The sequence below is a fragment of the Paraburkholderia sp. GAS33 genome (assembly GCF_050436645.1).
Lineage (GTDB): Bacteria > Pseudomonadota > Gammaproteobacteria > Burkholderiales > Burkholderiaceae > Paraburkholderia > Paraburkholderia phenazinium_B.
This window is the reverse complement of the sequence record NZ_JBNDMP010000002.1, coordinates 807403-864394: the sequence shown is the minus strand read 5'-3', so window position 1 is coordinate 864394 and position 56992 is coordinate 807403. Positions and strand designations below refer to the sequence as shown.

The window sequence follows — 56992 nt, the reverse complement described above, 5'->3', positions numbered from 1 at the left end:
CGCCGCCGCGCTGTCCGTGCCGGGTACGTCGAGGTGGTACGCCTGTCGTCCCGGTAGGACCTGAAGTGCGCCCTGCAGGTCTGTCATTGGCCTGGCCTCCTTGCGATTGTTTGAGAGGCGCGGCCTGATTCAGCAGGACTACAAAGATTGGGAGGCCGCGATGCGGAGCTTATTTGGCTCCCAAGGGTTTTTACCCTGCGTGCCATCCCAATTCGTGCGGAAAATTCTGCAAATTGATCGTTGAAAGTCGAGGCGCAATCCGGCGGGCGAGCAATCCTGGCCGCCCGTGCAGACGGTATCTGCAAAAATATCCGTAATGTCCGTATTTCTGTTCGGATGCCGCGACCCTGGAACCCATCTGACGGACTTCGCCGGTCCGAGGTGCGAATTGCGGACAACGTTGCGGCCCTGGCTACGGCCACTTCGCGCTTGTTCGCGTCCGCATGGGAAACGGTCACGGGAAGAGGCCCCGGACCACTTGCAAAGGAGGTAACCGGTTGATTGCAGCGCCCCGGGCAGCAGGACGGATAAAACGCCTCATCCTGATGAACGAAGACTCATCAATATCGCTAGCATACCTAAATAGCCAGCGGGATGGGTTATGCCCGACGGCGGGGCGCGTAGCGCGACGCTGGAGCTGATGATTACCTTGTCACTACCGGGTGTGGTGCGTAGGCAGCTCTCGTGCGCGGACCACTCCGACTTCATGTCAGTGGTGGACACCTACAGGCTAGCGGTTGCAAGCCCGCTTTCTTTGCTTACTTTCTTTGCGGCGGCAAAGAAAGTAAGTGCCGCCCCGCACAGGGGCATCGCTAATAGACCACTAAGAATGCAAGGAAAGGCCAACACCGCAAGAACAACCACCAAACCAAGGCGCCGCAGGCAAAAACCTCACCCAGCCTTAACAACAACAGTACAAGTAGTCCCCGCCGACAAAACAACCCCATCAGGGACATGATCAATCTGAATCCGGACGGGCACCCGCTGCGCCAACCTCACCCAGTTAAAAGTCGGATTCACATCAGCCAGCAGCTCGCGGCTCTGCGGATTATCGCGGTCGTAAATCCCCCGCGAAATGCTCTCCACGTGCCCCTGCAACACACCACCACTCATCAACCGCATCTCAGCCTTATCGCCGACATTCACGTGCGGCAGCTTCGTTTCTTCAAAGTAACCATACACCCAGAATGAATGACTATCCACAATAGCGAGCTTCGCCGCGCCCGCGATGGCATAGTCCCCCTGGAACACGCTCAGATTCGTCACATATCCATCCACCGGTGACACCACGCGCGTGCGCTCCAGATTCAACTTCGCCGCATCCAGTGCCGCCAGCGCCTGCTCATAAGCTGCTTCCGCAGCAGACGCCGTATGCGTCGCGTTTTCCTGACTTTCCTTCGACACCACTTGGCTGTCCATGTCCGCGCGCCGTTGCGCGTCGTCGCGGCGCATCTGCAACTCGGCCTTGCGTGCCGCCACGGCAGCCTGTGCCTGCTCGACCGCGATCTGGTAATGCGAGGGGTCGATCTGCATCAGCAAATCGCCTTTCTTTACCAGCTCGTTGTCGTGTACCGGCAGCGCCACCACCGCGCCCGAGACGTCCGGCGCAATGTTCACGACGTCCGCGCGCACCCGCCCGTCGCGTGTCCACGGCTCGTCCATGTAGTGGACCCATAAGGCGCGGCCTATCAGCAGCGCAACAATGAATACGACGGCTGTTGCCACAAAACCCAGAATATTTCGGATGGTCATGATTCGACTCTGATCAACGATAAACGGCGAGGCCCAGCGCGCCGCATACACATACGAGCAAGCTGGCCCGGAACAGGTTCGGATGCCACACCACGCGATACAGTCCCGTATAGGCAATCGCGCGATCCAACACCCAGGTAAGCACAGCGCCGGCAATAAACATCAACACAATGGCCGGCACGTAAGCGTCAAGCACAGCAACTTCACGTGGCATGGCGAACTCCTTCTTGTTTCCCGGTCCGCGAGCCCACCAGCGTCTCTAGTGGCGATTGTGGATCGAGCAGCGCGGTACGAATGAAATGCAGATGACTCAGGATGCGTTGCAGTCGATGATGCTCCTCACGCGGTGGTGTGAACGTCGACAGCACTTGCTGGACGGCCGCAGTAGCGTCGATCGTCGCTGCGAGCGCGGCGTCCATCCGTTGAGCGCCCGGCCGGTCGAAGAGCGCTGCGATTGCGTCGCGCATCTTGCGTTCGGCAATGCGCCACGGCATCGTTTTAGCGTAGCGAGCTTCAGGCGGCAGCGCGCCGATCTCGCGCCGCATATCGATGATCGCGTTGCCCACTTCGAGCACGGCGAACAGCCAGCGCAGGCTGTCGCGCTTGACCTCGGGTTCTGTCTCGGCGAGCGCGTTGATCTGGAACATCAGGTCGCGTGCGCCGCTTTCGAAGCGGGAGCGCAGGCGTGTCAGACGTGAGTTGCAGGCCGTGACGACATGGCGGCGCAGGTCGATCAACAGACGGTTGCGCATCCACGGCAGCGACGGCGGCAGGAGCAGCGCGAATGCGATCGAACACACGAGCATCGACAGAAACAGCGCCAGCCCATCGTTGATCACGCCGGTCGGATCGTAGTGGATCACGTTGTCCGGACCTGCGAGGAAGCAAAAGAAAATGCAGTAACCCACGCCGTAGCCGGCCAGCTTCGGGCGCGTCGTCATGAATACGCCGAGCAGCAGGAACGGCGCGAGCGCAACGCAAAGCAGCGGAAAACCGTCGACGCGTGGATACAGCCCGAATACGACAATCATCCCCATCAGCGACGACAGGAGCGTGCCGCCCGCCATCTGGAATGCCATGCGGGTAGGGTTCGGCGATGTGGACGCCAGAGCACAGGTCGCCGAGCCGACCGGCAGCAGCGTGACGCCGCTCGGCCACGCGCTCGCGATCCAGAACACGCCCAGCAGCGCGATCACGATCGTCGCGCGCATGCCGGCGACCCCTGCAAACAATGCGTTGGTCCGCGGCTCATAGCGGTCGATCCAGCGCTCGCGCTCGTGCGTATCGCTAGCCAGCGAGGCATACGTGGCCGCATACGCGTGCAGATCGTCGATGAAGCGGTAGAGCAGTTCGGCGGCGGTGTCGAAATCGAGCAGCGGCACGTCGGGGCGGGCTTCCAGCGCTTCGCGCGTTGCCCGCAGCCGGTTGGGCAACTCGGTCTTGTAGGTTTCCAGTTGTTCGGTCACGCGCACGGCATCGGCGGCGGTCAGAACCGGTTCGCCGGATTTGTCGAGGAGCGGCGCGATCTCCTTGAAGTACGGTTCGATGGCTTCGATAGCGGCAGACGCGCCGGCCTCATGCAGCCGGTTCATCAACTGATGCAAGGCGTGAAAGCGCGTCGATGCAGTCATGAACTCGCTGTTCAGGCGCGACAGGCGGCCGCCTCTCATCCGCGAGGCCGGGGTTTCAAACACGGCGACGCTGCGGATCGCTTCGAAGCCCACGATGTCGGCGACAAAGCGTGCATTGGTGGTTTCGATCTGCGCGCGATCGACCTGGCCCGACAGCGATGCCGAAACGTATTCGACGAACGCACTAAAACGGCCGCGTATGGTGGTGCGCATCTGTTCGCCGGTGAACTGCGGGAACACCAACCCGCTGACTGCGCCGGAACAGACAATGCCGACCACGATTTCCGCGACGCGCGTCGTTGCGGAAATGAACGCGCCGTCTGGATGTTGTGCCGCAGGAAAGCCGATCAACGCGGCGGTGTAGCCGGCCAGCACGAAGCCATACGTGCGGAAATTTCGGTTGCGCGCGGCACCTGCGGTACAGATGCCGACCCAGATCGCCGTCGACGCGATGAAGAGTTCCGGCTGCTGCGCAAACAGGCCGATCAGCGCCAGCATGACGACGAGCCCGACCACCGTGCCGCAGATCCGGTAGAAGCTCTTCGCGAACACCATGCCGCTTTGCGGCTGCATCACGATGAAGACGGTCGTCATCGCGGTACGCGGTTGCGGCAGGTCGAGTTTCATCGCTACGTACAGCGAAAGAAACGCCGCAGCCAGCGCCTTGAAGATATAGATCCAGGTCAGGCCGTCGGTGCGGGCCCAATCGGCGGCGGCCGCGTAGAAGGCCGTCAAAGCGAGCGGCTGGCGTGGGACTGAGGAGGGGGAGGTGGACATGATTCGCGGCCCTTACTGCACAGTGGGCGCGTAGGCCGAGGCCTGACCGCCAGTCATTGCGTTGGCGGTCGGTGGCGCCGTCGTCGCCGTTTTGCCTTTTCCATGCGCCGGCAGCGTTTCATCCGTCTTCGGGCCGTCAGCCGGATCGGCGAGGCCGCCACCGAGCGCCGTCATCAGAGAAGCATGCGCACCCAGCCGCTCGGCCTGCACGCGTGCGACGCCTTCCTGCGCCCGCAGCAACTGGTTCTGCGCCACCAGCACATTCAGATAGTCCGTCAGACCACGCCGGTAGCCTTCCTTCGCGAGGTCATAGTTCTTGTGTGCGGCGGCGACCGAGCGATCGGCATCGTTGGCTTGCGTCTCGAGAGAACGGATCCGCACCACCTGGTCCGCCACGTCCTTCAGCGCGCTGACGATGGTCTGGTTGTACTGCTCGACTGCCGTGTCATAACCGGCATCCGCGGCGCCCAGTTGCGAGCGCAGCCGGCCGCCGTCGAAGATCGGCAACGACATCGCCGGTCCCGCGGTCCAGCCGCCGTTGGTCGCCTTCAGGAACTGGAACAGCGGACCGGCCGCAGCATAGCCGCCCATCGATGCCAGCAGGTTGATGTCCGGATAGAAGTTGGCCTTGGCGACGTCGATACCGCGCGCCTGTGCCGCCACCGTCCAGCGCGCCGCGACGATGTCGGGACGATGGCCGAGCAGCTCGGCAGGCAGCGTCGAAGGCAAGCCTGCGGGCGCGTCGAGAGAAAGCGTTGGGCGCGTGATCGAATCGCCCGCGCCGGGACCTTTGCCTGCCAGCGCCGCAAGCTGATTGCGGCCCAGCGCGATCTGCTCTTCGAGTGCGTCGATCTGGCGTTCGTATTCGGGCACAGGCGTTTCGGCCTGGCTCACTTCGAGCTGCGTGCCGAGACCACCTTTGAGACGGCGCGTGGCGAGATCGACGATCTGCTGTTGCTGTTGCAGCGTCGCCTGGGCGATGTCGAGCAGCGCGTAATTCATCGACATACCGATATACGCACGCACCACGTTCGCTTCGAGTTCGAGTTGCGCGGCGCGTTCGTCGGCTGCGCTGGCGTGAGCGGCGTCAAGCGCCTGCTCGGCGGCGTTCTTGTCCTTGCCCCACAGGTCGAGATGATAGGACAGGCCGAGCGTGCCGGTGTTGTCGTAGGAGTTGGTGTTCGAGAGCGAACCCGGACCGTAATAGATATTGTCTGGCCAGTGCTGACGCTCGAGCGACAGATTGCCGTTGACCTGCGGCGAGAGCGCCGCGTGCGCCACACCAGCCAGCGATTGCGCTTCGCGCACCCGTGCCTGCGCAACGGCGAGCGTCGGATTGCCGGCCTGAGCCGCGTCGATCCACGCATTGAGCTGCGGATCGTTATAGACGCGCCACCAGTCCGCAGCGGGCCACTGCGCCTCGGCATCGGCGGCACGAATCGCTGCGCCGGCATCGAGCGAGGACGGATTCATTCCGCGTGCCTGAGGCGCGATGCCTCCGGTACTGGCGCAGCCGGCGATTATCATGGAGATCGTAAGAACCGCGATCGCGGTGATCCCTTTTTGTACCGGAGGCTGCACGATTTACTCCTTTATTGACTAAAGTACCTTGTGCGCCATTATATTTTTCGCTGTATTTACGAATAACCCGCAAAGATGTAAGGCATTTTTACGGAAATTGAGATAATCGCTCTTGCGAAGCGTGTAACAATCGCTTCGTCTCAGTGAGGATAGGTATGGATACGCTTCAAAACATGCGTGTTTTCACCCGCGTCGTCGAGGCGGGCAGCTTCACCGGTGCCGCGCAGCACCTCAATACGACCACGGCGTATGCGTCGCGCGCGGTCTCCGATCTCGAGGCGCATCTGCGCACCCGGTTGCTCAATCGCACCACGCGCCGCATTGCGCTGACCGAAGCCGGCGAGCGTTATCTGCAGCGCTGCGAACAGATTCTGGCCTACGTCGATCAGGCCGAAGCCGAAGCGGGCGACGCTCACGCAAAGCCGTCCGGCAAGCTGAAAGTCCACGCCATGACGAGTTTCGGCCAGCACTATGTGGTGCCGGCCGTTGGGCGTTATCAGCAACGCTATCCGGAAGTACAGGTTGAATTGACGCTGGCGCAACGCATGCCCGACCTGCTCGACGAGGGCTATGACGTTGCGCTCGTGCTGGCGCACGATCTGCCGGACTCGGGCCTCGTTTCGCAGCGCCTGGGCAGCGCATTTAGCGTTGCCTGTGCGTCGCCTGCTTACCTTGAACGCAATGGCGTGCCGCAGACGCCTTCGGATCTCAGCCGCCACACCTGTCTGCAGATGGTCACGCCGGTATTTCCGACAAACGAATGGACCTTCGACGGCCCGAATGGTCAGGAGACCCTGGCGCTTGGCGCGGCGACGTTTCAGGTGAATGTCGCCGAGGCGCTGGCGGTGGCGGTGCGCGAGGGCATGGGCATTGGCCTCATCCCGATCTATTCGGCGATCAGTGGCCTGCGTAGCGGCCAGTTGATGTGGGTGTTGCCGGAGTACACGTCCCAGGAGATGAACGTGTATGCGCTGTACCCGTCGCGCCAGTATCTCGACGCGAAGATCCGCACCTGGGTCGAATTTCTGCGTGACGAACTACCCTCGACGCTCGCCACCGATCAGGCCGAACTGCGTAAATTCATCCGCACGTGACGGCGGGTCCTGGCGCACGCCGTCCGCCGGTTCGCGTTGACTGACCGTTCTCGCCGTGCATCACAGGCTGTTACAGATCTTCGGCATCGCAACATTTCCTTACTTCTCCCGCCGATTTGATTTGATAACGTTGGGTCAACGCGCTGGCCGGACCGAGTGGGTTGCAGTCAGGAATCTGAATTTACTGGAACGAAGAGGGACTCATGGATACGCATCTGCTGATCGGCGTGGCCGTCATGCTGGGACTGATTGGAATTGCCGCCTCGCGCGATCTGTTGCGCAACTTGCGTGCGCAACCGCAACTGGTGCCGATCCGCGCCGAACGTCGCGACGCAGCGGGATATCAGCGCCGCCGCTGAGCGTGTGGGGTAGCGTCGATGACGCTGCCCGTGTCGGCTCAAGCATCTTATATTTCGACCACCCTGTCCCACGCAAACTGCGGATTTTCCGGCTGCCCGGTGCGGCGGTCGAGGTAGCCACGCGGATTGCACATGACCCGCGTGCCCTCAACGGTGTAGTCGAACGCCGTGTGAGTGTGACCGTGAATCCACAGCGCAACCGGTGAGCGCACCAGCGTCGGCAGATGGCTGACGAAGCCGGCCGACACGCGGTCATCCGCGTAACGCTCGGCGAGACTCAACCGATGCGGCGCGTGATGCGTGACCACGATGGTTTTCCCCCCGAATGGCTTGCTCAATTCCCGCTCTAGCCACGCCCGCGCCTGTGCATGCAGCGCGAGAGAGTCGGCAGGGGTGAAATCGCGTGTGGCAGTGGTGTTCGCCGCGGCCGAGCCGTCGTGCGGCCACGTGAGCTGGATCAAACCTTTGAAGTCGAGCATGACGCGCTGGGCCGCTGCCGTCGAAATCGTTAGCGCCTCCTCGTCAGCGCCATAGAGCGTGAAGTCGGTCCACAAGGTGGTCCCAAGCACGCGCCATTCGCCAGCGGGATCCACCAGCGCAGCGTTATTCAGAAAGTGCACGTTCTCGACCGATGCTGCGGCATCGCACATGGCCGCTTCCAGCGCGCCGAATTCTCCGTCGTAGTACTCGTGATTGCCTGGCACGTAGACGACGGGCGCAGCCCCGTCGAACGTCTCGGCGGCCCAGCGCGCACCCGCTGCGTGATTGTGAATATCGCCGGCAAGCACGATCAGATCCGCCTGCGCATGCGGGATCACTTCCGGCTCGTCGCACTCCAGATGCAGGTCGGACAGCACACGGATCTTCACGAACGGCACTCCTTTGTGGATGGAAAGCCTGTACTCCTAGCGTAGCACCTTGCCGGGATTCATCAGGTTGAGTGGATCTAGCGCGCGTTTGACGGCTCGCATCAACTGCACTTCCACGTCCTGCTTGTAGTGCATCGCCTCGTCGATCTTCAACTGGCCGAGCCCGTGTTCCGCGCTGATGCTGCCGCGATGGCGATGCACGCTGTCGTAGACGATCTGGTTGATCGGGCTCTGGTACTCCGCGAGAAACGCTTTCGCATCGACGCCTTCGGGTGCCTGCACGTTGTAGTGCAGATTGCCGTCGCCGAGGTGGCCGAACGTGACCATGCGTACGCCCGGTACGGCTTGCGCTATCGCGGCGTCGGTTTCGGTGATGAAGTGCCCGATGCGTGAGATCGGCACGGCGATATCGTGCTTGATGTTGAGACCTTCTTCGGCCTGCGCGAGCGGAATGTGTTCGCGCAGATTCCAGAAAGCCCGCGATTGCGCGAGGTTTTCCGCTACCACTGCGTCCTGCACCAGTCCTTCCTCGAGCGCCGTTTCCATCAGCCGTTCGAAGAGGGCGCGTGCGTGTTCTTCGCTTTCGCTGTCCGATAGTTCGAGCAGCACGACTTGCGCGTGCGGCTCGGCGAACGGATAGCGCATCTGAGCGAAATGCCGGTTAACGAGTCGCAGGCAGAAATCGGACATCAACTCGAAGCCGGTCAGAAGCGGACCGGCAAAGCGTTGCGTGAGCGCGAGAAAATCGAGCGCCGCGTGCGGCGAGGCGAGCGCGGCAAGCGCTGTGACGCGCGCCGCCGGCTGCGGATGCAGCTTCAGCACGGCCGCGGTGATGATGCCGAGCGTGCCTTCCGCGCCGATGAACAGGTCGCGCAGATCGTAGCCGGTGTTGTCCTTGCGCAGGCCACGCAGGCCGTCCCACAACTCGCCTTGTGGCGTGACCACTTCGAGGCCGAGGCAGAGTTCGCGCGTGTTGCCATAGCGCAGCACGCCGGTGCCGCCCGCGTTGGTGGCGAGATTGCCGCCTATCGTGCAACTGCCTTCGGCCGCCAGACTCAGCGGGAACAGGCGGCCGGCTTCTTCCGCGCGGGCCTGCACGTCGGCGAGGATCACGCCAGCTTCGACTGTGATTGTGTTGTTGTGCGGGTCGATATCGCGGACGCGGTTCAGACGGCGCAGGCTGAGCACCGCTTGTGCGCCGCCGGCATCTGGCGTGGCTCCGCCGACCAGGCCCGTGTTGCCGCCTTGCGGCACCAGTGCGACGCCATATTCCACTGCCAGCTTCACCAGAGCGGCAACTTCGGCGGGTGTCGCCGGACACAGTACCGCGCAGGCCGCACCGGTGTAGCGGCGACGCCAGTCGGTGAGGTAAGAGGCGGTGTCGTGGGATTCTGTCAGGACGTGTGCTACACCGATAGCGTCGCGGCAGGCCGCGATGAAGGCGGCGCCTGAGGCCATGTTCGGTGCCGTTTGAGAAGCGGAATGGGTCATGATGGTCGGTCAGAAGAGAGAGGCGAACACGCGACGTCGCCTCGTCTACGGTTGATCTTTGGGAGCTGCGCGTTGCGGGCCGCAATCGGACAGGCGGCATACGCGCATAGCTTTATGCGGCCCGCTTCGCACGCCTTGCCGCCCGTTTAAACGGGCCAACATACGCCAGCGCGCAAACGAAGAAAACAACAGCGAGCAGCGTTTCGAGCCAGCCGAGCTGGGCGGACAGGCCGCGCTCGCTCCAGCCGCGCACAATGCCTTCGGCGAAATACAGCAGGATCAGCATCGACGTCCATTGCAGGGTGTAAAGCCGTTGGCGCAGCACGCCGGGCAAGGCGAGCAGCAGCGGTGCGGCTTTGAGAACGAGCGCGGTGCCGCCCGGACGCAGCGGCGCAAGCCACCACTCCCAGGCGACCGAAAGCACGATCAGCGCAATCAGGGCCGCTGCTGCGCCGAGCGCCGCACCGCGCCGCCGCGCGGGCGTCGAAACTGAATCGGGTGTGCTCACGGGCGTTCGCTCATGGCGGCGGCGGTGCGTGCGACGCGTGCCCCAAGCGCGACGGCAAGCGTTTTCTCATCTGCGGAAATACCGTGTTCCGCAGAATCGGCCCGCGCGAAATGCGATGCGCCGTAGGGCGTGCCGCCCGTCAGCGTGGTGGTCAGCGTGCTCTCGGTATACGGGATGCCGACGATCAGCATGCCGTGATGCAAAAGCGGCAACATCATCGAAAGCAGCGTGGATTCCTGGCCGCCGTGCAAACTGCCCGTGGACGTGAACACGCAGGCCGGCTTGCCGGCCAAGGCGCCGGACAGCCACTGCGGCGTGGTGCCGTCGAGAAAGTATTTGAGCGCAGCGGCCATATTGCCGAAGCGGGTCGGCGATCCGAGCGCGAGGCCCGCGCATTCTTCCAGATCGCGCAGCTCGACGTAGGGCGGGCCTTCTGCCGGAATATCGGGCTGGGTCGCCTCGCAGACGGTCGAGACGGGCGGCACGGTGCGCACGCGCGCCTGCATGCCGGGGACGCTGTCGACGCCGTGCGCGATCGCCAGCGCGAGCTCGCGCGTGGCGCCGTAACGGCTGTAATAGAGCACGAGAATGTCTTTCATAGGCCTGATCGAGTGAGCAGGTATTATAGGGGGTGGGTCCGCAGCACAGGCGGCTCGCGGGCAACTGGCGCGAGCCCTACACGGTTCACGAAGCAAGGAGGCAGGGTTTGTTGTCCAGGGTGCGTTTCGACCTCGATACGCTTAAACGTCTCGCGCAATTCGCCGCGAAGCGCAGCAGCGAAGATCGCATTCCCCAGGTGGCCGGCAGTCTGACGTTCACCACCATGCTCTCGCTCGTGCCGCTTGCGACGGTAGCGTTCGCCTTGTTCACCGCGTTCCCGATCTTCGGTTCGTTCCAGATGTCGCTGCAGGGTTTTCTGGCCGATCATCTGATGCCGTCGCAGATCAACGATCAGATTTTCAGGTACCTCAACGAATTCGCGGCCAAGGCGAAGGGCCTGACGACGATGGGCATGATCGTCCTGTTCGTCACTTCGGTGATGACGATGATGACCGTCGAATCCGCGTTCAATGTGATCTGGCGGGTGCGCAAGCCGCGGCCCTTTGCGCAGCGCGTGCTGGTCTATTGGGCGGTCATCACGCTGGGGCCGATCCTGATCGGTGTCAGCCTGTCGATTTCTTCGTATCTGTTCACACGCTCGATGGCGTTCAGCGCCGCGCAGCACATCACGCCGCTGATCGATTGGGCGCTGACCGGAGCAGCGCTGCCGCTTACGGTGCTCGCTTTCACCATGCTCTACGTGTATCTGCCGAATTGCCGGGTGGAGTGGCGCGATGCAGTGGTGGGCGGCCTCGGCGCAGCCATCGCATTCGAACTGGCGAAACGTGGCTTCGGCTATTACATCCGGCGCATTCCGACCTATACGGCGGTGTATGGCGCGTTTGCGGCGGTGCCGATGTTCCTGCTGTGGATGTACCTGAGCTGGTTCATCACGCTGGCGGGGGCGATGGTGGCGTCGGCGCTACCGGCGATCCGCATAGGGCAGTTTCACCGGCCGCGTTTCGCGGGCAGCAATCTGTTCGATGCGCTCGAGATGCTCGCGCGGCTTTCCGAGGCGCGCGAAGCGGGCAAGCCTGGGTACACGTTGCAGGATCTCGCGCGCATGCTGCGCCGGGATATGGATACGACCACCCATTTGATTGATACGCTCGAGGAGATCGAGTGGATCGCGCGTCTGCAGGAAGACGGCTCGCGCCCGCGTTTCCTGCTGCTGGCCAATCCCGCCCAGGTGACAGTGGAACGGCTCTTCGACCTGTTCGTGATCGATCGCGCGGAACTCGAATATCAGCTCAATCTGGAGTCCACGCGGGTGGACGGCGCGACGTTGCTGGCGGCGCTGGAGAACGACAAGCTGAGTGTTTCGCTCGCGTCGCTGCTCGCCCTGCGGGCCTCGGCGCGTGCCGTGCGGGCAGCGGCCGAAGCCGAGGGACGGAATTCGTCAATGCCCCATCAGACGGCGTGAACGGCATGCCTTTGCGCTAAAGGGAAATCTTCCCGACGCAGATATCCTTGAACATCACCCAGTCGCCCATCAGGCTGTAGACGGGGTGCCGGAATGTGGCCGGGCGGTTCTTCTCGAAGAAGAAATGCCCGATCCATGCACACCCATAGCCACTGACGAGCGCAGCCGGCAACCACAGCCAATCGCCGGTGGCTAGCGCCATGGCCAGACAGCCGATCACGCCCAGCGAGCCGACAAAGTGCAGCCGCCGCGAAACAACGTTGCGATGCTCCTCGAGGTAAAACGGATAAAACTCCGCGAAATTCGCGAAGCGTTCGGTATGAGCGGTTTGAGACATCTTGGCCTCCGTTTCGCTGCTCTCTTGTGGTCCATCCCCCGCCATGCCCGTTTATGCGGCATGGCGAACCCGGCCAGCGACAAGTGCATCGTTTGTGCGCCTGAAACCGGATGGGCCTGAATCATTGTGCGGCTATCGGCGGATGCGCGCAACCTGGCCATTCGGCCGATGGTGCGCGCCGCCGGGCGGCGCTATTGTCGAGCTTACAGAAGCGATTGAGCGGAACTGCATAGCTTTATGCGGATTGGGTGTCGAGGCCCGACGCAAAACTGAACAGCGCGTCCAGCGTTGCGTCCGGTTGCTCGGTCATCAGCGCGTGGCCGGCATCGAGCACCACCGTGGCGACCGTTGCACCGGCTTCTGCAAAAGCCTGAGCGAGCGCTTTCGTGGCGCGCGGCGGCGTCATGGCGTCGCGCCGTCCCACGATCAGCTGTACCGGGCAGCGCACCTGGGCTGCGCGTGCAAGGCCATCGGCGTAGGCATTGCAGGCCGTGAAGTCGGTGTGGAACAAGCCGGGTTCGCCTTTGGCCGAGAGCCGCTCCATCAGCCGCTGGTTCGTGCCGTGCAGCCAGAAGCCCGGACCGGGGCAGGATGGTTTCGCGGCCAGCGTCGAATGCGACCATTGATTGACCATGCCGATCGCCTCCGGCTCGCGGTTGAGGGCGGCGTCGAGCAGGGCGTCGGAGACGGCCATCGGTACGGCAGTGGCGACCAGCGCGAGACCGCTCGCACGTTCCGGATATCGCGCGGCAAACTCGAGCGCGACGAGCGAGCCCATGCTGTGGCCAATCGCGCAAGCGCGTGCCACGCCGGCTGCGTCCAGCAGCGCGGCGAGCCAGTCGGCCATGGAGGCGATATCGGTGAGCGCGGGGCCAGCGCTGCGATGATGGCCCGGCAGGTCGACGGCCAGCACACTGAAGCCGTGATGCGCGAAGTAACGGGTTTGCAGCGCCCACACGCTGTGGTCGTGCTCGGCGCCATGGATGAACACCGCGCAAGGCAGGTCGGAGTCGAACGGTTTGCCTCCGGTGTAGACGTAGGCTGTCTTGTTCTGGACCTCGAGGATCATGCGGACTCCTTGGCTGCGCCGCCGCTGGGGTTGCCGGCGCCTTGGGGACTGTTCTTCGGTTTGGCGGCGCTGCCGCTGGCGGGCTTCTGCGCGGCCTTGAGCGCGCGCTTGAGGTCGTCGATCAGATCGTCCGGATCCTCGAGGCCGATCGACAGGCGGATGGTGCCCTCGGCGATGCCCGCCGCGGCGAGTGCAGCGGCGTCCATGCGGAAATGGGTGGTAGAGGCGGGATGGATCACCAGCGAACGGGCGTCGCCGACGTTCGCCAGATGCGAGAACAGCGAGAGCGCTTCGATGAAGCGCCGTCCGGCGGCACGGTCGCCACGCAGGTTGAAGCTGAACACGGCGCCGGCGCCGCGTGGCAGCAGGCGCATGGCGAGTGCGTGATCCGGGTGCGAGTCCAGTTCGGGATACGCGACGGATTCGACCGCGGCGTGGGTAACGAGAAATTCGACCACTTTGCGGGTGTTCGAAACGTGCCGGTCCATACGCAGCGGCAGCGTTTCGATCCCCTGCAGCAGTTGCCAGGCGGCTTGCGGATGAAGACACGCGCCGAAGTCACGTAGCCCTTCGCGACGGGCGCGCAGCAGGAAGGGGGCAACGGTGCTTTCCTCGGCGAACACCATGCCGTGGAAACCCTCATACGGTTCGGTGAACTCGGGAAAGCGTCCTGACGCGTCGAAGTCGAAGGTCCCGCCGTCGACCAGCACACCGCCGATGGTGGTGCCGTGACCGCCGAGGAACTTGGTCGCCGAGTGGTAGACGAAATCCGCGCCATGCTCGAAGGGCTTGAGCAGGTACGGCGTCGTAAAGGTCGAATCGACCAGCAGCGGTACGCGGTGTTCATGCGCGATCCCGGCTACCGCGGCAATATCCAGCACGTCGAGCCCGGGATTGCCGAGGGTTTCGCCGAACAGCAGGCGGGTGTTCGGGCGTAGCGCGGCGCGCCAGCCGTCCAGATCGCCGGGTTTGACGAAAGTCGTTTCGATGCCGAAGCGGCGCAGCGTGTAGTTCAGCAGATTGTGCGAGCCGCCATACAGGGCGCCAGACGCGACGATATGGGAGCCCGCGCCCATTAGCGTGGCGATCGCCAGATGCAGCGCGGCCTGGCCGCTGGCCGTGCCGATTGCGCCGGCGCCGTTTTCCAGCGCGGCGACGCGCTCTTCGAAGACGGCCACGGTCGGGTTCGAAATCCGCGAATACACGTGGCCGGCGCGTTCCATGTTGAACAGCGCGGCGGCGTGGTCGGTGTCGCGGAACGAGAACGAGGTGGTCTGGTAGATCGGCGTGGCGCGCGCACCGGTCGTGGGATCGGGGGCTGCGCCGGCATGCAGCGCAAGCGTATCGAAACGGTTGGCGGACATCCTGGGCGGCGGAGCCACGGGCAGCTCCGCGAAGGGTCAAAGTGGAGGCATCGTATCATCGGGGTTGACGGCTTCAAGTCCGATTTTCCCTGTATGGGGCGCTGCCACGCCCGTCCCGCCTTGGTGGGCGGCCCGCTTTCCTTTTACAGGCCTTTCCGCTAGGATCGAAATCAGTCATGCATTAACGGCTTCACCAGATTCTGCAATCACCCGTGCATGGGACCGCGAGTAGGCGCCAAAGCGCTAACCCCGGTCGACAAAGGAGACAATCATGCGAGTCAGCGACATTCTCAAGGTCAAGGGCAATACCCTGTTTACCGTCACGCCGGATACGCCGCTGCTCGACGCAGTCAATGCGATGGCCGAGCACGACATCGGCTCGCTGGTAGTCATGGAATATGGCGATCTGGTCGGCATGCTGACGTTCCGGGAAATCATCCTGACGCTCAGCAAACATCACGGCAGCGTCGGCACCGCGACTATCCGTAAGGTCATGGACGACCATCCGCTCACGTGCACGCCGGAAACGGATGTGAACGAAGTGCGCCGCATGATGCTCGAGCACCATGTGCGCTATTTGCCGGTCATGGAGAGCCGCACGCTGATGGGCGTGATCTCGTTCTACGACGTGGCAAAGGCCGTGGTCGAGGAGCAGGGCTTCGAAAACCGCATGCTCAAGGCCTATATCCGCGACTGGCCGGAAGAGCGGGAGCAACAGACGGGCTAAATGCCCGGCGATGACCGTGTTGGCCGGGTGCGGTCGCAGCGGCCATCAAGTTGCCACAAGCCTGAGGTATAGGTCCAGGGGCGTGCGCGAAAGCGCGCGCCTTTTTTGCATCCGCGCGGTCCTTTCTCCTATTTCCCAACTACATGAGCGATCGTCCGATACCCGCCGCCCGCCGCGCAACCCGAACTAGCGACGCACACGAATCCCAGTTCCGCCTGCTCAGCGAGCGACGCTTTGCGCCGTTTTTCTGGACCCAGTTCCTGGGCGCCATGAACGACAACGTGTTCAAGATCGGCTTTACGTCGCTCGTAACGTATCAGACGGCGCGCTTTTCCGGGGTCGATGCGAAGACCGCGGCGTTCCTGATCTCGGCGATCTTCATCCTTCCGTTCGTGCTGTTGTCGGCCACCTCCGGCCAGATCGCGGACAAGTACGACAAGGCGATGCTGACGCGCTTTGTGAAGACGTTCGAGATCGCTGTGATGCTGATCGGCGGCACGGGTTTCTGGCTGCATAGCGCGCCGCTGCTATATCTGTGCACGTTTCTGATGGGTGTCCATTCCACGGTGTTCGGCCCGGTCAAGTATTCGTACCTGCCCCAGCATCTGGCGAAAACGGAACTGGTCGGCGGCAACGGCATGGTCGAAATGGGTACCTTCGTCGCGATCCTGATCGGCACGATTATCGGCGGGGAAGCGGCGGGATTCGTCGAACATGGCGCCCTGGTGCTGGCCTGCGCCTGCGTCGGGATTGCGCTGGTGGGGCGCGTCGTGTCCATGTTTGTGCCCGCTACGCCGGCGCCGCAGCCCGATCTGCAGATCAACTGGAATCCGGTCAGCGAAACGTGGCGCAATCTGAAGATCGCCCACGAAAACCGCACGGTGTTTCTGAGCCTGCTGGGTATTTCGTGGCTGTGGTTTGTCGGCGCGACGTTTCTGTCGTCGTTTTTCAATTTTGCCAAGGACGTGCTGTCGGCCAATCCCGATGTCGTCACCGTGCTGCTCGGCACGTTTTCCATCGGCATCGGGCTCGGTTCGCTAATGTGTGAACGGCTCTCGAAGCGACGTATTGAAATCGGGCTGGTGCCGCTCGGCTCGATCGGTATGAGCGTGTTCGCCATTGATCTGTTCTTTGCGAGTCACGCGTTACCGCCGGCCGCGCATTTGCTGAGCGTCGGCGAATTCCTCACGATGCCCGCCAACTGGCGCGTGCTCGCCGATCTGTTCCTGCTCGCCGTGTTCGGCGGCCTTTATAGCGTGCCGCTGTATGCGCTGATCCAGAGCCGCAGCCAGCCGAGCCATCGTGCACGCATCATCGCAGCCAACAATATTCTCAACTCGCTGTTCATGATCGTCTCGGCGCTGATGGCGATGGCGCTAACCACCGCGGGCGTCAGTATTCCGGGTCTTTTCCTGGTGACTGCTTTGCTGAACATCGTGGTGGCCACCTACATCTACTCGCTGGTGCCGGAATTCCTGCTGCGCTTTATCACATGGGTGCTGGTGCATACGTTCTACCGGATCCGGCTCGTGCATGCCGAGCGCATTCCGGAGGAGGGCGCGGCGGTGCTGGTGTGCAATCACGTGAGCTATGTGGACGCGATCGTCATCATGGCCGAAAGCCCGCGGCCGATCCGCTTCGTGATGGATCACCACATTTTCAGGTCGCCGTTTGCCGGCTGGGTGTTTCGTCACGCGAAGGCTATTCCGATCGCGCCGTCGCACGAGGACCCGGAAATGCTGACGCGGGCCTATGAAGCCTGCGCGCGGGCGCTCGCTGAGGGTGACCTGGTGTGCATTTTCCCGGAAGGCAAGCTGACCAGGACCGGTGATCTGAACCCGTTCCGCCATGGCGTGACCGAGATCATCCGTCGCACGCCGGCGCCGGTGGTGCCGATGGCCCTGCGCGGGCTGTGGGGCAGCGTGTTTTCACGTGGCGCCGAGACGCGCTGGCCGCGACCGGTGCAAAAAGGTGTGATGAGCCGGCTGACGCTGGCGGTCGGCGAGCCGCTCGATCCGGCGCAGGTGACGCCGGAAGGGCTGCAGCAGATCGTGACGGAGTTGCGCGGGGCGCGGAAGTAGGGACTGCCGCTCTGCTACCCTGAGTTGCTGTGCTGTGCTGTGCTGTGCTGTGCCTCGCTAGCGCGGCGACCCGCGTGGCGGGCGGCGACTTGCGTGGGCCGCCGTCACTTGTCCGTTCGGCCAACGCCCGTCTGGAGCGGCCCTCGCCTTAGACGAGGCTGGCATAATAGCGGTTTCCCCGCATCTCTTTGGACGACGCTCATGTCCGGCAATACGCTTGGTACGCTTTTCACTGTCACGACCTTTGGCGAATCCCATGGTCCCGCTATCGGCTGTGTGATCGACGGTTGCCCGCCGGGAATGACGTTGGTCGAAGAAGATATCCAGGTCGAACTGGACCGTCGCAAGCCGGGCACGTCGCGTCACGTCACGCAGCGCAAGGAAGAGGACAAGGTCGAGATCCTGTCGGGCGTGTTCGAAGGCGTCACGACCGGTGCGCCGATTGCGCTCCTGATTCGCAACACGGACCAGCGCAGCAAGGACTACGGCAACATCGCGGATACGTTCCGTCCGGGCCATGCCGATTACACCTACTGGCAGAAATTCGGCATTCGCGACTATCGCGGCGGCGGCCGTTCGTCGGCGCGTCTGACGGCGCCTACTGTTGCGGCTGGCGCCGTGGCCAAGAAGTGGCTGCGCGAGCACTTCGGCACCGAGATTCGCGGCTACATGGCGACGCTTGGTGAGATCGAAGTGCCGTTCGTCGACTGGTCGCACGTGCGCGAAAACCCGTTCTTTGCGGCGAACGCCGAGGTGGTGCCGCAGCTCGAAGAGTACATGGACGCGCTGCGCAAGGATGGCGATTCGATCGGCGCGCGCATCAACGTGGTTGCCTCGGGCGTGCCGGTCGGGCTCGGCGAGCCGCTGTTCGACCGCCTCGACGCCGATATCGCGCATGCCATGATGGGCATCAATGCGGTGAAGGGCGTCGAGATCGGTGCGGGCTTTGCCAGCGTCGCCCAGCGCGGCTCGGTGCATGGCGACGAACTGACTCCGGAAGGCTTTGTCGGCAATCACGCGGGCGGCGTGCTCGGCGGGATTTCGACGGGGCAGGACATCACGGTATCGATCGCCATCAAGCCGACCTCGAGTATCCGTACGCCGCGGCGCTCCATCGACAAGGCCGGGCAACCGGCCATCGTCGAGACCTTTGGGCGTCATGATCCGTGCGTCGGCATTCGTGCTACGCCTATCGCCGAGTCGATGCTGGCGCTGGTGCTGATCGACCATGCGCTGCGCCATCGCGCGCAGTGCGGCGATGTGGTCGTTACTACGCCGAAGATCGCGGCGAGCGCGCCGTAAGTCGCGTTCCGCGCGACTTATCGTCTGTGTCGGAATTCCCCAATGATCGACCCGAATCCCCGTGCAGCCGACGGCGCGGACGCGCTGTCGCGGTTGCGTGCGCGAGTCACCACGCCGCAAGCGAGCGCCATGGACTGGCTGGCGTTCGGCCAAGCCCTGCTGCAAGCGGCGGGGCGTAACCGGGACCAGCAGCGCGAAGCGCTTGTCGCACTGGTGCAGGCCTATCAGCTCGATTCCGCTTGCGATCCGACGCTGCTTCACACCATTGCTCAAACCGGATTTATGCTGCGCGACTGGCCTTTGGTCGACTCGGCGACGTCGTTGCTGCTTGCGCGCAACGCGGAAGATGCTAACGCGCTCGTCTGGCGCGCCGCCGCCATCCAGCAACGCGACGATTTCGACGAAGCCGAGCGTCTGTTGCGCGAGGCCGTGCGGGTGGTGCCGGGTAATCCGGTCGCGCTGCACAAGCTCGCGTTGTGCATCAAGGAACAGGCTCGCTTTGCGGAAGCCGAAGCACTGTTGCGGCGTGTGCTCGAACTGTCGCCGAACAACGCGCACGCGACGTTCGATCTGTCGGAGCTGGAAATACGCTCCGGCCGCTATGACGACGGCTGGGCAAACTACGAATCACGCATCGCATTTGGCGACGACCTGAACGACGCACATCGTGCGCTCGCCGAGATCAGCAGCTACTGGCAGGGTGAGTCGTTGGCCGGCAAGACGCTGATCGTGTACGGCGAGCAAGGCAACGGCGATTGCCTGTGGGCCGTGCGCTTTTTGCCGCTGCTCGCTGAGCGGGCACGGCGCGAGGGCGGCCGGGTGATCTTTGGCCACGACGGGCCGCTGCGGCACCTGTTCGAGCGCATGTTGCCCTCTGACGTGGCGCTTGAAACCAGCCTCATCACCCAGCCGGATTTCCACTGTGGGCTGATGAGTTTGCCGTTGCGGCTCGGCATCTTCGATTCGGCAGGCTGGGGACGCTACTATCTGAGTGCCGACTCGGCTCGCGCCGGGCTGTGGCGCGAGCGTGTCGCGCAGACGGCAGTGAGTAGTGGGCCCAAAGTCGGGCTGGTGTGGAACGGCAATCCGCAGCACATTCGTGATGCGCGGCGCTCGGTGCCAGTCGACCAGCTGGAGCCGCTCCTGATGGTGCCAGGCATCACCTGGTTCGCGCTGTCGCCAGGGCGTTCTGCGACGATCGGGCAATGGCGCGAGCACGGCATCCAGATTGTCGATCCCACGCCGCATTTCGACGCCGGTTTCGATGACGTCGCGGCACTGCTCGCCAATCTGGACCTTGTCGTGACCATCGACAGCGGTCCTGCTCATCTGGCCGGCGCGCTTGGTGTGCCGACGTGTCTGATGATCGATCATGTGTCGGCGTGGTTTTGGGGCGATCAAACGACGCAACGCACGCCGTGGTATGACTCGGTCGAGCTGTTTCGTCAGCCGGCGATCGGTGCGTGGGCGCCTGTGCTGGCGAGCGTGCGCGAGAGACTGGAAGCGCTGGCAGGGTTGGCAGGGCATTGAACCAGGCCGACAACGTTACAGCGTTTCAGCAAGCCCCAACCCCGCAGACGAAAAAAAGCGCCGCTCATCCGTCATGGAGAGCGGCGCTTTTGCGTCCTGTGACTTCGCGCTAATGTGCTAACACCCCAGCGCCACCCGTCGCGTCACATATTCGGATAGTTCGGCCCACCACCGCCTTCCGGCGTGACCCACACGATATTCTGTGTCGGGTCCTTGATGTCGCAGGTTTTGCAGTGCACGCAGTTCTGCGCATTGATCACCAGACGCTCGCTGCCATCGTCGTTCTTCACGAACTCATACACCGCGGCCGGGCAATACCGTGATTCCGGCCCCGCATACGTGCTCAGGTTCACGTTCACCGGCACGCTTGGATCTTTCAGCGTCAGGTGGGCCGGCTGGTTCTCCTCGTGATTGGTGTTCGAGATGAACACCGAGGACAGCCGGTCGAACGTCAGCTTGCCATCCGGCTTCGGATACACGATCGGCTTGCACTGCGACGCCGGTTTTAGCATCTCGTGGTCCCAATGCTGGTGGTGCAGAGTCCACGGCACATTGCCGCTCAGCAGCTTCTGCTCAATGCCCACCATCAGCGTGCCCAGGTACAGGCCTTTGCTCATCCACTGTTTGAAGTTGCGTGCGCGGTACAACTCCGTGTGCAGCCAGGAGGTTTTGAACGCCTCCGGATAGGCGGTGAGTTCATCGCTCGTGCGGCCGGCCTGCACGCCATCGAACGCGGCATCGGCGGCCAGCATGCCGGTCTTGATCGCGGCGTGCGAACCCTTGATGCGCGAGGCGTTCAGGAAGCCCGCGTCGTCGCCCACCAGGGCCCCACCCGGAAACACCAGCTTCGGCAGCGACAGCAGGCCGCCGGCGGTGATCGCGCGTGCACCGTAGGAGACGCGCTTGCCGCCATCGAGGAACGCGCGGATCGACGGATGCGTCTTGTAGCGCTGGAATTCCTCGAACGGCGACAGGTACGGGTTGGTATAGCCGAGGCCCACCACGAAGCCGACCATCACCTGGTTGTTATCCAGGTGATAGAGGAACGAGCCACCGTAGGTGTCCGACTCCAGCGGCCAGCCTGCCGTGTGGATCACCAGACCTGGCTTGTGCTTGGCCGGATCGATTTCCCACAGTTCCTTGATGCCGATACCGTAGACCTGCGGATCGGCGCCGTCGCGCAGTTTGAATTTATCCTGCAACTGCCGCCCCAGATGGCCGCGCGCGCCTTCGCAGAACAGCGTGTACTTCGCGTGCAGTTCCATGCCGAGCTGGAAGTTCTCGGTCGGCTGGCCGTCCTTGCCGATGCCCAGGTTGCCGGTGGCGACACCTTTGACCGAGCCGTCCTCGTTGTACAGAACTTCGGCCGCCGGAAAGCCCGGGAAAATCTCCACACCCAGCGCCTCGGCCTGCTGGCCGAGCCACCGCGTGACGTTCGCGAGGCTGATGACGTAGTTGCCGTGATTCTTGAAGTTGTCCGGCAGCGCCCAGTTCGGCACGCTCTTCGAACCGCTTTCGGAGAGAAACAGGAAGCGGTCTTCGGTCACTTCAACGTCCAAAGGCGCGCCTTTTTCCTTCCAGTCGGGGATCAGTTCGTTCAGCGCGCGAGGGTCCATGACCGCGCCGGAGAGGATGTGCGCCCCGATCTCCGAGCCCTTTTCCAGTACGCAGACGCCGATTTCGACGCCTTTTTCCGCTGCCAGCTGCTTCAGACGGATCGCTGCGGACAGGCCAGCGGGGCCGCCGCCGACAATCACCACGTCGTATTCCATCGACTCGCGCGGGCCGTACTGCTCAATGAGACTTGCGGGGGTCATTGATGCTCCTCTTACCGTTAGAATGCTTTTTTCGGGATCGTATTGTGGGCGAACGGTTCCGGCGCCGCAACCCAATGAATAAAGATTAGCACGATCGTTCTATTTATGTGATACGGTAGCGGCCCGGCGTTTCACCGGGTATGCCCCAGGTATTCACGAAGTTCCGCGGCCTCGCCGCGCGTGTAACCCCAACCGAACAAGGTAAACACAATGGGCCGTTCGATCAATCTGGAAGGCAAGGTTGCGCTGATTACGGGCGCCTCGAGCGGGCTGGGCAAACGCTTCGCTCAGGTGCTGTCGCAGGCTGGCGCGAAGGTCGTGCTGGCCAGCCGCCGCACCGAACGCCTGAAAGAATTGCGCGCCGAAATCGAAGCCTCCGGCGGCGCTGCGCACGTGGTGTCGCTCGACGTCACCGATTACCAGAGCATCAAGTCGGCCGTGGCGCATGCCGAGACGGAGGCGGGCACCATCGACATTCTGGTGAATAACTCGGGCGTCTCGACCACGCAGAAGCTAGCGGAAGTTACGCCCGCCGATTTCGAATACGTGTTCGACACGAACACGCGCGGCGCGTTCTTCGTGGCCCAGGAAGTCGCCAAGCGCATGATCATGCGCGGCAACGGCGGGCAGAAGCCGTCGTATCGAATTATCAATATTGCCTCGGTGGCGGGTCTGCGTGTGTTGCCGCAGATTGGCCTCTACTCGATGAGCAAGGCCGCGGTCGTTCATATGACCAAGGCGATGGCGCAGGAATGGGGGCGACACGGCATCAACGTGAACGCGATCTGCCCGGGCTATATCGACACCGAAATCAATCATCATCACTGGTCCACCGACCAGGGGCAGAAGCTGGTTTCGATGCTGCCGCGTCACCGTGTCGGCCAACCTGAAGATCTCGACGGCTTGCTGCTTTTGCTGGCCGCTGATGAATCGCAATTCATCAATGGCTCGATCATTTCCGCCGACGATGGCTTTGGGCTTTCCTGATTGGGCGTGGGTTTGAGCCTCAGTTGGGGCTAAGAACCGCGCCCCGTTTCAACCTGTAGAAGAAGTACGATGAGCGAACAACACCCCGTTTTTGAAATGTCCATGCCGATCCGCTGGGGCGACATGGACGCATTCGGCCATGTGAACAACACGGTCTATTTCCGCTACATGGAGCAGGTGCGGATTTCCTGGTTCGAGCAACTGGGTATTCTCGGCGGCAATGAGGAAGGGCAGGGGCCGGTGATCGTCAACGCATCGATGGAGTTCCTCAAGCAGCTCCATTATCCTGGCGACGTGATTGGCCGGATGTCGGTCGGCACGCCCGGCCGCAGCAGTTTCGACACCGGCTTCGAACTGAGGCGCGCCGACGATCCGTCGACCGTCTATGCACGGGGCGCCGCGCGTTGCGTGTGGATCGACTACGCGGCGGGCAAGTCGGCGCCGATTCCCGATCTGCTGCGCTCGACTATCGAAAGCGCGGTGCTCGTCAAGCCGGTTTGAGGCGGCTCCGCTGTCGACCAGAGTTCGCGTTTTAGCGCATTCGTCCGGTTTCGTGCAGAGCGGCTCCATGTAGCGAGCCCGCTGCAAGCTCTTTCGCAACGGTCAATGCCCGAGCAGCCTCTGCAGCAGTTCCGTCGCATTGCCCGTATCGTATTTACGCATCAGCCGCGCCCGGTAGACGTCCACCGTGCGTGAGCTGATGTCCAGCACGCGCCCAATCTGCTTGCTGGTCTTGCCCGTCACGAGTTGCGCGGCGATTTCCCGTTCGCGCGGAGTCAGCTCGATAGCGACGCGCCGCGTCGCGCTCAGATCCTCGAAAGTCCACACGCCCGCGGCATGCGGGTTAGCGCGCTCGAGCGAGCGGCCCGTCACGTGACACCAGAACAATTCCCCGTTGGCGCGTCTCATGATCCGGTCGTCGGCGTAGCTGCCGTGCGCGGTCATGATGGGCGGAATGCGTTCGCCGATCCGCTCGAACTCGTCCGCCGACGGATACAGTACCTGAAACGACTGCCCCAGCAGCGACTCGCGCGGACAGCCGAAGATCGACGCCAACTGGTCGTTGCAGTCTTCAATGAAGCGCTCGCGCGACAGCACGAGGCCGATCGGCGCAAGGTGGAAGGCGGTTTGGTAATCCAGTGCGGGCATGAAAGGTGCGAAAGCAGGTGCGGAAGCGGAAAATCACTTATGTATTTTTGCGTATTGTGCCGTATGGCCCGTGCATCGTACCCTTTCGGGCAAATCATACGGCTGCAGCGAGGCCGCGGGTGAAGGGTCTGCCGGGCCGGCTGTGCGATGTCGACGCAAGGCTGGCTGCGGATGACTAGAATGACGTTCTGGGCTCAACCCGCATCACCACGCATCACCACGCATCGCACCGATCCGGCGGCCGGCGTACCGGATTTTCGGGTTTCCATAAAGGAAGGGACACACTGATGAACAAGGTCTATCCAGACGCGGCTACCGCGCTCAAGGACATCGTCAAGGACGGCCAGACATTCGCCGTCGGCGGCTTTGGCCTGTGCGGCATCCCTGAGGCGCTTATCTCGGCGCTGCGCGATTCGGGCGTCAAAGGCATCACCTGCATCAGCAATAACGCGGGTGTGGACGGTTTCGGCCTTGGCCTGCTGCTCGAAACACGCCAGGTCAAGAAGATGATCTCGTCGTATGTGGGCGAAAACAAGGAGTTCGAGCGCCAATACCTGGCCGGCGAACTCGAGCTCGAATTCACGCCGCAAGGCACGCTTGCCGAGAAGCTGCGCGCGGGCGGCTCGGGCATTCCAGCGTTCTTCACCAACACCGGCTACGGCACGTTGATTGCCGAGGGCAAGGAAACCCGCCAGTTCGGCGAAAACCATTACGTGCTGGAGCATTCGCTGACGGCCGACGTCGCGCTCGTCAAGGCGTGGAAGGCCGACAAATCGGGCAACCTGATCTATCGCCGCACGGCGCGCAACTTCAACCCGATGTGCGCGATGGCAGGCAAGATCACCGTGGCGGAAGTCGAGGAAATCGTGGAAGTGGGCGAGCTCGATCCGGACGCCATCCATACGCCGGGCATCTTCGTGCAGCGCATTGTGCTCAATGCGCATCCGGAGAAACGCATCGAACAACGCATCGTCCGCGCGAAAGGAGCGTAATCATGGCATGGACTCGTGACGAAATGGCCGCGCGCGCGGCGAAGGAATTGCAGGACGGCTTCTACGTGAACCTCGGCATCGGCTTGCCGACGCTGGTGGCGAACCACGTGCCGGCGGGTGTCGAAGTGTGGCTGCAGTCGGAAAACGGCCTGCTTGGCATCGGCCCGTCGCCGACTGAAGAGGAAGTGGATGCTGACCTCATCAACGCCGGCAAGCAGACTGTGACGACGCTGCCGGGTTCGTCGATCTTCTCGTCGGCGGACTCGTTCGCGATGATTCGGGGCGGCCACATCAACCTCGCCATTCTGGGCGCCATGCAGATCAGCAAGAAGGGCGATCTGGCGAACTGGATGATTCCGGGCAAGATGATCAAGGGCATGGGCGGTGCGATGGATCTGGTGGCGGGCGTCAAGCGCGTCGTCGTGCTGATGGAGCACGTCGCGAAGGGCGACCAGCATAAGATCCTCGAGGAATGTACGCTGCCGCTGACGGGTGTGGGCGTGGTCGATCAGATCATTACTGACCTCGGCGTGATCGAAGTGACCGCGGACGGTCTGAAGCTGACGGAGCTGGCGCCGGGCGTGACGGTGGATGAGATCAAGGCCAAGACCGGTGCGCCGCTCGATGTGAGTGCTGTGGGCTGATTGGGCGGGTGTGCGGCACGGTTGAGTGGATGCAGGGTTGCAGTTGAGTCCTGCTGAAGCACGGCCGATGTGAAGAATGCTGCGAAGGATGCAGTAAAGCGGGCGAGACGGGTTGGGTCTTCGCCCGCTTTGTTTTGGGCGTTGGCTTTGCGCATCTGCCTATGTCATCCGGACGATCCTTGGCACGCGGCAAAGCGGTTTACAATCGTCTTCACTATTCGTGCTCGCCAAGGAAATCTGATGACCGTCACGTCCCCAGCTCTGCATACTGCCGCCGGCACGGCCACGCCCCGTCAACGTTTCGTGCAGTGTGCGAGCCCCGGTGGCTTGCATCGTGTTGCCTACACGGAATGGGGCGACCCGGCGAATCCGCGTGTGCTGGTGTGCGTGCATGGCCTCACGCGCTCAGGGCGTGACTTCGACCGGTTGGCAGCGTCGTTTTCGGACAGATATCGCGTGATTTGTCCGGATGTGGTCGGCCGCGGTCTTTCATCGTGGCTGAACGTCCCCAACTACTACGCTGTGCCGCACTACGTCGCGGACATGGTCACGCTGATCGCGCGGCTCGACGTGGAAAAGGTGGACTGGTTCGGCACCTCGATGGGCGGTCTGATCGGGCTGGGTCTCGCGGGCCTGCCGGGCTCTCCGATCGGGAAGCTGCTGCTGAACGACGTCGGTCCACATCTCGAACCGGCCGCGGTGAAGCGAATCGGCGATTATCTCGGCAAGCCCATGCAGTTCGAAACGCTGCAGCAGGGCATCGATTACGCCGCCTTGCTGGCGCAATCGTTCGGCCCGTTGACCCCGGAAGAATGGCGCGAAATCAACACGCCGCTGCTGCAGGAGCGCGACGGTGCCTGGTATTTCCGCTACGACCCCCGCATCGGCCAACCGTTCGCTGCTATTACGGACGAAGTGGCGGCGGCTGGAGAGGCTGCATTGTGGGGGGCGCTAAAGGCGATTCAGGGACCGGTGCTGGTAGTGCGCGGAGAAAAGTCCGACCTGCTGTCGCGTGAAACGGTCGAGAAGATGATTGCCGAGGGCAACAAGGTGTCGAGCGTGGAAATCCCCGGTGTGGGTCATGCGCCCGCGTTTCTCAGCGCCGAGCAGATCGGGATTGCGCGCCGCTTCTTCATCGGACCTGGCGCTGACGCGTCATAATATGGGGTTGTGCGGCGCGCCTTTTTCGAGCGACCCGCCGCGGAGCGCAGGATCGTTCAACCGCATTGTTCAATCTTAACCATCATCAGGAATTGCCATGGCAGTCATTCGTCATCACGTCGGCAAGCGACTCTCCGAAATCGCTGTGCATAACGGCACCGTGTACCTCGCCGGCCAGATCGCCGAGGACGCAGATCAGGACATCACCGGTCAGACCCGTGAAGTGCTTGGTCATATCGACCGTCTGCTCGCTGAAGTGAACAGCGACAAGTCGCATCTGTTGTCGGTGCAGATTTACATCGCCGACATGGTTCACTTCGCCGGCATGAACGCTGTGTGGGATGAGTGGGTCGCGCAGGGCGAAACCCCGCCGCGCGCGACGGTCGAAGCGAAGCTTGCGAACCCGAAGTGCCTGGTTGAAGTGGTCGTCGTGGCCGCACAGCGCAGCTAGGTCCGCATCTGAAACTGTTGTTGAATCCCTGTTGATCCGTCTGGCCCGTTGGGCCGTCGCACCATGAATACCGATACCGTTACGACCGTCCCGATTCCGCTGCCTTCCTTCGAAGAGGCGATGGCATTCGTGCGGGAGCATGCGGGTGAGGTGCGGCTGTCATCGGGCGAACTGTTGGCCGATCATGCGGCGGGCACTGCGGCGATCATGCGCACGCTCAATGTCGACCCGCCGGCGGTGCTGGCGGCGGCATTGTTCGCGCTGACGCCGCATCTGCAGGACCCGGAACGGGTGATCGCCGATAACTTTGGCGAAGAGGTCGCGCAACTCGTGGGCGATGTGCGCAAGTTGCTGCGTTTGGGTACCGTCAGTTTGCGCGCGGCGCAGAACGCCATTCCCGAAGCGGGACGCGACGCCCAGGCGGCGCGGCGTGCGCAGGTCGAGGCGTTGCGCAAGATGCTACTTGCCTTTGCGCAGGACATTCGCGTTGTGCTGATCCGGCTCGCATCGCGGCTGCAATCGATGCGTTACTACGCGGCGGCCAAGATGACGCCGTCCCCGGACGTGGCGCGCGAGACGCTCGATATTTACGCGCCGCTCGCAAACCGTCTCGGTATCTGGCAGGTGAAGTGGGAACTCGAAGACCTCGCGTTGCGCTTCGAAGAGCCTGCCACGTATAAGCGCATCGCGAAGCTGCTCGACGAGAAGCGCGTGGAGCGTGAGAGTTATGTGGCCGCGGCTATCGCGCGTCTGCAGCATGAGTTGGCCGCCGCGCATATTCGTGCCGAAGTGAGCGGGCGGCCAAAGCACATCTATAGCATCTGGCGCAAGATGCGCGGCAAGGACCTCGATTTCTCCGAGCTGTACGACGTGCGCGCGTTTCGCGTGATCGTGCCGGACATCAAGGACTGCTATACCGTGCTCGGTATCGTGCACAACCTGTGGCAACCGGTGCCGAAGGAATTCGACGACTACATTTCGCGGCCGAAGCCGAACGGCTACAAGTCGCTGCATACGGTGGTGATCGGCGATGACGGGCGCGCGTTCGAAGTGCAGATCCGTACCCAGGAGATGCATCAGTTTGCCGAGTACGGCGTAGCGGCGCACTGGCGCTACAAGGAGGCCGGCACGCGCGGCTACGGCGGCCAGGTCACGGCGAACGAGAAGTACGACGAGAAGATTGCGTGGCTGCGCCAGTTGCTGGCGTGGAAGGACGAAGTGTCCGAGGGCGAGCATGGCGAAAAGCGCGCGGCGCAGCCGTGGGAGCAATTGCGTCAGGCTACGTTCGACGACGACCACATCTATGTGTTGACACCGCAGGCGCGCGTGATTCCGTTGCCGCAAGGCGCGACGCCGCTCGACTTTGCCTATCACCTGCATAGCGAGTTAGGACACCGTTGCCGCGGTGCGCGTGTCGATGGTGCGATGGTGCCGCTCAACACGCCATTGCAGAACGGTCAGACGGTCGAGGTCGTCGCGGTGAAAGAGGGTGGTCCGTCGCGCGACTGGCTCAACCCGCAGCTTGGCTATCTGCATAGTCCACGTGCACGGCAGAAAGTGCGCGCGTGGTTCAACGCAGTCGAGTATCAGGAGACCATCGCGACGGGCCGGGCGATGGTCGAAAAGACTTTGCAGCGCGAAGGCAAGACCTCGGTCAATCTCGACCAGCTTGCGACGAAGCTCGGCTTCAAGTCTACGGAAGACCTGTTCTCGGTGGTCGGCAAGGAAGAGTTCAGCTTGCGTCAGGTCGAGCAGGCACTGCAGGATGCGCCGCCACCCGAACCGGAGGTCGAAGTACCCGAGCAGTTCGAAAAGCGCAGCAGCGGCTCGAGTGTCGCGCATGGCGCATCGACCGGTGTGCTGGTGGTGGGTGTCGACGCGTTGCTCACGCAGCTCGCGCGTTGCTGCCGTCCGGCGCCGCCTGATGGTATTAGTGGTTTCGTTACGCGGGGCAAGGGCATGTCGATTCACCGCAGCGATTGCCCGACGTTCATGCGAATGGCCGAGCGTGCGTCCGAGCGCGTATTGGAAACCGCATGGTCTGCAGACGTGATGAATGGTCGCGGGCAGTCGGTGTACCCAGTGGACCTGACAATCGATGCAACGGATCGTCAAGGCTTGCTGCGCGATATCTCGGAAGTGTTTGCGCGCGAGAAGATGAACGTGATCGGTGTGAAGACGCAAACGCGCCGTAATGCAGCCTTCATGCAATTCACGGTGGAAGTGTCGAGCGCGGCGCAGATTCAGCGCGCCTGTTCGCTGCTTGGAGAAGTCACGGGCGTGTTGCGGGCGGGGCGTAAAAGTTAACGCAAGGTGTGATGCACGCGGGGCCGCGTGCCGTCATTCACATGCGCGGAAACGGCAGCGCGGATTTTTCAGTGCCGGTGTACAAAAGTACTTGCCAAGCGATGTGGCGCTCCATATAATCTCGTTTCTTCAGGCTCGTAGCTCAGCTGGTTAGAGCACCACCTTGACATGGTGGGGGTCGTTGGTTCGAGTCCAATCGAGCCTACCAACGAAAGAGAAATTCCGGTTTGCCGGGGTTTCGCAAGCTGCAGTAAGCGCCTTGGCGCAAAAGGCGAATACGGTTATGACACCGCGAACGTTGACCGAAACCACTTCGGAGCGACGCTAGTCGAGGACCACTTTCGCCAATGTAGTTTGCAGGAAATGTGAATGCGGCCCCTCGAAAGCGGGGCCGCATTTTTTTTGTCGTATTTGATGGTTGTATATGCCGCCGCCGGTCGGCATTTCGGAGAACGCAATGGTTTCGATACGTCTGCCTGACGGTTCTGTTCGTCAATACGAGCACCCGGTGACGGTCGCGGAAGTGGCCGCGTCGATCGGCCCTGGCCTCGCGAAAGCCGCGCTCGGCGGCAAGATCGACGGTGAGCTGGTCGATACGTCCGCGTTGATCGATCACGATGTGTCGCTCGCAATCGTCACGGAAAAAGACGCCGACGGCCTCGACATCATTCGCCACTCCACGGCGCACTTGCTCGCGTACGCGGTGAAAGACCTGTACCCGGAAGCGCAGGTGACGATTGGCCCTGTGATCGACAACGGTTTCTACTACGATTTCGCGTACAACCGTCCCTTCACGCCGGAAGATCTCGAGAAGATTGAAAAGCGCATGCAGGATCTCGCGAAGAAAGACGAACCGGTGTCACGCCGCGTGGTGTCGCGCGACGAAGCGGTGGACTACTTCAAGAGCATCGGTGAAAAGTACAAGGCCGAGATCATCGAGTCGATTCCGTCAACCGACGAGATCAAGCTTTACTCGCACGGCGGCTTCACGGATCTGTGCCGCGGCCCGCACGTGCCGTCCACCGGCAAGCTGAAGGTTTTCAAACTGATGAAGGTCGCGGGCGCGTATTGGCGCGGCGATTCGAAGAACGAGCAGCTGCAGCGTATCTACGGCACGGCCTGGACGAAGAAGGAAGACCAGGAAGCGTATCTGCACATGCTCGAAGAGGCGGAGAAGCGCGATCACCGCAAGCTCGGCAAGCAGCTCGACCTGTTCCACATGCAGGACGAGTCGCCGGGCATGGTGTTCTGGCATCCGCGTGGCTGGACGTTGTGGCAGCAGGTCGAGCAATACATGCGCCGCCGCGTAAACGATGCGGGCTACCTCGAAATCAAGACGCCGATGATCATGGACCGTTCGCTCTGGGAAGCGTCGGGCCATTGGCAGAACTATCGTGAAAACATGTTCACGACCGAATCGGAAAAGCGCGACTACGCGATCAAGCCGATGAATTGCCCCGGTCACGTGCAGGTGTTCAACCACGGTCTGCGCTCGTACCGCGATCTGCCGCTGCGCTATGCGGAGTTCGGCTCGTGCCACCGCAATGAATCGTCGGGCTCGTTGCACGGTCTGATGCGCGTGCGAGGCTTCGTGCAGGACGACGCACACATTTTCTGTACCGAAGACCAGTTCATCAGCGAATCGATCGCGTTCAACACGCTGGCGATGAGCGTGTACAAGGATTTTGGCTTCGACAACGTCGATATCAAACTGTCCTTGCGTCCGGACGCCCGTGCCGGCACTGACGAAACGTGGGATCGCGCCGAGCAGGGTCTGCGCGACGCGCTGACGGCCTGCGGCGTGACGTGGGAAGAGTTGCCGGGCGAGGGCGCTTTCTACGGTCCGAAGGTCGAATACCACATCAAGGACGCGCTGGGCCGCTCGTGGCAATGCGGTACGCTGCAGCTCGACATGGTGCTGCCGGAGCGTCTGGGCGCCGAATACGTCGCCGAGGACAATAGCCGTCGCCGCCCGATCATGTTGCACCGGGCAATCGTCGGATCAATGGAGCGCTTCATCGGTATTCTGATTGAGCACCATGCTGGTGCAATGCCGTCCTGGCTGGCGCCGATGCAGGCGGTTGTAATGAATATCGCGGAAAGTCAGACCGAATATGCGCAGTCTTTGACTCAATCGTTGCAAAAACAAGGGGTTAGAGTACAGGCCGATTTGCGCAACGAGAAGATTAGCTATAAAATACGGGAGCACACGCTAGAAAAGGTGCCGTACCTCCTTGTGGTCGGCGACAAAGAGCGTGATGCTCAAACGGTAGCCGTGCGTGCCCGTGGCGGTGTTGATCTGGGTGTCATGCCCGTCAGCGCCTTCATTGAGCGTCTGCGTCAGGACGTGCAGTCGTTCAGGTAAACCACTTGGCAGCCCGGCTCGTTTTTTTAATTTTTAGAGGAAACGTAACATCGCTACTGATAAGTCTGCGCACCGCATCAACGGTGAAATCACTGCACCCGAGGTGCGTCTGGTCGGAGTCGAGAACGAACCCCTCGGCATCGTGAAACTTGCCGATGCTTTCCGCATGTCGGAACAGCAAGATGTAGATCTGGTTGAAATCGCCCCTCAGGCGGTGCCTCCGGTTTGCCGCTTGATGGACTACGGCAAGTTCAAGTACTCGGAAGCGAAGAAGCAGCACGAGGCCAAGCTCAAGCAGAAGATTGTCCAGGTGAAGGAAGTCAAATTCCGCCCCGGCACCGATGACGGCGATTACAACGTCAAACTGCGCAACCTCATTCGCTTCCTCGACGACGGTGACAAGACGAAAATCACGTTGCGTTTCCGCGGCCGCGAAATGGCCCACCAGGAAATCGGTATGCGCATGCTGGAACGCCTGCGCACTGACCTTGACGAAGTCGGTCAAGTCGAGCAAATGCCGAAAATGGAAGGGCGCCAGATGATCATGGTGCTCGCTCCGAAGAAAAAGAAGTAAGCAACGCGCGTGGTTGCAAGTGCGTTGCCGGGTTGTGCGCCGTGAGGCGCGCAGCTGTTACTGTGAAAAGATTGAGTTGTACTTCGCCGCATGTGTGGCGAAGACCAGCAGGTTTCAGAGCAGCGCCCAGATAAATGGGCGCAGTTCCTGAAAAGCAGCGGCCAGCAGTATCGGCCGGCTGCATACCAAGTGGACTGGGTTTCGAAGGGCGGGTAATGGCCATCAGGCCGACCGCACACCCATATCCATCTAATAATGGAGTTGTCATGCCGAAGATGAAGACCAAGAAGAGTGCTGCAAAGCGCTTCGTGGTGCGTCCGGGCGGTACCGTCAAGCGCGGTCAAGCCTTCAAGCGCCACATTCTTACCAAGAAGACCACCAAGAACAAACGCCATCTGCGCGGTTCCACGGCAGTTCATGAGTCAGATATGAACTCCGTGCGCGCAATGATGCCGTTCGCCTAACCCTTAACTAAAACTCACAGGAGCTAACTATGCCTAGAGTCAAACGTGGGGTTACCGCACGGGCCCGTCACAAGAAGATCATCAAGCTGGCCAAGGGTTACCGCGGCCGTCGCAATAACGTCTATCGCATCGCCAAGCAGGCGGTCATGCGCGCAGGCCAATACGCCTACCGCGATCGCCGCAACAAGAAGCGTGTGTTCCGTGCATTGTGGATCACGCGTATCAACGCGGCGGTGCGTCAGCACGACATGACGTACAGCGTGTTCATCAACGGCCTGAAGAAGGCTTCGATCGAACTCGACCGCAAGGTGCTGGCCGACATGGCTGTGTTCGACAAGGCTGCTTTTGCTGCGATCGTTCAGCAGGTGAAAGCCGCCGTTGCAGCCTGATTGCGCTTTGGGCAATTAAACTGCGTGGTTCGTTGCAGCGAACATCCGGTAGTCTCGGTGACGCTGCAACAAAAACGGGGCTCCTCACCGAGCCCCTTTTTTGTTGGTCGAACCAGTTTTGCATCGATTGAACACTGACGTTGAAATGATGGGATCAATGGATCTGGACCAGATTGTCGCTGACGCGCAAAAAGCCTTCGGGGAAGCCAACGACGTCACTACGCTCGAGAACGAGAAAGCCCGCTTTCTCGGCAAGTCGGGTGCGCTGACCGAACTGTTGAAGGGCCTTGGCAAACTCGATCCCGAGACGCGCAAGACCGAAGGCGCGCGGATCAACGTCGTCAAGCAGCAGGTGGAAGCCGCGCTGACGGGCCGCCGTCAGGCGCTTGCCGACGCGCTCTTGAACCAGCGCCTCGCCGCTGAAGCCATTGACGTCACGTTGCCCGGCCGCGGCCTTGGAGCAGGCAGTCTGCATCCGGTCATGCGCACTTGGGAACGCGTCGAACAGATTTTCCGTTCCATCGGATTCGATGTGGCCGACGGCCCCGAAATCGAAACCGACTGGTACAACTTCACCGCCTTGAACAGCCCGGAAAACCATCCGGCGCGTTCGATGCAAGACACCTTCTACGTAGACGGCAAGGATGCCGACGGCCGCCAGTTGCTGTTGCGCACGCACACGAGCCCGATGCAGGTGCGCTACGCGCGCACCAACACGCCGCCGATCAAGGTGATCGTGCCTGGCCGCACGTACCGTGTGGACAGCGACGCGACGCACTCGCCGATGTTCAATCAGGTCGAAGGCCTGTGGATCGACGAGAACATCAGCTTCGCCGACCTGAAGGGCGTCTACACCGACTTCCTCAAGAAATTCTTTGAGCGTGACGACATCCTCGTACGCTTCCGTCCGTCGTACTTTCCGTTTACCGAACCGTCGGCTGAGATCGACATGTTGTTCGAAACGGGCAAGAACGCCGGCAAGTGGCTCGAGATCTCGGGTTCCGGCCAGGTTCACCCCACGGTGATCCGCAACATGGGCCTCGATCCGGAGCGTTACATCGGCTTTGCCTTTGGCAGCGGCCTCGAACGGCTGACGATGTTGCGCTACGGCGTGCAGGACTTGCGCCTGTTCTTCGAGAACGACCTGCGTTTCCTGCGGCAATTCGCTTAACGCTTCGAGCCGCGCACGTCGCCAGATGCATAGACGAAGGCAAGTGCGCGCCGCGAGCAGTGCCATCGGCAAGGGCGCCTGGTTACCGGAACACGGCAACCAACGAAGGCCCCAGCCGGATGTGGACTAACCTGATCAGAACGTACACAGAACCATGCAATTCCCGGAATCCTGGTTAAGAAGCTTTGTCGACCCGCAGATGACGACGGACGAGCTGTCGCACGCCCTGACGATGGCCGGCCTCGAAGTCGAAGGCCTGTCGCCCGCTGCGCCGGCGACCAAGAAGATCGTGGTCGGCCGGGTTCTCGAGGTGGTCAAGCACCCGGACGCGGACAAGCTCAACGTGTGTCAGGTCGACGCCGGCACGGGCGCGACGCTGAACATCGTCTGCGGCGCACCGAATGTGAAGCCGGGCATCAAGGTGCCGGTTGCGCTGGTGGGCGCAGAGCTGCCGCCGGCCGAAGAGGGCGGCGCGCCATTTGCGATCAAGCTCTCGAAGCTGCGTGGCGTGGAAAGCCAGGGCATGCTGTGCTCGGCACGCGAACTGAAGCTTTCGGAAGATCATAGCGGCCTATTGATCCTGCCGGAAGATACGCCGATTGGCCAGGACATCCGCGAGACGCTGAACCTCGACGATACGATCTTCGAGATCAAGCTGACGCCGAACAAGGCAGACTGCCTGTCGGTGTTCGGCGTGGCGCGTGAAACGTCGGCCATCACCGGCGCGCCACTGCATGCGCTCGACATCAAGCCGGCCATCGTCAAGTTGAACGAAACATTGCCGGTGAAGATTTCGGCGCCGGACCTGTGCGGCCGTTTTTCGGGCCGTGTGATTCGTGGCGTGAATGCGCGCGCGAAGTCGCCGCAGTGGATGGTCGAGCGTCTGGAGCGCTCGGGCCAGCGCAGTATTTCTGCGCTGGTCGACATCTCGAACTACGTGATGCTCGAGCTGGGCCGTCCGTCGCACGTGTTCGATCTGGACAAGATCCACGGCAGCATGGATGTACGCTGGGGCCGAAAGGGCGAGACGCTCAAGCTGTTGAACGGCAACACCGTCGAGCTCGATGAGACGGTCGGCGTGATTGCAGACGATCAGCACATCGAAAGTCTCGCGGGCATCATGGGTGGCGACAGCACGGCCGTGACGCTCGACACCACCAACATCTATCTCGAAGCCGCGTTCTGGTGGCCCGATAGCATTCGCGGCCGCTCGCGCAAGTACAACTTCTCGACTGACGCGGGCCATCGCTTCGAGCGTGGCGTCGACTACGCGACAACCGTCGAGCATATCGAGCGCATCACGCAACTGATCCTCGATATCTGCGGCGGCGAGGCCGGTCCCGTCGACGATCAGATCGTCAACGTGCCGCTGCGCGCGCCGGTGAAGATGCGCGTCACGCGTGCGAACCGCATCATCGGCGTTGCGATCAGTGCAGATGAGATCGCGCAGATCTTCACGCGTCTTGGCCTCACGTTCGAGCGCGAAGGCGACGTGTTCTCCGTGACGCCGCCGTCGTACCGCTTCGACATCGAGATCGAAGAAGACCTGATCGAAGAAGTCGCACGTATCTACGGCTTCGAAAAAATTCCGGCGCGTCCGCCTGTGGCCACCAGCGAGATGCGCGCGACCAACGAAACGCAGCGCTCGCTCCACGATATCCGGCACGCGCTCGCCGCCCGCGACTACGCTGAGACAGTGAACTTCAGCTTCGTCGACGCGCAATGGGAGCTGGATTTCGCCGGCAACGACAAGCCCGTGCGCCTGCTGAATCCGATCGCGAGCCAGCTTTCGGTGATGCGCACGACGCTGATCGGCAGCCTGATCGAAGTGCTGCGTACGAATCTGAGCCGCCGTGCCGCGGACCGCGTGCGCGTGTTCGAGGTGGGCCGCGTGTTCTTGCACGATCCCGCCATCAAGGCCGGCGAGTTGCAGGTCGAAGGCTTCTCGCAGCCGAAGATGTTCGGCGCGCTCGCCTATGGTCCGGCGCAGGACGAACAATGGGGCGCGGCGACGCGCACCGTCGACTACTTCGACGTCAAGGGCGATCTGGAAGCCTTGCTGTCGCCAGCTGTGGCACGCTTTGTGAAAGCGGAGCATCCGGCGCTGCATCCGGGACGCAGCGCGCGCGTTGAATTGAATGGCCGCGCAGTGGGCTGGATTGGCGAATTGCATCCGCGCTGGATGCAGCAATATGATTTGCCGCATGCGCCGATTCTGTTTGAAATCGAAGCAGATGCATTAATTCAGCGTGCATTGCCGGTACCGTCGGAAGTGTCGAAGTTTCCGCCGGTGCGTCGCGATATCGCCGTGGTCGTCGATCAAAAAATCGAAGTCCAGGCACTGCTTGACGAGATGCAAAAGGCGCTTTCGGAAGACGCCTGCAAGACTGTCAGAAGGGTTGCGCTTTTCGACGAATTCCGTCCAAAATCAACTACTTCCGGCGGGTTAGCAGCCCATGAGAAAAGCCTTGCGTTCCGTGTGACCTTGCAAGATACTGGCGGGACCCTTCAGGACGAGACGGTCGATCTGGCCATTCAAACCCTGGTGGATCGTCTGGCTCGAGTATATGGCGCACGGTTGCGCGGATAACCCGCGGAGACTCTTAAAGCGGCGATTTCCGCAATTCTTCGTTTCTGGTTGGCGCGCCATTTGATAGATATGAATGAAATGAACTCGAGTGATTTCGAAGCCCTTCTTACGGCGCAGCGTAGCGCCATGATTCGCGATATTCCGACATCACCCGCTAACACTTCGGCGGAAACGCCCACGCTCACCAAGGCCGAGCTTGCCGAGTTGCTGTTCGACAATGTCGGACTCAACAAGCGGGAAGCGAAGGACATGGTGGAGGCGTTCTTCGAGGTGATTCGCGATGCGCTGGAGAGCGGAGATAGCGTGAAGCTGTCGGGCTTCGGTAACTTTCAGTTACGCGACAAGCCCCAGCGTCCTGGCCGCAATCCGAAGACCGGCGAGGCGATTCCGATTGCTGCTCGCCGCGTTGTGACGTTCCATGCAAGTCAAAAGCTGAAGGCGCTGGTCGAGACCGGCGCCGAGGCGAGCTTCGCGCGCTGATCGACTGGCGCGTTCCTGCGCAACCCACCACGACGGCTAACTGACGATGACAGCGACGATCGAAAAAGTCGTCTTGCCTCCGATTCCGGCGAAGCGCTACTTCACCATTGGTGAAGTGAGCGAGCTGTGCGGTGTAAAGCCGCATGTGCTGCGGTATTGGGAGCAGGAGTTCACGCAGTTGAGGCCGGTGAAGCGGCGCGGTAACCGCCGTTATTACCAGCATCATGAGGTGCTGTTGATCAGGCGGATTCGCGAGCTGTTGTACGAGCAGGGCTTCACGATCAACGGTGCGCGAAACCGGCTCGATTCGCATGGTGCAGTGCATGGTGGGCCGGCGGATGATGTGGTGGAAGAGGGCGAGGTGGTCGAGGCGCCGCCCGCGAAAACAGCCACGGTGGATGTCGATCAGTTGCGCAAGGAATTGCTGCATGTGATCGATCTGCTGGGCCGGTAATCTTTTGAAGTACGAATAGCGACCGCGCTTCGCAGTTTTGTTGGTGGCTGCAGGTTCTAATCGATTGAAGTGTCTGTTATAATTTTTAGCTGTTCGGGGCGTAGCGCAGCCTGGTAGCGTACCTGCATGGGGTGCAGGTGGTCGGAGGTTCAAATCCTCTCGCCCCGACCAAAGATCAAAACCCGCACAGTCGCAAGGCTGTGCGGGTTTTTCTTTGGCGCCGACGTTTTACGCGCCGTTGGCCGGATATCAGATGTCGATTCGTGTCCCAATCGCAACGTAGTCAATGTTCAAAAAAATACTTGGCTATACTAAGCATCTGACATTCGATCCCCAGAGCCTCGAAACAGATCCAGAACAAGAGAATCGCGCATGCATCGTTTGCACGATGCCACGGGTCCACCAGCCTAATCCCCGTAGCAAGTTATATAACCGAAGCGCACATTGGTCTGCAGTTTCTTCAGTTCCTCACGTCACCGTCTTTCCGGGAAATCGACTTTACTATCCGCTTACCGTCAGCGTGGTCAATAACCAAAAAAGGCGCGAAGCGACTCGACTACAAGTTTTTTTGGACTAGTCTTAAGTCGCTAAGCCGTGCCACGCACGGGCTATTTTCATTCCGCCGCGTCCGCACCAGATTGATGTGAACAGCATCCGGAGGCACTCCATGCATGAAGAGAAAATACGTGAAGCCCTGACTGCCCACTGGCAGGCGTCGGCGAGCGGCAATCTCGACGCAGAGCACGATATTTACGATGACGACGCCATCTGTGACTATCCTCAATCCGGCGAACGAATTGTCGGCCGGAAAAATCTGCAAGCACTGCGGGGTCATCATCCGGGAAAGCCAGCAGGTTTTAACGTCAGGCGTATTCAGGGAGAAGGCAATCTCTGGGTCACGGAATACACCATCATGTATGAAGGGCGAGCGGCCTACACAGTCAGCATCATGGAGTTCCGCGACGGCAAGGTCGTCCACGAGACCCAGTATTTTTCGGATCCGTTTGACGCGCCGGACTGGCGCAGCCAATGGGTTCAGCAGATGGCGTGAGAGCACATCGGAGCGAGAAATAACGCGACGAGCCTGCGCATTACCAACCCAGATTTCAACGAGGATGTGAGATGACTAACCAGACGGACAAGCAATCGCTGCTGCGCCTGCTGGGCATCGAAAAGCCCATCATTCAGGCGCCGATGGCCGGTGTGAGCACACCGGCGCTGGCAGCTGCCGTTTCGAATGCCGGTGGCCTTGGCTCGCTCGGCGTTGGCGCAATGAACGCAGCGGGTGCGCGCAAGGTGATCGCGGAAACCCGCGCACTGACCGCCAAGCCGTTCAATATCAACGTGTTCTGCCACAGCCCTGCGACGTCAAACGCAGCGGTGGAGCAACAATGGTTGAGCTGGCTCGCGCCGCGTTTCGAGCAATACGGAGCGAAGCCGCCTGCGTCGCTGTCGGAGATCTACACGAGCTTTGTCGCAGACGAGGCCATGCTGGACGTGTTCCTCGAGGACAAACCGGCGGTCGTCAGTTTTCACTTTGGCCTGCCGTCCGCGGAAGTGATCGGCGCACTTAAAAACGCGGGGATCAGGCTGCTCGCTGCGGTGACGAATCTGCAGGAAGCTGCGCAGGTCGCAGCGGCGGGCGTGGACGCAATCGTCGCGCAAGGCATCGAAGCCGGCGGCCACCGCGGCGTCTTCGATCCGGAAGCGCGCGACGACCGCTTGGGCACGTTTGCATTGACGCGTCTATTGGTCAAGGAATTCCCTCTGCCGGTGATCGCCGCAGGCGGCATCATGGACGGTGCGGGTATTGCCGCTGCGCTTGCATTGGGCGCTCAGGCGGCTCAACTCGGAACGGCTTTTGTGGCCTGCCCGGAAACATCGATCGACGATGGTTACCGGCGTGCGATGCTTGGCGAGTCGGCGCGCCATACGACGTTCACGAAAGCCATCTCCGGACGCGTGGCGCGAAGCATGGTGAACCGCTTCACGGAACTGGAAGACCACGTAGGCGCCCCGCAGCCGCCGGCGTATCCGATTGCCTACGATGCAGGAAAAGCACTTCACGCGGCAGCCAAAGCGAAGGGAGAATTCGGCTATGGTGCGCAGTGGGCGGGGCAGGCGGCGGCGCTCGCCAGATCGTTACCCGCGGCAGAGTTGTTCGCCCAGTTGGAGAGCGAACTGCGAGAAAGCATCAGGCAATTGCAACAGGTTGGCGGATAAGGATTCGCCTCCGGCATCACGCGTGAAGCACGAAGGCGTTTTCTGACACCGCGTGCTTAAACGCCGCCCACGTCGAACCTTATGCCAAGGCGTCGCTCGCGGACAGCAGTTCGAGATCGACGCCGTGAGTCAGGTCGAGCGGCAGCAGACGCGGAGCCGCACTTCCCGCACCGTGCAGCACAATCCCGAACACGCCTTCGCCACGCAATGCCAGACGGTTCTCGACCTGAGCCGCCAGAGCCGCTCCGTTTGCGCCACCCGAGGGCGTCAGTAGCGTAAGCGTTGTCGCGCCGATCGAAAAGCTTGCGAACGAAACGCCGTGATCGGGAAATGCCGACCGCTGTATCTGAAGCGGTTCGCCCAGCAGTGCGCGGTACCGGCCGATGCTGGTGTCGAGATCGCGAACGGCGATCTTGAGGGCCGATATGCCGCGCGCGCCATTGGGATGGTTGCGCACTTCGCCTTCGGCTACGCGCAAATGGCGAGGCGTGATGTCTCCGCAAAGAAACGGCAGATCGGGCGTCGCCGGTTTGCCCAGTTGCCACACGAGGCGTTCGCCGTCTGGCCGCACCCGCCCACCGTCGATGGGTCCTTCATAGCTAAGCCCGCGCTGCCGCGCACCATCGACGACGGCCTGCACCGATTCCGGCAGCAGCGCAAAATCGACGAGTCCGTCGCCGGCCCGATTGCCCTCATCCCACCAGCGATGCTCGGGCGCGTTGCGCAGAAACGCAATCAACTCGAAGTAGCTGCCGTCCTCGAAACCGATCAGCGCGTTGTGCGTTTCTCCGTCGGCGTGTGTGCCGCCGCGCTGAACGGTAAAACCCAGTTCGCTGTAGTCGGCGATGGTCTGCTCGAGATCGCGCACACGAATTACAACATGGTCAAGGGAAAGAGTCATCGCGTGAGGAGAGTGATGTGGGCCAACGTGGCGAAAAGTCTCGGCGAAAAGAGGCCGCCAGTCAATTCGTGTTAAGCGAAAAGTGCAATGCGGCCGAGGTGGTGCGAGAGGGCGTGATTGAGCGCTGTCGCGGATTCCCCCCCTCGCGGCAATGCTACGAGCCTGCCGGATAATCGGTCGAAAACGCGAGGTCTTTCTGTGCTTCCAGCGCAGCGAGACGGTCGCTCAGTTGCTTGTGCATGACGTTATACGCATCACTCCCCAGCGCCAGACGTTTGGGAGCAGGGTTCTGATCGACGCTGGCAATCATGATTTCGACCATCTTCACCGGATCGCCGATCGGCTGGCTGGTTCCTTCCTCGATGGTCCGATGCGCCATGCGTGCCGGTGACACATCGTAGGCCTCGAGCTTTGGCGAGAGCCTGGCGCTGTGATAGCGAAAGTTCGTGCGCGCGCCGCCCGGTTCGACCAGCGTGCAACCAATGTTGAACACGGCCACCTCCAGCCCGACTGCGTCAATGAATCCCTCGATCCCCCATTTGCCCGCATGGTAGAGCGATCCACCGGGAAACACCGCCTGCCCGCCTATCGTGGACAGCTGGATAATCCGTCCACCGCCTTGGTGTCGCAGATGAGGAAGCGCGGCGCGAACCGTTTGAATCGAGCCAAGCAGGTTCGTGTCGATCTGGTGGGCGATCTGTTCGTCTGTCATTTCCTCGGCCGCGCCGAATAACCCATATCCCGCGTTGCTCACCACGACATCGATGCGTCCAAGTTCGCGGAACGCACGGTCGACGACCTCACGAATCGCGGGGGTGTCTGTCAAATCGAGCCTGGCAAGCCAGAGCGCATCGCCATGGCGTGCCTTGAGATCGGCCATCGAATCCAGGTCACGTACCGTACCGGCGACGCGGTCCCCTCGAGCAAGCAGTTGCTCTGTCATAAGACGGCCGAAACCGCTGTTGACTCCAGTGATAAACCAGCTGCGCTTCATGATGTTGAGATCCTCTCCGATCTGATCGGGTTACGGTTCCGTCTGGCAACGGGCCAGGCAGTCAACGAAGCTTAAGACTCGCATCTCAGATTTTGAATACTTGAAAGTCGGCATTTCTTGCGCCAAAATCTGACGATCATGATCGATCCCTTCTCCGATTTTCTGAGCCTGATGGGCGCGCGGTCCGTCATTTCGGGCGGACTGGTTGCCGGCGGCGCCTGGGCAATCAATTTCCCGCGAGCGAATACGGTCAAGTTCTGGGGCGTGGCACGGGGCAGTTGCTGGATGCTGTTTGAAGGCGACACGGCTCCCATTCGTATCGAAAGCGGCGACGTGTTTCTGCTCTGCGAGCCGCGCTCACATGTCCTCGGCAGCGACCTGGAAGCGGAGCGCGTCGATCTCGACGAAGTCCTCGAAGGCCGTGTCGGCAACATGGTTCATCACGGAGACGGCGACGAGTTTTTCATGATCGGCGGCAAGGTCGAACTGAACATCGCGTCCAGCCAGCTTCTGCTAGACGCGTTGCCGCCGCTGATTCACGTGCGCGGGACATCGAGCCAGGCGCAGGCTCTTCGCTGGCTGCTCGATCAACTCGTGCGGGAGCGGCAAGACGCGCTTCCCGGAGCGCACGTTGCGTCGAATGAACTTGCGCATCTGATGTTCATCCAGATACTGCGGGCGCACTTCGAGGCAGGCGGATTCCAGCCTGCCGGCTGGCTGCGCGTCCTGAGCGACAAGCGTCTCGTGCCGGTGCTCCAGCTGATGCATGGGGACCCTGGTCGTGTGTGGCAACTTCAGGAGCTGGCACAAGCCGCGTCGATGTCTCGCGCGACGTTTGCCGCTTACTTCAAGACGGTCGCGGGAATGTCACCGCTTTCGTATCTGACGAAATGGCGGATGCACCTTGCACAGCGCGCTCTTCTCGAGAGCCGCATGCACATCAATGTGCTGGCACGCTCGCTCGGCTATGGCTCCGAGAGCGCGTTCAGCAATGCCTTCAGGCGTGTCGTCGGACGCTCGCCGAAGGACTTTCGGGTACAGGCGGTGAAGGAAGTTGCGACTGGGCATGGGGCTTAGCTGCACGGTGTGACCGACGACGTCCGCTTCCGGGCCGTTCCGTCAGCTAGCAACCTACCCGGCGCGACTCATTTGAGGCTGCCCGCAAACCTCTCGGCTAACCGCTCCCGCTCGAACGCCTCGACGATGAAGTCGACAAAAACCCGTGTCTTCGCCGGCAGCAGCGCTCGCGTCGCGTAGTAGATCGAGATTGCCCCGGCGTCCGCGTACCAGCGCGGTAGCAAGCGCACGAGTTCTCCCCGCTCAATCGAGGCCAGCACGTCTGACACGGCCAGCAGCGTCACACCCAGTCCGAGAATCGCCGCTTCGCGCATCGCCGCCGGGTCGTTGACCATAATGGTCTCGCCAAGCCGCGCGGGCATCTCATTGCCCGCCGCGTCACGCATGTTGCGATGGCGCACGCGGCCCGTGCGGCCCGAGCGCATCACGATGCCGTCGAGGCCCTCGAGATCGCGGGGATCGCCCGGTTTTTTGCGGCCAGCCATGTAAGCCGGAGACGCAACCGCCACAAGATGCGCAGGCGCCAACGGGCGCGACACGACGCCCGGTGCGAGGTCGAAGCCGCCACCCAACGCTGCGTCATATCCCTCTTCAATCAGGTCAACCGGCCGGTTCTCGAACTGCCAATCCGGCCGAATCATTGGATAGCGTACGAGGAATGCCGGCAGCAGCGGCATGACGTACGTGATACCGAACGTTGGCGCCATGCTGACCCTCAGCACGCCGGCGGGCTCGCTGCGATCGTTCGAGACGGACGCGATGGCCGCCTGCAGCGCCTCCAGGTTGCCGCCGATTTCCATGAGAAAGCGCTCGCCCGCCTCGCTCAACGTGAGCTTGCGTGTCGAGCGCTGGAACAGGCGCACGCCCAGATTGCGTTCGAGCAACGCAACGTTCCGGCTGACCGCAGCGGGTGTCAGCGAGAGGCGCCGCGCAGCTGCGGAGAAGCTTCCCGTTTCGGCGCTGCGGACAAACGACTCGAGGTTGGCGAGGGTTTCCATACGGGAATCTTAAAGCATTGATTGAAAATAATTCAAGCGATTCCAAGCTAATCATCAGGCAATAAAGGCGGCAAGATTCGTTCACATAGCGCCGGGAGCGAGCCTCGCATCTCTTTCCCCTTGCCGGCACCGGCGGCGGCTTTACCACCTGATTCATCACTCTTCACCAGGAGCATTGTTATGAGCACCATCGGTATCATCGGAGCAGGCGCCATTGGGTCCGCGTTCGCGAAAGCGCTGGCGGGCAAAGGTCTGGAAGCCATCATCGCGAACAGCCGGGGCCCGGCTTCGCTCGCGGACCTCGCGCGCGGGCTCGGTCCCACGATCACGCCGGGAACGCGCGAACAGGCGGCCGCGCAGGACGTCGTCCTTGTCGCAGTCAACTGGTCGAAGCTGCCGGCCGCGCTGGCTGGCCTGCCGGATTTCGGCGGACGCATCGTGATCGACGCGAACAACCCGATCGAGGCGCCGCTGTTCAAGCCGGCCGAACTGAATGGCCGGACGTCGAGCGAAATCTTTTCGGAACACGTGCCGGGCGCGCGCGTCGTGAAGGCGTTCAGTCATCTGCCGGCGCACCTCATCTCCGACGATCCACAGGCCGAAGGCGGACGCCGGGTACTGTTCGTCGCGGGAGACGACGCACAGGCGAAAGCGGCGGTGAGCCGGCTGATCGAGCGGCTGGGTTTCTTCAGTATCGATCTGGGCTCGCTCGTGGCGGGAGGCCAGTTGGTTCAAATCCCGGGCGGCCCGTTGCCGGTGCACAATCTCGTCAAACTGGAGTAGTCGGTGCGGGGCGCGGCGTGCTGTCGCCGGATGGAATGACACGGTGCGACTGTATCGGCCGCGCGCGGAAATCCCCAGCGGAGCGCGGACTTTCCCATGTTGCGATATTCTCCAAGCTCATTCTCCGCTGGCCGACGCGCGCCCCGAATCGCGGTGTGGCCCGTCGCGCCAGCCCTCACCGAGGACTACCATGGCGATCGACTCTTCCACTTCTCCCGTCTGGTTCATTACTGGCTGTTCGACCGGCTTCGGTCGGGAAATTGCACAGGCTGTACTCGCGCGTGGCTGGCGTGCTGTCGTCACTGCGCGCGCTCCTGATACGGTCGCCGATCTGGCGAGCGCACACCCCGAACACGCCCTGTCACTCAAACTTGATGTGACCTCGCCCGAGGGCGTGACCGCAGCCGTTGCGCAGGCGAAGGCTGCATTTGGCCGCATCGATGTGCTCGTGAACAATGCAGGCTATGGTTATCTGTCAGCGGTTGAAGAAGGTGAAGATGACGAAGTACGCGCCATGTTCGAGGTGAATTTTTTTGGCGCAGTCACTACGATCAAAGCCGTATTGCCTTTGATGCGGGAGCAGCGAGCGGGACACATCGTCAATATCACCTCGGTTGGAGGACTGGTCGGTAATCCGGGCAGCGGTTATTACGCCGCTACCAAGTTCGCGCTGGAGGGGCTTGGAGAAGCCCTCGCGCGTGAGACTGCCGAGCTGGGCATCAAAGTGACAACAGTCGAGCCGGGGCCGTTCCGGACCGACTGGGCGGGGCGGTCGCTCAAGCAGACGCGCCGGTCGATCGACGCGTACGCATCTATCGCCGGGAAGCGCCGCGCGCAAGTGGCGGCGGATAGCGGGCGGCAACCGGGAGATCCGGCACGTGCCGCACAGGCGATCATCGCCGCCGTCGAAGCAAAGGTGCCGCCATCGAATCTCGTTTTGGGCAAACCCGGGTTGGAAGCAGTCCGAACGAAACTGGGCAGGCTGCAGAACGATTTGAATAACTGGGAGGCCACGACTGTCGGCGCGGATTTTCCTGACTGATGTCGCGCACGGTATCGCGATGTGCTTTTCTCACTCCCGTGTCCTGCAGAGTGCGTAGTAGAAGTTTTACATCGTCCCTGGTATCTAGCGGTCATGTCGCCTTGGCCGCCAGTTATCACGGTCTCCTGACATTCAATTGCGCATGCTGGCCGCGTGAGCGCGTTCGCGTGGATTCCGGTCGCGCGGCACGGTGCTTGCTGCATTCATAGTCAAGCAGGCGGCGACCGTCTGCGTCTATATTCCAGCCCAATCAAGGAGGGACGGATCATGAAAAAGGCAACCAGCACATTAATCGCGGCCGTGGCCGCACTCACGCTGTCGGGTGGCGCTTATGCACAGGCGGCCGGAGGCTCGAGCGGTGGCGGTACGTCGGGCAGCACCGCTAGCCCTGCGAATCAGGTGAACCAGATGAACAATTCAACCAGCGGCTACGGCACGCCGGGCGTCAACAACTCGGACAGCGGCATGGCCGCCGGTGCGCCGAACTCAGGCCTGCCGAATGGTACAAATGGCAACTCGACGTCTGGCATCAGCGCTCCCAAGACCAATAACACGCTGGCGACCCCGAGCGTAGTGTCGCCGGCTGCTGGACAACAATAAAAATTAAGGATGGCAAACTAACTGCACAAGATCCGTAGATCTGAAGTGCGACTTCTTTATTTGCCACAGTAGTAAGAAAGGCCGCTGCCCTCAAGGACAGCGGCCTTTTGTTTTTCCATTAGCACTTCATGGCGGCTTGCGGCGCGCCAATCTTACAGATACCCCTACCCCCTATGCTACACTTGCGGCTATTACATACCCCACTGGGGTATTCGGAGGGCGCACGGTGAGTCACACAATCCAGGAAAAACAGAAGCTTCTTAATAGGGTCCGCCGCATCAAGGGACAGGTTGAAGCCATCGAGCGGGCGCTCGAGGGAGAGCACGGCTGCTCCGACGTGCTGCAACGGATCACGAGTTGTCGAGGAGCGATGAACGGTCTGCTGGCGGTTGTGCTGGAAGACCACATCAGGAACCACCTTGTCGACGCCGAAAACGGCGAGGAGGGTGGCGCCAGCGCAACGGAACAACTCATCGAAGTTGTTCATAGCTATTTCAAGTAGAGTTAAAGATGAGCGATTTCAAAGACGCTGCATTCGGCGCAGGACATGACCACATCTTTCTGGGCGCCGGTCACGAAAAGAACGAGCGCAAGACGTGGGCCGTGATTGCACTATGCAGCGCGATGATGCTGATTGAAATTGTCGGCGGCAGTATGTTTGGGTCGTTGGCGCTCGTCGCCGACGGTCTGCATATGTCGACGCATGCCGGCGCGATGTTGATTGCAGCGCTTGCGTACACCTACGCGCGTAAGCATGCCAGCGACACCCGCTTCGTGTTCGGCACCGGCAAACTTGGTGACCTCGCAGGGTTCACGAGTGCCATCGTGCTCGCGATGATCGCGGTGCTGATTGGCTACGAGGCGGTCTCGCGCTTTCTGTCACCGGTATCCATTCATTTCGGTGAAGCCATTCCCATCGCGGTGGTCGGCCTGCTTGTCAATCTGGCGAGCGTGTGGCTGCTGAGCGGCGGCGATCACGGACATAGCCACGCTCATAGCCACGGACACGGCCATGGGCATGGTCATGATGACCACGCCCACGAAACGGAAGTGAAGACGATTTTCGCCTCATCCGGCGTGTTTGCCGTTTCCATCTTTGAGGACGGCGTGCCACCCGTTTTCCGCATTGCGCCAGCGACGGACGGTTCGCGGCTGCATGCCGCTGCCGTTTCAGTTACGACGGTGCGGCCCGATGGGACAGAGCAGGTATTCGCGATGGCGGACCGTGGCGGCTATCTGGAGTCGATGGAAGATATTCCTGAGCCGCACGCCTTCAGGGTCATCGTGAGAATGCCGGACAGCGAGCACGAAGTCGAATTCGAAGAACATGAATCCCACGACGACGAGCATGAAGCAGCGACGCGCGACCATAACATCAGGTCCGCCTATATCCATGTGATGGCGGATGCGGCGGTCTCAGTGCTAGCTATCATCGGTCTCGTACTGGCACGCGCATTTGGCTGGCTCTGGATGGACCCACTCGCCGGTGTCATCGGCGCGCTGGTGATTGCAAACTGGTCGTACGGCCTGATGCGCGACACGGGTGCGATCCTGCTCGACATGAACCCCGACCGACGCATGGCGGAGAACGTGCGTCACGCGATCGAGGACCGCGGCGACAAGGTGATCGACCTGCATGTATGGCGGGTCGGCCCTGGTCACATGAGCGCCGTGGTGTCAGTCGCAACAGATGAAACCCAGCGAGACTCGCGTTTCTATCATGCGGTGCTCAGGCGCTTCAAGGGGCTGTCTCACGTCACTGTTGAGGTTCAACCGTTACAGGCGGCGGCCTGACACCGGGCAGTCAAGTCACCAGCGCCGACTGAGGGTGACATCGGAGAATCGAAGAGCCTTTGACGGCGCTCGCGGAGCTTCAGGCGAAACGCTTGATTCGTAACATTCGGCTGAGCAATGTGACCGCACAGCAACCGTCCTCCGCCGACCGCCAGCTCGACAGCAAAGAAGGAAACTCACCAATGCCAAATGACGACCGCACCAAACTGATTCCCAGAAGAACTCCAGAATCAGCGGCCATGTCAGCAAACGTCAAACGAGCGATGGCGATCACCGCGACGCTCAACCGTTTGACGTTCAACGATGCCGACGAAGTCCGGGCCTTGTTCAGCGATCTCATCGGCAAGAAGGTGGACGAAAGTTTCATATTGATCCCTCCGTTCTACGCAACCGGCGGGGTCGATATCAATGTCGGGCGCAACGTCTTCATCAATCAGAATTGCACTTTCTATGACCTTGGCGGACTCGACATCGCCGACGATGTGATGATTGGGCCGAATGTGAGCATCGTCACGTCTGGCCATCCCATTGAACCTTCCCAGCGGCGCGCCGGCGTAATCGCAAAGCCCATCGTGATTGAGAAAAACGTCTGGATCGCCGCCGGCGCGACCATCATCGGTGGCGTAACGGTAGGCGAGAACTCGGTGGTTGCTGCAGGGTCGGTCGTTACGAGGGACGTCCCCCCGAATACGCTCGTAGGTGGAAATCCGGCGAGGGTCATTCGTTCGATTGCTGACTGAGGAGCGTCTGCAAGAGGTCGATTGGGGTGTCAGGAAATCCTTCAAGGATCAGCGAGAAACCTGGCAGTGCACGATAGTTCAGACTGGCCGAACGAATCGACGTTCGCGCGACTGCTGCGTCTATTACATATTGCTTGCGTCATGTAATCAGCGCAAAGCGCCAATCGGCGTTGCCCAACCTGTTTACAAACTATGTCGCAGAACCAAGTATTGTGCTGCCGGCCGCAGACTTCGCGGGTACCTGTGATCATTTTGTGAACGTGTGTGCGCTCGCAAACGTAGTAACGGATTGCAAAGTGCATTAATTGCGGCAGGTTCCGACTGGTCCGGAAAAAGCGGCTCACCTCGGGGGCGGGTGCCTGCCGTGCGCTCCATTCCCGTACACCATAATTCCAACAAGCAGGCGATTCGTAAACCAATATGCTCCGTCAATTCATAAACGGCTTTGACTCGGCGATACTGACCTTCCTGACGCACGGTGCGATGCACTCAGCGACTTACGGTCATGCGGTCAGTCACGTTGCGGACTTCTATCTGTTCAAAGGCGTGCTGCCATTAGCCATGCTGTGCGCCATCTGGTTCGACACAAGCGAGCGCCGGCAGTGGCAACGGGAAATGGTCATCGCCACCGTCCTGAGCGGTGTGCTGGCACTTTTCATTGGCAGAGTTCTGGCGCACTATTTGCCCTTCCGCCAGAGACCGCTCTACGACAGCAGCCTGCTCCTGACGTTTCCAATAGCCGCCACTCCGGAGGCAGTTCTTCGGACCTGGAGTTCGTTTCCGAGCGACCATGCGATGCTGTGGTCTGCCGTCGCGATCGGCATCTTTCTCGTCTCCAGATGGATGGGCGTGCTTGCGCTTCTGCAATGTGTCTTTCTTATCTGTCTTCCGCGCGTTTATCTGGGCCTGCATTATCCGAGCGATGTTCTGGCCGGAATTCTCCTTGGCGTTAGCGTTACGTGTGTTGTAACGCGAAAACCGATCATGGAGCGATTTGCGCCGGCCATCGTTCGACTCATCGATAGGTATCCAAACTTTTCGTATGCGGGCTTGTTTGTCATCTTGTTTGAGCTTGCGACCACGTTCGACGAGCCGCGGGAGCTTGCGCAATCCATCTTTCGACATGTGCTTCACGGATAACGCTGTATCACCCGCGTCCAGGATAGTTAGCGCTTCAACCGCAGCTTCCGGCGAATAATTACTTCGCCGCGACGGTCGAGTTGCCGAGTTCAGCCCACTGCCCATTACGCACCACGAGGTCAATGCTCTTCACGCCGGCAATCCGACGCGTATTCGGATCGAAGTTCGCCTTGCCGAACACGACGCTCGGCACGTCGTGCAGTTTCGGCAGCGCATCCCTCACGCCTTTACGATCGAGGCCCCCCGTGCGCAGCGCGTAGGCCGCAATGATGGTGGCGTCATACGCGAATGCATTGAACGCATCCGGTTCGCGATGATATTTCGCCTCGAAGCCGTGCACAAAGCGCTGCACCTCAGGGCGCGGATCGCCGGGGAAAAAGTTGGTATTGGTCGCTACTCCGTTCACCGCGTCGCCGCCCAGTTCGAGGAATTTCGGCGAGTACACCGAACCCGCAGCCACCACCGGCAGGTGGATGCCGCTCTCGCGCGCCTGCCGCACGATCTGCGCGCCGTCGGCGTAATAGGAGATCAGCACGAGCCCGTCCGGATGCGCGCCGTTCACGCGTACGAGCGTGGCGCGGAAGTCCTTGTCGGTCGTCTGATAGCCTTCTGCCGCGACCACCTGAACGCCACGCGAGGCTGCAGCCTTGACGAACACATCCTTGCTTGCACGGCCCCAATCGGTGTTCTGGTACAGCACCGCGACGTGATGGAGGCCTTCTTTCGCGGCGAGATCCGCGATCAACGGCTGCGCGTCGGCCTGGCTGACCGATGGACTCCAGATGAAGTCTCCGCCCTTGGTAAAGTCCGGATGCGAATTCGTGAAACCGAGCTGGACGAGACCGGCGCGCTGATAGATCGGCGATGCCGCCATCGAAGCGGGGCTGGAGAAGTCACCGAGTTCGATCAGGATCCGTGGATCGGAGACGAACTTTTGCGCGATCGTAACGGCTTGCCGTGGGTCGCTTTGGCTGTCTTCGAAGACGTATTGCAGCGGATGACCGTTGATGCCGCCATCCGCGTTGATTTCGTCCAGCGCGAGGTCGAAGCCGGCTTTCCATTGGGCGCCGTACTGGGCATTGGGCCCCGTCAGCGGGCCGCTCACGCCGAAGTACACCGGCGTACCGGTTGCGCTGCCCGCTGACGCGAACGGCGCGTGCAGAACGCCAATGGCGAGGGTGGAAACTGCAAGCCAGCGCAGCAGTTGTCGGCGCGAGCCGCTCGTACGCAACAGGTTCATGAGAACATCTCTCCGCAAGTTCGAGGCAAAACAACGAGTCTGCGATGCGGGCGGCGTGTACTCAACGAATCGATTCAGATATCGATATTCGCGCCGCAGCGTAGGCGCATAAGTATTTCAGACCAAAAAGAATAAGCATTCGCGCGAATCTTGGTTGGCGGGTTTTTTTCCTCGTGTTTAGATGGACGGTTTGCGGCCCGCTGCGTCACGAAAGGGGAATGAAATCGCTATGGGCGCGTGGCTCGAATACACCATCAACGGACTGATCGTCGGCAACATCTATGCGTTGCTGGCGGTGGGGCTCGCGCTGATCTTCGGTGTCTCCCATCTGATCAACTTCGCCCACGGCTCGGTGTACATGATCGGGGCGTTCGTCGGCTGGTTCTGCCTGACGAAGCTGGCGTTGCCGTTACCGGTTGCGTTCGCGGCGACGATCGCGGCCTGCGCGCTGCTCGGCATTGCGATCGAGCGCATCGGCCTGCGGCCGCTGCAGGGCGCGGCGCGCATTGCGCCGCTGCTCGCTACGATCGGCATCAGTTTCGTGCTCGACCAGCTCGCGCAACTGGTGTTCGGCCCCGATCCCCGCCCTGTACCGGCTGCGTTGCCGAACTGGACGGTTGTGATAGGCGGCGCGACGATCGGCTCACTGGACGCGCTGATTGCGCTGATCGGCGGCGGCGCGGCATGCATACTCTACGCGTTTCTGCGCTACACGCGGCTCGGCTGGGCGGTGCGTGCCACCGCGCAGGATCGCGACGCGGCGCAGCAGATGGGCGTCGACGTGAACGCGGTGAATCGCACGGTGTTTGCCATCGCCTGTGCGCTCGGCGGCCTGAGCGGCCTGCTCGTCGGTATGTACTACAACAGCATCGACCCTTCGATGGGTTTCCAGGCGACGCTCAAGGGTGTCGTCGCCCTGCTGATCGGCGGCCTCGGCAATGTGCCCGGCGCGATCGCGGGCAGCCTGCTGCTGGGCCTCGTCGAGAGTTATGGTGTCGCCATGTTCGGCACGAGCTACCGCGATCTGTTCGCCTTCGTCCTGCTGCTCGCGTTTCTGGTCTGGCGCCCGAATGGTCTGTTCAGCTCGAACCGCCGGCTGCCGCCCGAGCCGCTTACGGGCACCTTCCTGTCGAACCGGCTGGCGCTGAAGCTGCCGCGATCAGTGATCATCGTGCTGGTGCTGGCGGCGTTTGCGCTGCCGTTCGTGGCGCCGTCGGCCTATGTGCTGCAGACGCTTACCAACGGCTGGATCTACGGCCTGCTCGCGCTGAGCCTGACGCTGGTGGCGGGCACGGTCGGGCAGATCTCGCTCGGACACGCGGCGCTGCTACTGATCGGCGCCTATGCGTCGGGCTTGCTGTCGGTCGATCTCGGCTGGTCGCCGGCGGTGACGATTCCGCTCGCGGGCGCCTTGACCGCGGTGCTGGGTACGTTGCTCGTGTACCCGTCGTTCCGCCTGCGCGGCCATTACGTATCGATCGCGACGCTCGGCATCGGCGAGATCGTCGGTCTCGTGGTGCTGAACTGGGATGGCCTGACGCGCGGACCGATCGGCATCTCCGGCATCCCGCCGCTGTCGCTATTCGGCTGGACGCTCGACGACGCCCGCTCCGCTTACTGGTTCACGCTGACGGTTCTGGTCGGCTTTGCACTGGTTCAGGTCCGTCTGCTGCATTCGCATCTGGGGCGCACGTGGCGAGCCATCCGCGAGGATGACGTCGCGGCGCGCGCCTACGGCATCAGGCCGAATCGCTATAAGGCGATGGCGTTCGCCTTTGGCGGTCTCGCTGCGGGTGTCGCGGGTGCGATCGCCGCGCATCAGTACAGCTACATCAACTATCAGACCTTCGATTCGCAGGTGTCGATCCTCGCGCTGACGATGGTGATGCTCGGCGGCCTGGGCAACGTGATCGGCGCGATTGCCGGTGCAGCGGCGCTCATCGGGCTACCCGAACTGTTCCGCTTTGCCGCCGAGTACCGGATGCTTGTCTACGGCATCGTTCTGCTGTTGCTCGTCCGCTTCAGGCCGCAGGGCCTGTTCGGCACCGTGTGATGGAGGCGGCGATGGATCATCCGGCCGGGACATCCCCCGACATTCTCTTCGACGTGCGGCGCGTGACGCGCCGTTTCGATGGCGTCACGGCTGTGGCGGATGTGAGTTTCTCTGTCGCGCGTGGCGAATGCGTTAGCGTGATCGGTCCGAATGGCGCCGGCAAATCGACGCTCTTCAATCTGCTGAGCGGCGCGGACGTCCCCGACGAAGGCGTGATCCGCTTCGACGGCGAAGATGTGACCGGCTTCGCGCCGGAGCGCTTCGCGGCGCGCGGCGTCGCCCGCACGTTTCAGCACGGCCGCGTTTTCGGCAACCTTAGCGTGCTCGACAACGTGCTGATCGGTGCGCACGCGCGGCTCGAACTGGCGCGGCGCGGACTGCCAGGCGTGGGGGCGGTGGCGGAGCTGCTGCGCGCGCTGTTTGCGCCGCCGGGCGTGCGCCGCGAACAGGAGCGGCTCGATGGCGAAGCGCGTGCCATCCTCGCGCGTTTCGGCAGCCGCCTGATGCCGCGTATCGATTCGCCGGCGCACAGCCTGTCGTACGCAAACCGGCGACGCGTGGAGATTGCCCGGGCGTTGATGCTGCAACCGCGCATTCTGCTGCTCGACGAGCCGACCGCCGGCATGAACGAGTCCGAAACCGCAGAAATGCTCGCGCTATTGCTGGAACTGAAGGGCGAGGGCACGACGATCCTGCTGATCGAACACAAGCTCGAACTCGTGATGACGTTGTCCGACCGTGTGATCGTGCTGGATGACGGCCGCAAGATTGCATCGGGTGCGCCGGATGCAGTGCGCAACGATCCAGCGGTGATCGAGGCTTATCTCGGGCACCGGCAGGTCGGCCGCGATGCATCGCAGCGCGCGGTGGTGGCGTGAATGTCGAGCGAGTGTCTCGCAGACCGAAGCATGCAAATCATCCAAACCACGCGAACCGTATAAACCGTACCATGGCAGAACCCTTACTGAAGCTTGACGGCATCGATACGTTCTACGGACAGAGCCAGGTGCACTTCGGTGTCACGCTGGAGGTGCCGCGGCACGAGATCGTCTGTCTGCTCGGTGGCAACGCGAGCGGCAAGTCGACCGCGATGAAGGTGATCCTCGGCTTGCACAAACCGCGCGCCGGTACGATACGATTCGAATCGCAGCCACTCGACGGTCTATCGACCGCACAGATCGTGCGGCGCGGCATTGCTTCGGTGCCGGAGGCGCGGCGCCTGTTCGGCGACATGACAGTACGCGAGAACCTTTTGATGGGCGCGTTTACACGCCGCGACCGCAAGGCGATCGACGAAGATTACGAGCGCATGCTCGAGCTGTTTCCGCGCGTGAAAGAGCGTCTGTCACAGCGCGCGGGTACGCTGTCCGGAGGCGAGCAGCAGATGCTGGCAATGGCGCGCGCGCTGATGAGCCGCCCCTCGCTCGTCTGCATGGACGAGCCGACGATGGGCTTGTCGCCGCTTTACGTCGACCGCGTGCTGGAGCTGATCCGTACCATCAACGCGCAAGGCGTGACGTTCTTCATGGTGGAGCAGAACGCGAGCCTCGCGCTGCAGATCGCGCATCGCGGCTATGTGCTGCAGACAGGGCGCGTGGTCCTGTCCGGCGACGCGCAGTCGTTGCTTGGCGACGAGCGGATTCGCGACGCCTATCTTGGCGGTCCGCTCGCGGCGAATACAGCATCGTGAATCAACCTCAGTCAATACTACTCAAGACCATCCAGCACCCAACCAGACCACTAGAGACCATCATGACGACTGGAAAGAAGACGCTTCGATTGCTGCTTGCCGCTTCGCTGCTAGCAGCCGGATCCGCCCACGCGCAAAGCACTGGCACGCTACAGAAAATCAGGGAGAGCGGGACGGTCGTCCTCGGCGTGCGCCCCGCCGTGGTGCCGTTCTCGTATTTCGACGATCAGCAGAAGCCCCTCGGCTATTCGCAGGACGTCGCATTGGCGATCGTCGACGGCATCAGGAAGAAACTGAATCTGCCGAACCTCACGGTGCGCACGGTTGCGATCACGCCGCAGAACCGTATTCCGCTGCTGCAGAACGGCACGATCGATATCGAATGCACGACCACGACGAACAACGTGGAGCGGGAAAAGCAGGTGGCTTTTTCCAATACGATTTTCGTCATCGGCACGCGCCTGTTGACGAAGAAAGACTCGGGCATCAAGGACTTCGCCGACCTCAAGGGGCGCACGGTCGTCACCAACGCCGGCTCGACCTCGGAGCCGATTCTGCATAAGCTCAACACCGAGCAGAACCTGGGCATGACGATCACGACGCAGAAGGATGTGGCGGAATCGTTCCTCTCGCTGTCGACGGGACGCGCCGACGCCTTCATGCTCGACGATGCGATGCTCGCGGGCGAACGGGCGAAGTCGCCCGATGCAAACGACTATGTGATCGTCGGCAAGCCGCAATCGAGAGAGGCCTACGGCTGCATGTTCCGCAAGGACGATCCGGACTTCAAGCAGGTGGTCGACGATGCCGTCACACGCCTGCAGACCTCGGGTCAGGCCGATGTGCTGTACAAAAAGTGGTTCGACGGGCCGATTCCGCCGAATGGGCTCAACCTGCATCTGCCGGAGAGCGACGATCTGAAGACGCTCTTCAAGGCTCCGAACGACAAGCCGCTGAGCTAACCAGAGTGCGTGCGCGATTCGCCGGTCGTCCCGGCCGTCATGACGTGGAGCGGGCATGAGCTATCGTTGGGATTGGGCGGTGTTCGTGCAGCCTGTCGCAACCGGCGAGCCGACCACGTACCTCGGCTGGATTGCCGCCGGGCTGGAAGCGACCGTCGGTATCGCGCTGGCGGGCTGGATCATCGCGCTGGCGATCGGCACGGCGATGGGCATCGTGCGGACGCTGCCCGGCAGATGGCTGTACGGGTTCTCGGCCACCTATGTG

The 56992-nt window shown here is 61.7% G+C and carries 55 protein-coding genes and 2 tRNA genes (2 of these 57 running past the window's edge); 39 read left to right on the top strand and 18 right to left on the bottom strand.

Annotation, left to right across the window (positions count from 1 at the left end):
* The 5 genes from P3T24_RS10180 to P3T24_RS10160 form a co-directional block, all read right to left on the bottom strand.
* Positions 1–87, bottom strand: the start of a protein-coding gene (locus tag P3T24_RS10180) for a type VI secretion system Vgr family protein (RefSeq protein ID WP_429434249.1). Its footprint begins 2367 nt before the window's first position; 87 of the gene's 2454 nt are visible here — the first part of the coding sequence; it begins with the start codon at positions 85–87; the stop codon falls past the left edge of the window.
* Positions 88–891: 804 nt separating this feature from the next.
* A complete protein-coding gene (locus P3T24_RS10175) occupies positions 892–1752 on the bottom strand; it encodes an efflux RND transporter periplasmic adaptor subunit (RefSeq protein WP_074263942.1) in 861 nt (286 codons plus the stop codon).
* Positions 1753–1765: 13 nt separating this feature from the next.
* Positions 1766–1966, bottom strand: a complete 201-nt coding sequence (locus tag P3T24_RS10170; RefSeq protein WP_429434246.1) for a DUF1656 domain-containing protein — start codon at positions 1964–1966, stop codon at positions 1766–1768.
* A complete protein-coding gene (locus P3T24_RS10165) occupies positions 1956–4160 on the bottom strand; it encodes an FUSC family protein (RefSeq protein WP_429434244.1) in 2205 nt (734 codons plus the stop codon). The genes P3T24_RS10170 and P3T24_RS10165 overlap by 11 nt, the downstream gene beginning before the upstream one ends.
* Before the next feature lie 12 nt (positions 4161–4172).
* Positions 4173–5741 (bottom strand): efflux transporter outer membrane subunit, encoded by a 1569-nt coding sequence (locus P3T24_RS10160; protein WP_429434241.1) that lies wholly within the window; start codon positions 5739–5741, stop codon positions 4173–4175.
* Positions 5742–5896: 155 nt separating this feature from the next.
* Here P3T24_RS10160 and P3T24_RS10155 point away from each other — a divergent pair, with 155 nt between their 5' ends.
* Together P3T24_RS10155 and P3T24_RS10150 are read left to right on the top strand one after the other, a co-directional pair.
* Entirely contained in the window at positions 5897–6835 is a 939-nt protein-coding gene (locus tag P3T24_RS10155; RefSeq protein ID WP_074263946.1) for a LysR family transcriptional regulator, read from the top strand.
* Positions 6836–7038: 203 nt separating this feature from the next.
* Positions 7039–7194 (top strand): hypothetical protein, encoded by a 156-nt coding sequence (locus P3T24_RS10150; protein ID WP_167379378.1) that lies wholly within the window; start codon positions 7039–7041, stop codon positions 7192–7194.
* 47 nt (positions 7195–7241) lie between these two features.
* On the opposite strand, the gene P3T24_RS10145 is transcribed toward P3T24_RS10150, so the two are convergent.
* The 4 genes from P3T24_RS10145 to wrbA all read right to left on the bottom strand — a co-directional run bounded on the left by P3T24_RS10145 (position 7242) and on the right by wrbA (position 10661).
* On the bottom strand, positions 7242–8063 hold the full coding sequence (locus tag P3T24_RS10145) for a metallophosphoesterase (RefSeq protein ID WP_429434238.1): 822 nt from the start codon (positions 8061–8063) through the stop codon (positions 7242–7244).
* Positions 8064–8099: 36 nt separating this feature from the next.
* The gene (locus tag P3T24_RS10140) at positions 8100–9521 is read right to left on the bottom strand and encodes an FAD-binding oxidoreductase (RefSeq protein WP_429434236.1); all 1422 of its coding nucleotides are present in this window, start codon (positions 9519–9521) and stop codon (positions 8100–8102) included.
* A 145-nt stretch (positions 9522–9666) separates the two neighbouring features.
* Entirely contained in the window at positions 9667–10062 is a 396-nt protein-coding gene (locus P3T24_RS10135) for a DUF2069 domain-containing protein (RefSeq protein WP_429434233.1), read from the bottom strand.
* Positions 10059–10661, bottom strand: a complete 603-nt coding sequence (wrbA, locus tag P3T24_RS10130) for an NAD(P)H:quinone oxidoreductase (RefSeq protein ID WP_429434230.1) — start codon at positions 10659–10661, stop codon at positions 10059–10061. Before wrbA ends, P3T24_RS10135 begins: the two co-directional genes overlap by 4 nt.
* 107 nt (positions 10662–10768) lie before the next feature.
* Here wrbA and P3T24_RS10125 point away from each other — a divergent pair, with 107 nt between their 5' ends.
* Positions 10769–12085, top strand: coding sequence for a YihY family inner membrane protein (locus tag P3T24_RS10125; protein ID WP_074263950.1), 1317 nt, complete (start codon positions 10769–10771; stop codon positions 12083–12085).
* Between the two features lie 16 nt (positions 12086–12101).
* Here P3T24_RS10125 and P3T24_RS10120 read toward each other — a convergent pair whose 3' ends face one another.
* From P3T24_RS10120 to P3T24_RS10110, 3 genes are all read right to left on the bottom strand, one after another.
* A complete protein-coding gene (locus tag P3T24_RS10120; protein ID WP_074263951.1) occupies positions 12102–12422 on the bottom strand; it encodes an Mpo1-like protein in 321 nt (106 codons plus the stop codon).
* A 235-nt stretch (positions 12423–12657) separates the two neighbouring features.
* A complete protein-coding gene (locus P3T24_RS10115; RefSeq protein WP_429434227.1) occupies positions 12658–13491 on the bottom strand; it encodes an alpha/beta fold hydrolase in 834 nt (277 codons plus the stop codon).
* Positions 13488–14855 carry an O-acetylhomoserine aminocarboxypropyltransferase gene (locus tag P3T24_RS10110; protein WP_429434316.1) on the bottom strand — a complete coding sequence of 456 codons (1368 nt, stop codon included), beginning with the start codon at positions 14853–14855 and terminating at the stop codon, positions 13488–13490. Before P3T24_RS10110 ends, P3T24_RS10115 begins: the two co-directional genes overlap by 4 nt.
* A 271-nt stretch (positions 14856–15126) precedes the next feature.
* Here P3T24_RS10110 and P3T24_RS10105 point away from each other — a divergent pair, with 271 nt between their 5' ends.
* The 4 genes from P3T24_RS10105 to P3T24_RS10090 all read left to right on the top strand — a co-directional run bounded on the left by P3T24_RS10105 (position 15127) and on the right by P3T24_RS10090 (position 20495).
* Positions 15127–15582 carry a CBS domain-containing protein gene (locus tag P3T24_RS10105; protein ID WP_074263954.1) on the top strand — a complete coding sequence of 152 codons (456 nt, stop codon included), beginning with the start codon at positions 15127–15129 and terminating at the stop codon, positions 15580–15582.
* A 143-nt stretch (positions 15583–15725) separates the two neighbouring features.
* Positions 15726–17663 (top strand): MFS transporter, encoded by a 1938-nt coding sequence (locus P3T24_RS10100; RefSeq protein ID WP_429434224.1) that lies wholly within the window; start codon positions 15726–15728, stop codon positions 17661–17663.
* A 201-nt stretch (positions 17664–17864) separates the two neighbouring features.
* Positions 17865–18965, top strand: coding sequence for a chorismate synthase (gene aroC, locus P3T24_RS10095; protein WP_074263956.1), 1101 nt, complete (start codon positions 17865–17867; stop codon positions 18963–18965).
* Positions 18966–19007: 42 nt separating this feature from the next.
* Complete coding sequence (locus P3T24_RS10090) at positions 19008–20495, top strand: tetratricopeptide repeat protein (RefSeq protein ID WP_429434221.1); 1488 nt, start codon at positions 19008–19010, stop codon at positions 20493–20495.
* 143 nt (positions 20496–20638) lie between these two features.
* On the opposite strand, the gene P3T24_RS10085 is transcribed toward P3T24_RS10090, so the two are convergent.
* Positions 20639–22312: an electron transfer flavoprotein-ubiquinone oxidoreductase gene (locus P3T24_RS10085; RefSeq protein WP_429434218.1), complete on the bottom strand. Its 1674-nt coding sequence runs from the start codon at positions 22310–22312 to the stop codon at positions 20639–20641.
* 210 nt (positions 22313–22522) lie between these two features.
* On the opposite strand from P3T24_RS10085, the gene P3T24_RS10080 reads away from it, so the two are divergent.
* Complete coding sequence (locus tag P3T24_RS10080) at positions 22523–23299, top strand: SDR family oxidoreductase (protein ID WP_074263959.1); 777 nt, start codon at positions 22523–22525, stop codon at positions 23297–23299.
* 69 nt (positions 23300–23368) lie between these two features.
* The gene (locus P3T24_RS10075) at positions 23369–23800 is read left to right on the top strand and encodes an acyl-CoA thioesterase (protein WP_429434215.1); all 432 of its coding nucleotides are present in this window, start codon (positions 23369–23371) and stop codon (positions 23798–23800) included.
* A 102-nt stretch (positions 23801–23902) separates the two neighbouring features.
* On the opposite strand, the gene P3T24_RS10070 is transcribed toward P3T24_RS10075, so the two are convergent.
* Positions 23903–24448, bottom strand: coding sequence for a LuxR C-terminal-related transcriptional regulator (locus P3T24_RS10070; RefSeq protein WP_074263961.1), 546 nt, complete (start codon positions 24446–24448; stop codon positions 23903–23905).
* Positions 24449–24735: 287 nt separating this feature from the next.
* On the opposite strand from P3T24_RS10070, the gene P3T24_RS10065 reads away from it, so the two are divergent.
* From P3T24_RS10065 to P3T24_RS09985, 17 genes are all read left to right on the top strand, one after another.
* Positions 24736–25440: a CoA transferase subunit A gene (locus tag P3T24_RS10065; protein WP_074263962.1), complete on the top strand. Its 705-nt coding sequence runs from the start codon at positions 24736–24738 to the stop codon at positions 25438–25440.
* A 2-nt stretch (positions 25441–25442) separates the two neighbouring features.
* Positions 25443–26084, top strand: coding sequence for a CoA transferase subunit B (locus tag P3T24_RS10060; protein ID WP_074263963.1), 642 nt, complete (start codon positions 25443–25445; stop codon positions 26082–26084).
* 240 nt (positions 26085–26324) lie between these two features.
* On the top strand, positions 26325–27245 hold the full coding sequence (locus P3T24_RS10055) for an alpha/beta fold hydrolase (protein WP_429434212.1): 921 nt from the start codon (positions 26325–26327) through the stop codon (positions 27243–27245).
* Between the two features lie 97 nt (positions 27246–27342).
* Entirely contained in the window at positions 27343–27696 is a 354-nt protein-coding gene (locus tag P3T24_RS10050; protein ID WP_074263965.1) for a RidA family protein, read from the top strand.
* A 63-nt stretch (positions 27697–27759) separates the two neighbouring features.
* Positions 27760–30003, top strand: a complete 2244-nt coding sequence (locus P3T24_RS10045) for a RelA/SpoT family protein (RefSeq protein ID WP_429434209.1) — start codon at positions 27760–27762, stop codon at positions 30001–30003.
* 131 nt (positions 30004–30134) lie between these two features.
* Positions 30135–30211: transfer RNA gene (locus P3T24_RS10040), tRNA-Val, on the top strand.
* Positions 30212–30460: 249 nt separating this feature from the next.
* A complete protein-coding gene (thrS, locus tag P3T24_RS10035) occupies positions 30461–32368 on the top strand; it encodes a threonine--tRNA ligase (protein ID WP_429434207.1) in 1908 nt (635 codons plus the stop codon).
* Positions 32369–32417: 49 nt separating this feature from the next.
* Complete coding sequence (gene infC / locus P3T24_RS10030) at positions 32418–32942, top strand: translation initiation factor IF-3 (protein ID WP_074263967.1); 525 nt, start codon at positions 32418–32420, stop codon at positions 32940–32942.
* Positions 32943–33208: 266 nt separating this feature from the next.
* Positions 33209–33406 (top strand): 50S ribosomal protein L35, encoded by a 198-nt coding sequence (gene rpmI / locus P3T24_RS10025; protein ID WP_074263968.1) that lies wholly within the window; start codon positions 33209–33211, stop codon positions 33404–33406.
* 29 nt (positions 33407–33435) lie between these two features.
* On the top strand, positions 33436–33795 hold the full coding sequence (gene rplT / locus P3T24_RS10020) for a 50S ribosomal protein L20 (protein WP_006052502.1): 360 nt from the start codon (positions 33436–33438) through the stop codon (positions 33793–33795).
* A gap of 157 nt (positions 33796–33952) precedes the next feature.
* Complete coding sequence (pheS, locus tag P3T24_RS10015) at positions 33953–34966, top strand: phenylalanine--tRNA ligase subunit alpha (protein ID WP_429404191.1); 1014 nt, start codon at positions 33953–33955, stop codon at positions 34964–34966.
* Between the two features lie 154 nt (positions 34967–35120).
* Entirely contained in the window at positions 35121–37556 is a 2436-nt protein-coding gene (gene pheT, locus P3T24_RS10010; protein ID WP_429434204.1) for a phenylalanine--tRNA ligase subunit beta, read from the top strand.
* Positions 37557–37625: 69 nt separating this feature from the next.
* Positions 37626–38036 (top strand): integration host factor subunit alpha, encoded by a 411-nt coding sequence (locus P3T24_RS10005; protein WP_074263971.1) that lies wholly within the window; start codon positions 37626–37628, stop codon positions 38034–38036.
* A gap of 46 nt (positions 38037–38082) precedes the next feature.
* Entirely contained in the window at positions 38083–38490 is a 408-nt protein-coding gene (locus P3T24_RS10000; protein WP_074263972.1) for a MerR family transcriptional regulator, read from the top strand.
* Between the two features lie 94 nt (positions 38491–38584).
* Positions 38585–38661, top strand: a tRNA-Pro gene (locus P3T24_RS09995).
* Between the two features lie 496 nt (positions 38662–39157).
* Positions 39158–39541, top strand: coding sequence for a nuclear transport factor 2 family protein (locus P3T24_RS09990; RefSeq protein WP_074263973.1), 384 nt, complete (start codon positions 39158–39160; stop codon positions 39539–39541).
* A 71-nt stretch (positions 39542–39612) separates the two neighbouring features.
* Positions 39613–40713, top strand: a complete 1101-nt coding sequence (locus P3T24_RS09985; protein WP_429434201.1) for an NAD(P)H-dependent flavin oxidoreductase — start codon at positions 39613–39615, stop codon at positions 40711–40713.
* Positions 40714–40792: 79 nt separating this feature from the next.
* Here the strand turns inward: P3T24_RS09985 and P3T24_RS09980 are convergent, their stop codons facing one another.
* Together P3T24_RS09980 and P3T24_RS09975 are read right to left on the bottom strand one after the other, a co-directional pair.
* On the bottom strand, positions 40793–41614 hold the full coding sequence (locus P3T24_RS09980) for a VOC family protein (protein ID WP_074263975.1): 822 nt from the start codon (positions 41612–41614) through the stop codon (positions 40793–40795).
* A gap of 154 nt (positions 41615–41768) precedes the next feature.
* Positions 41769–42608, bottom strand: coding sequence for an SDR family oxidoreductase (locus P3T24_RS09975; protein WP_429434198.1), 840 nt, complete (start codon positions 42606–42608; stop codon positions 41769–41771).
* A gap of 138 nt (positions 42609–42746) precedes the next feature.
* Between P3T24_RS09975 and P3T24_RS09970 the strand changes: the two genes are divergently transcribed.
* Positions 42747–43685 (top strand): AraC family transcriptional regulator, encoded by a 939-nt coding sequence (locus P3T24_RS09970; protein ID WP_429434196.1) that lies wholly within the window; start codon positions 42747–42749, stop codon positions 43683–43685.
* Positions 43686–43753: 68 nt separating this feature from the next.
* Here the strand turns inward: P3T24_RS09970 and P3T24_RS09965 are convergent, their stop codons facing one another.
* Complete coding sequence (locus P3T24_RS09965) at positions 43754–44683, bottom strand: LysR family transcriptional regulator (protein ID WP_429434193.1); 930 nt, start codon at positions 44681–44683, stop codon at positions 43754–43756.
* 180 nt (positions 44684–44863) lie between these two features.
* Here P3T24_RS09965 and P3T24_RS09960 point away from each other — a divergent pair, with 180 nt between their 5' ends.
* From P3T24_RS09960 to P3T24_RS09930, 7 genes are all read left to right on the top strand, one after another.
* A complete protein-coding gene (locus P3T24_RS09960; protein ID WP_429434190.1) occupies positions 44864–45466 on the top strand; it encodes an NADPH-dependent F420 reductase in 603 nt (200 codons plus the stop codon).
* Positions 45467–45662: 196 nt separating this feature from the next.
* The gene (locus P3T24_RS09955; RefSeq protein WP_429434314.1) at positions 45663–46508 is read left to right on the top strand and encodes an oxidoreductase; all 846 of its coding nucleotides are present in this window, start codon (positions 45663–45665) and stop codon (positions 46506–46508) included.
* A gap of 267 nt (positions 46509–46775) precedes the next feature.
* Positions 46776–47108 (top strand): hypothetical protein, encoded by a 333-nt coding sequence (locus tag P3T24_RS09950; RefSeq protein ID WP_429434187.1) that lies wholly within the window; start codon positions 46776–46778, stop codon positions 47106–47108.
* Between the two features lie 226 nt (positions 47109–47334).
* Entirely contained in the window at positions 47335–47610 is a 276-nt protein-coding gene (locus P3T24_RS09945; protein WP_074263980.1) for a metal/formaldehyde-sensitive transcriptional repressor, read from the top strand.
* A gap of 8 nt (positions 47611–47618) precedes the next feature.
* Entirely contained in the window at positions 47619–48902 is a 1284-nt protein-coding gene (gene dmeF, locus P3T24_RS09940; RefSeq protein WP_429434185.1) for a CDF family Co(II)/Ni(II) efflux transporter DmeF, read from the top strand.
* 182 nt (positions 48903–49084) lie between these two features.
* The gene (locus P3T24_RS09935; RefSeq protein ID WP_429434312.1) at positions 49085–49642 is read left to right on the top strand and encodes a sugar O-acetyltransferase; all 558 of its coding nucleotides are present in this window, start codon (positions 49085–49087) and stop codon (positions 49640–49642) included.
* 420 nt (positions 49643–50062) lie between these two features.
* Entirely contained in the window at positions 50063–50782 is a 720-nt protein-coding gene (locus P3T24_RS09930; protein ID WP_429404207.1) for a phosphatase PAP2 family protein, read from the top strand.
* Positions 50783–50840: 58 nt separating this feature from the next.
* Here P3T24_RS09930 and P3T24_RS09925 read toward each other — a convergent pair whose 3' ends face one another.
* A complete protein-coding gene (locus P3T24_RS09925) occupies positions 50841–52022 on the bottom strand; it encodes an ABC transporter substrate-binding protein (RefSeq protein WP_429434183.1) in 1182 nt (393 codons plus the stop codon).
* A 229-nt stretch (positions 52023–52251) separates the two neighbouring features.
* On the opposite strand from P3T24_RS09925, the gene P3T24_RS09920 reads away from it, so the two are divergent.
* From P3T24_RS09920 to P3T24_RS09900, 5 genes are all read left to right on the top strand, one after another.
* Positions 52252–54075, top strand: a complete 1824-nt coding sequence (locus P3T24_RS09920; RefSeq protein ID WP_429434180.1) for an ABC transporter permease — start codon at positions 52252–52254, stop codon at positions 54073–54075.
* An 11-nt stretch (positions 54076–54086) separates the two neighbouring features.
* Positions 54087–54953 (top strand): ABC transporter ATP-binding protein, encoded by an 867-nt coding sequence (locus P3T24_RS09915; RefSeq protein WP_429434177.1) that lies wholly within the window; start codon positions 54087–54089, stop codon positions 54951–54953.
* Positions 54954–55024: 71 nt separating this feature from the next.
* Positions 55025–55765 (top strand): ABC transporter ATP-binding protein, encoded by a 741-nt coding sequence (locus P3T24_RS09910; RefSeq protein ID WP_074263985.1) that lies wholly within the window; start codon positions 55025–55027, stop codon positions 55763–55765.
* Between the two features lie 62 nt (positions 55766–55827).
* Positions 55828–56727 carry a glutamate/aspartate ABC transporter substrate-binding protein gene (locus P3T24_RS09905; RefSeq protein WP_429434175.1) on the top strand — a complete coding sequence of 300 codons (900 nt, stop codon included), beginning with the start codon at positions 55828–55830 and terminating at the stop codon, positions 56725–56727.
* Positions 56728–56782: 55 nt separating this feature from the next.
* Positions 56783–56992 carry the start of an amino acid ABC transporter permease gene (locus P3T24_RS09900; protein ID WP_429288240.1) on the top strand. It continues 531 nt past the right edge of the window, so the window shows 210 of its 741 coding nt (coding positions 1–210); it begins with the start codon at positions 56783–56785; its stop codon lies off the right edge, out of view.

Excerpts from the sequence above, each read along its gene's own strand:
- P3T24_RS10175 (WP_074263942.1), bottom strand. The coding sequence starts at position 1,752 with ATGACCATCCGAAATATTCTGGGTTTTGTGGCAACAGCCGTCGTATTC.
- P3T24_RS10170 (WP_429434246.1), bottom strand. The coding sequence starts at position 1,966 with ATGCCACGTGAAGTTGCTGTGCTTGACGCTTACGTGCCGGCCATTGTG.
- P3T24_RS10165 (WP_429434244.1), bottom strand. The coding sequence starts at position 4,160 with ATGTCCACCTCCCCCTCCTCAGTCCCACGCCAGCCGCTCGCTTTGACG.
- P3T24_RS10155 (WP_074263946.1), top strand. The coding sequence starts at position 5,897 with ATGGATACGCTTCAAAACATGCGTGTTTTCACCCGCGTCGTCGAGGCG.
- P3T24_RS10150 (WP_167379378.1), top strand. The coding sequence starts at position 7,039 with ATGGATACGCATCTGCTGATCGGCGTGGCCGTCATGCTGGGACTGATT.
- P3T24_RS10140 (WP_429434236.1), bottom strand. The coding sequence starts at position 9,521 with ATGGCCTCAGGCGCCGCCTTCATCGCGGCCTGCCGCGACGCTATCGGT.
- wrbA (WP_429434230.1), bottom strand. The coding sequence starts at position 10,661 with ATGAAAGACATTCTCGTGCTCTATTACAGCCGTTACGGCGCCACGCGC.
- P3T24_RS10120 (WP_074263951.1), bottom strand. The coding sequence starts at position 12,422 with ATGTCTCAAACCGCTCATACCGAACGCTTCGCGAATTTCGCGGAGTTT.
- P3T24_RS10115 (WP_429434227.1), bottom strand. The coding sequence starts at position 13,491 with ATGATCCTCGAGGTCCAGAACAAGACAGCCTACGTCTACACCGGAGGC.
- P3T24_RS10110 (WP_429434316.1), bottom strand. The coding sequence starts at position 14,855 with ATGTCCGCCAACCGTTTCGATACGCTTGCGCTGCATGCCGGCGCAGCC.
- P3T24_RS10105 (WP_074263954.1), top strand. The coding sequence starts at position 15,127 with ATGCGAGTCAGCGACATTCTCAAGGTCAAGGGCAATACCCTGTTTACC.
- P3T24_RS10100 (WP_429434224.1), top strand. The coding sequence starts at position 15,726 with ATGAGCGATCGTCCGATACCCGCCGCCCGCCGCGCAACCCGAACTAGC.
- aroC (WP_074263956.1), top strand. The coding sequence starts at position 17,865 with ATGTCCGGCAATACGCTTGGTACGCTTTTCACTGTCACGACCTTTGGC.
- P3T24_RS10090 (WP_429434221.1), top strand. The coding sequence starts at position 19,008 with ATGATCGACCCGAATCCCCGTGCAGCCGACGGCGCGGACGCGCTGTCG.
- P3T24_RS10085 (WP_429434218.1), bottom strand. The coding sequence starts at position 22,312 with ATGACCCCCGCAAGTCTCATTGAGCAGTACGGCCCGCGCGAGTCGATG.
- P3T24_RS10080 (WP_074263959.1), top strand. The coding sequence starts at position 22,523 with ATGGGCCGTTCGATCAATCTGGAAGGCAAGGTTGCGCTGATTACGGGC.
- P3T24_RS10075 (WP_429434215.1), top strand. The coding sequence starts at position 23,369 with ATGAGCGAACAACACCCCGTTTTTGAAATGTCCATGCCGATCCGCTGG.
- P3T24_RS10070 (WP_074263961.1), bottom strand. The coding sequence starts at position 24,448 with ATGCCCGCACTGGATTACCAAACCGCCTTCCACCTTGCGCCGATCGGC.
- P3T24_RS10065 (WP_074263962.1), top strand. The coding sequence starts at position 24,736 with ATGAACAAGGTCTATCCAGACGCGGCTACCGCGCTCAAGGACATCGTC.
- P3T24_RS10060 (WP_074263963.1), top strand. The coding sequence starts at position 25,443 with ATGGCATGGACTCGTGACGAAATGGCCGCGCGCGCGGCGAAGGAATTG.
- P3T24_RS10055 (WP_429434212.1), top strand. The coding sequence starts at position 26,325 with ATGACCGTCACGTCCCCAGCTCTGCATACTGCCGCCGGCACGGCCACG.
- P3T24_RS10050 (WP_074263965.1), top strand. The coding sequence starts at position 27,343 with ATGGCAGTCATTCGTCATCACGTCGGCAAGCGACTCTCCGAAATCGCT.
- P3T24_RS10045 (WP_429434209.1), top strand. The coding sequence starts at position 27,760 with ATGAATACCGATACCGTTACGACCGTCCCGATTCCGCTGCCTTCCTTC.
- thrS (WP_429434207.1), top strand. The coding sequence starts at position 30,461 with ATGGTTTCGATACGTCTGCCTGACGGTTCTGTTCGTCAATACGAGCAC.
- rpmI (WP_074263968.1), top strand. The coding sequence starts at position 33,209 with ATGCCGAAGATGAAGACCAAGAAGAGTGCTGCAAAGCGCTTCGTGGTG.
- rplT (WP_006052502.1), top strand. The coding sequence starts at position 33,436 with ATGCCTAGAGTCAAACGTGGGGTTACCGCACGGGCCCGTCACAAGAAG.
- pheS (WP_429404191.1), top strand. The coding sequence starts at position 33,953 with ATGGATCTGGACCAGATTGTCGCTGACGCGCAAAAAGCCTTCGGGGAA.
- pheT (WP_429434204.1), top strand. The coding sequence starts at position 35,121 with ATGCAATTCCCGGAATCCTGGTTAAGAAGCTTTGTCGACCCGCAGATG.
- P3T24_RS10005 (WP_074263971.1), top strand. The coding sequence starts at position 37,626 with ATGAATGAAATGAACTCGAGTGATTTCGAAGCCCTTCTTACGGCGCAG.
- P3T24_RS10000 (WP_074263972.1), top strand. The coding sequence starts at position 38,083 with ATGACAGCGACGATCGAAAAAGTCGTCTTGCCTCCGATTCCGGCGAAG.
- P3T24_RS09990 (WP_074263973.1), top strand. The coding sequence starts at position 39,158 with ATGCATGAAGAGAAAATACGTGAAGCCCTGACTGCCCACTGGCAGGCG.
- P3T24_RS09985 (WP_429434201.1), top strand. The coding sequence starts at position 39,613 with ATGACTAACCAGACGGACAAGCAATCGCTGCTGCGCCTGCTGGGCATC.
- P3T24_RS09980 (WP_074263975.1), bottom strand. The coding sequence starts at position 41,614 with ATGACTCTTTCCCTTGACCATGTTGTAATTCGTGTGCGCGATCTCGAG.
- P3T24_RS09975 (WP_429434198.1), bottom strand. The coding sequence starts at position 42,608 with ATGAAGCGCAGCTGGTTTATCACTGGAGTCAACAGCGGTTTCGGCCGT.
- P3T24_RS09970 (WP_429434196.1), top strand. The coding sequence starts at position 42,747 with ATGATCGATCCCTTCTCCGATTTTCTGAGCCTGATGGGCGCGCGGTCC.
- P3T24_RS09965 (WP_429434193.1), bottom strand. The coding sequence starts at position 44,683 with ATGGAAACCCTCGCCAACCTCGAGTCGTTTGTCCGCAGCGCCGAAACG.
- P3T24_RS09960 (WP_429434190.1), top strand. The coding sequence starts at position 44,864 with ATGAGCACCATCGGTATCATCGGAGCAGGCGCCATTGGGTCCGCGTTC.
- P3T24_RS09950 (WP_429434187.1), top strand. The coding sequence starts at position 46,776 with ATGAAAAAGGCAACCAGCACATTAATCGCGGCCGTGGCCGCACTCACG.
- dmeF (WP_429434185.1), top strand. The coding sequence starts at position 47,619 with ATGAGCGATTTCAAAGACGCTGCATTCGGCGCAGGACATGACCACATC.
- P3T24_RS09935 (WP_429434312.1), top strand. The coding sequence starts at position 49,085 with ATGCCAAATGACGACCGCACCAAACTGATTCCCAGAAGAACTCCAGAA.
- P3T24_RS09930 (WP_429404207.1), top strand. The coding sequence starts at position 50,063 with ATGCTCCGTCAATTCATAAACGGCTTTGACTCGGCGATACTGACCTTC.
- P3T24_RS09925 (WP_429434183.1), bottom strand. The coding sequence starts at position 52,022 with ATGAACCTGTTGCGTACGAGCGGCTCGCGCCGACAACTGCTGCGCTGG.
- P3T24_RS09920 (WP_429434180.1), top strand. The coding sequence starts at position 52,252 with ATGGGCGCGTGGCTCGAATACACCATCAACGGACTGATCGTCGGCAAC.
- P3T24_RS09915 (WP_429434177.1), top strand. The coding sequence starts at position 54,087 with ATGGATCATCCGGCCGGGACATCCCCCGACATTCTCTTCGACGTGCGG.
- P3T24_RS09910 (WP_074263985.1), top strand. The coding sequence starts at position 55,025 with ATGGCAGAACCCTTACTGAAGCTTGACGGCATCGATACGTTCTACGGA.
- P3T24_RS09905 (WP_429434175.1), top strand. The coding sequence starts at position 55,828 with ATGACGACTGGAAAGAAGACGCTTCGATTGCTGCTTGCCGCTTCGCTG.